Annotated in this window: 50 protein-coding genes and 1 pseudogene (1 of these 51 running past the window's edge); 18 read left to right on the forward strand and 33 right to left on the reverse strand. The window is 71.3% G+C overall.

Annotation, left to right across the window (positions count from 1 at the left end; genetic code table 11):
* Both ACZ67T_RS27280 and ACZ67T_RS27285 read left to right on the forward strand, forming a co-directional pair.
* Window positions 1-763 (forward strand): annotated as a pseudogene (locus tag ACZ67T_RS27280) (RNA-guided endonuclease InsQ/TnpB family protein); the annotation flags it as partial.
* A 244-nt stretch (window positions 764-1,007) separates the two neighbouring features.
* On the forward strand, window positions 1,008-1,223 hold the full coding sequence (locus tag ACZ67T_RS27285) for a dodecin (RefSeq protein ID WP_227298938.1): 216 nt from the start codon (window positions 1,008-1,010) through the stop codon (window positions 1,221-1,223).
* 54 nt (window positions 1,224-1,277) lie between these two features.
* On the opposite strand, the gene ACZ67T_RS27290 is transcribed toward ACZ67T_RS27285, so the two are convergent.
* Complete coding sequence (locus ACZ67T_RS27290) at window positions 1,278-1,775, reverse strand: phosphatase domain-containing protein (RefSeq protein WP_469987852.1); 498 nt, start codon at window positions 1,773-1,775, stop codon at window positions 1,278-1,280.
* A gap of 50 nt (window positions 1,776-1,825) precedes the next feature.
* Here ACZ67T_RS27290 and ACZ67T_RS27295 point away from each other — a divergent pair, with 50 nt between their 5' ends.
* Together ACZ67T_RS27295 and ACZ67T_RS27300 are read left to right on the forward strand one after the other, a co-directional pair.
* Window positions 1,826-2,833, forward strand: a complete 1,008-nt coding sequence (locus ACZ67T_RS27295) for an MsnO8 family LLM class oxidoreductase (RefSeq protein ID WP_469987616.1) — start codon at window positions 1,826-1,828, stop codon at window positions 2,831-2,833.
* A gap of 61 nt (window positions 2,834-2,894) precedes the next feature.
* The gene (locus ACZ67T_RS27300) at window positions 2,895-5,264 is read left to right on the forward strand and encodes an ATP-binding cassette domain-containing protein (protein WP_469987617.1); all 2,370 of its coding nucleotides are present in this window, start codon (window positions 2,895-2,897) and stop codon (window positions 5,262-5,264) included.
* A 68-nt stretch (window positions 5,265-5,332) separates the two neighbouring features.
* Here ACZ67T_RS27300 and ACZ67T_RS27305 read toward each other — a convergent pair whose 3' ends face one another.
* The 5 genes from ACZ67T_RS27305 to ACZ67T_RS27325 form a co-directional block, all read right to left on the reverse strand.
* Window positions 5,333-6,184: a lysophospholipid acyltransferase family protein gene (locus tag ACZ67T_RS27305; RefSeq protein ID WP_469987618.1), complete on the reverse strand. Its 852-nt coding sequence runs from the start codon at window positions 6,182-6,184 to the stop codon at window positions 5,333-5,335.
* The gene (locus tag ACZ67T_RS27310; RefSeq protein WP_469987619.1) at window positions 6,184-6,954 is read right to left on the reverse strand and encodes a GNAT family N-acetyltransferase; all 771 of its coding nucleotides are present in this window, start codon (window positions 6,952-6,954) and stop codon (window positions 6,184-6,186) included. The genes ACZ67T_RS27305 and ACZ67T_RS27310 overlap by 1 nt, the downstream gene beginning before the upstream one ends.
* Before the next feature lie 230 nt (window positions 6,955-7,184).
* Window positions 7,185-7,934: a succinate dehydrogenase/fumarate reductase iron-sulfur subunit gene (locus ACZ67T_RS27315; RefSeq protein WP_469987620.1), complete on the reverse strand. Its 750-nt coding sequence runs from the start codon at window positions 7,932-7,934 to the stop codon at window positions 7,185-7,187.
* Entirely contained in the window at window positions 7,931-9,880 is a 1,950-nt protein-coding gene (locus tag ACZ67T_RS27320; protein ID WP_469987621.1) for a fumarate reductase/succinate dehydrogenase flavoprotein subunit, read from the reverse strand. The genes ACZ67T_RS27315 and ACZ67T_RS27320 overlap by 4 nt, the downstream gene beginning before the upstream one ends.
* A gap of 3 nt (window positions 9,881-9,883) precedes the next feature.
* Window positions 9,884-10,555: a succinate dehydrogenase gene (locus ACZ67T_RS27325; protein WP_469987853.1), complete on the reverse strand. Its 672-nt coding sequence runs from the start codon at window positions 10,553-10,555 to the stop codon at window positions 9,884-9,886.
* 131 nt (window positions 10,556-10,686) lie between these two features.
* Here ACZ67T_RS27325 and ACZ67T_RS27330 point away from each other — a divergent pair, with 131 nt between their 5' ends.
* Window positions 10,687-11,568 (forward strand): LysR family transcriptional regulator, encoded by an 882-nt coding sequence (locus ACZ67T_RS27330; RefSeq protein ID WP_469987622.1) that lies wholly within the window; start codon window positions 10,687-10,689, stop codon window positions 11,566-11,568.
* Between the two features lie 511 nt (window positions 11,569-12,079).
* On the opposite strand, the gene ACZ67T_RS27335 is transcribed toward ACZ67T_RS27330, so the two are convergent.
* The 3 genes from ACZ67T_RS27335 to ACZ67T_RS27345 all read right to left on the reverse strand — a co-directional run bounded on the left by ACZ67T_RS27335 (window position 12,080) and on the right by ACZ67T_RS27345 (window position 16,242).
* On the reverse strand, window positions 12,080-14,224 hold the full coding sequence (locus tag ACZ67T_RS27335) for a putative bifunctional diguanylate cyclase/phosphodiesterase (RefSeq protein ID WP_469987623.1): 2,145 nt from the start codon (window positions 14,222-14,224) through the stop codon (window positions 12,080-12,082).
* Window positions 14,221-15,033: an SAM-dependent methyltransferase gene (locus tag ACZ67T_RS27340; protein WP_469987624.1), complete on the reverse strand. Its 813-nt coding sequence runs from the start codon at window positions 15,031-15,033 to the stop codon at window positions 14,221-14,223. The genes ACZ67T_RS27335 and ACZ67T_RS27340 overlap by 4 nt, the downstream gene beginning before the upstream one ends.
* Window positions 15,034-15,288: 255 nt before the next feature.
* The gene (locus tag ACZ67T_RS27345) at window positions 15,289-16,242 is read right to left on the reverse strand and encodes an SCO0930 family lipoprotein (RefSeq protein WP_469987625.1); all 954 of its coding nucleotides are present in this window, start codon (window positions 16,240-16,242) and stop codon (window positions 15,289-15,291) included.
* A 262-nt stretch (window positions 16,243-16,504) separates the two neighbouring features.
* Between ACZ67T_RS27345 and ACZ67T_RS27350 the strand changes: the two genes are divergently transcribed.
* The 6 genes from ACZ67T_RS27350 to ACZ67T_RS27375 all read left to right on the forward strand — a co-directional run bounded on the left by ACZ67T_RS27350 (window position 16,505) and on the right by ACZ67T_RS27375 (window position 21,330).
* Window positions 16,505-17,011 (forward strand): hypothetical protein, encoded by a 507-nt coding sequence (locus tag ACZ67T_RS27350; RefSeq protein ID WP_469987626.1) that lies wholly within the window; start codon window positions 16,505-16,507, stop codon window positions 17,009-17,011.
* A gap of 16 nt (window positions 17,012-17,027) precedes the next feature.
* Window positions 17,028-17,792 carry a bestrophin-like domain gene (locus tag ACZ67T_RS27355; RefSeq protein ID WP_469987627.1) on the forward strand — a complete coding sequence of 255 codons (765 nt, stop codon included), beginning with the start codon at window positions 17,028-17,030 and terminating at the stop codon, window positions 17,790-17,792.
* 77 nt (window positions 17,793-17,869) lie between these two features.
* Window positions 17,870-18,124: a hypothetical protein gene (locus ACZ67T_RS27360; RefSeq protein WP_469987628.1), complete on the forward strand. Its 255-nt coding sequence runs from the start codon at window positions 17,870-17,872 to the stop codon at window positions 18,122-18,124.
* A 294-nt stretch (window positions 18,125-18,418) separates the two neighbouring features.
* The gene (locus ACZ67T_RS27365; protein WP_469987629.1) at window positions 18,419-19,069 is read left to right on the forward strand and encodes a class F sortase; all 651 of its coding nucleotides are present in this window, start codon (window positions 18,419-18,421) and stop codon (window positions 19,067-19,069) included.
* Window positions 19,070-19,298: 229 nt separating this feature from the next.
* A complete protein-coding gene (locus tag ACZ67T_RS27370; protein ID WP_469987630.1) occupies window positions 19,299-19,760 on the forward strand; it encodes a universal stress protein in 462 nt (153 codons plus the stop codon).
* A 130-nt stretch (window positions 19,761-19,890) separates the two neighbouring features.
* Window positions 19,891-21,330 carry an amino acid permease gene (locus ACZ67T_RS27375; protein ID WP_469987631.1) on the forward strand — a complete coding sequence of 480 codons (1,440 nt, stop codon included), beginning with the start codon at window positions 19,891-19,893 and terminating at the stop codon, window positions 21,328-21,330.
* Window positions 21,331-21,333: 3 nt separating this feature from the next.
* Here ACZ67T_RS27375 and ACZ67T_RS27380 read toward each other — a convergent pair whose 3' ends face one another.
* The gene (locus ACZ67T_RS27380; protein WP_469987632.1) at window positions 21,334-22,608 is read right to left on the reverse strand and encodes a CapA family protein; all 1,275 of its coding nucleotides are present in this window, start codon (window positions 22,606-22,608) and stop codon (window positions 21,334-21,336) included.
* A gap of 226 nt (window positions 22,609-22,834) precedes the next feature.
* On the opposite strand from ACZ67T_RS27380, the gene ACZ67T_RS27385 reads away from it, so the two are divergent.
* Both ACZ67T_RS27385 and ACZ67T_RS27390 read left to right on the forward strand, forming a co-directional pair.
* Window positions 22,835-23,389: a sigma-70 family RNA polymerase sigma factor gene (locus ACZ67T_RS27385; protein ID WP_469987633.1), complete on the forward strand. Its 555-nt coding sequence runs from the start codon at window positions 22,835-22,837 to the stop codon at window positions 23,387-23,389.
* A 145-nt stretch (window positions 23,390-23,534) separates the two neighbouring features.
* Entirely contained in the window at window positions 23,535-24,053 is a 519-nt protein-coding gene (locus ACZ67T_RS27390; protein WP_469987634.1) for a hypothetical protein, read from the forward strand.
* A gap of 36 nt (window positions 24,054-24,089) precedes the next feature.
* On the opposite strand, the gene ACZ67T_RS27395 is transcribed toward ACZ67T_RS27390, so the two are convergent.
* The 4 genes from ACZ67T_RS27395 to ACZ67T_RS27410 form a co-directional block, all read right to left on the reverse strand.
* Window positions 24,090-25,289, reverse strand: coding sequence for a sensor histidine kinase (locus ACZ67T_RS27395; RefSeq protein WP_469987635.1), 1,200 nt, complete (start codon window positions 25,287-25,289; stop codon window positions 24,090-24,092).
* Window positions 25,286-26,821 carry a sodium/solute symporter gene (locus ACZ67T_RS27400; RefSeq protein ID WP_469987636.1) on the reverse strand — a complete coding sequence of 512 codons (1,536 nt, stop codon included), beginning with the start codon at window positions 26,819-26,821 and terminating at the stop codon, window positions 25,286-25,288. The genes ACZ67T_RS27395 and ACZ67T_RS27400 overlap by 4 nt, the downstream gene beginning before the upstream one ends.
* Window positions 26,818-27,165: a DUF485 domain-containing protein gene (locus tag ACZ67T_RS27405; protein ID WP_469987854.1), complete on the reverse strand. Its 348-nt coding sequence runs from the start codon at window positions 27,163-27,165 to the stop codon at window positions 26,818-26,820. Before ACZ67T_RS27405 ends, ACZ67T_RS27400 begins: the two co-directional genes overlap by 4 nt.
* Before the next feature lie 114 nt (window positions 27,166-27,279).
* Entirely contained in the window at window positions 27,280-28,029 is a 750-nt protein-coding gene (locus ACZ67T_RS27410) for a LytR/AlgR family response regulator transcription factor (RefSeq protein WP_469987637.1), read from the reverse strand.
* 139 nt (window positions 28,030-28,168) lie between these two features.
* On the opposite strand from ACZ67T_RS27410, the gene ACZ67T_RS27415 reads away from it, so the two are divergent.
* Window positions 28,169-28,819 (forward strand): zf-HC2 domain-containing protein, encoded by a 651-nt coding sequence (locus ACZ67T_RS27415; protein ID WP_469987638.1) that lies wholly within the window; start codon window positions 28,169-28,171, stop codon window positions 28,817-28,819.
* A gap of 48 nt (window positions 28,820-28,867) precedes the next feature.
* On the opposite strand, the gene ACZ67T_RS27420 is transcribed toward ACZ67T_RS27415, so the two are convergent.
* The 3 genes from ACZ67T_RS27420 to ACZ67T_RS27430 form a co-directional block, all read right to left on the reverse strand.
* On the reverse strand, window positions 28,868-29,728 hold the full coding sequence (locus ACZ67T_RS27420) for an Fpg/Nei family DNA glycosylase (protein WP_469987639.1): 861 nt from the start codon (window positions 29,726-29,728) through the stop codon (window positions 28,868-28,870).
* A 57-nt stretch (window positions 29,729-29,785) separates the two neighbouring features.
* On the reverse strand, window positions 29,786-31,864 hold the full coding sequence (locus tag ACZ67T_RS27425) for a SpoIIE family protein phosphatase (RefSeq protein WP_469987640.1): 2,079 nt from the start codon (window positions 31,862-31,864) through the stop codon (window positions 29,786-29,788).
* 97 nt (window positions 31,865-31,961) lie between these two features.
* Window positions 31,962-33,098 carry a DUF6777 domain-containing protein gene (locus tag ACZ67T_RS27430; protein WP_469987641.1) on the reverse strand — a complete coding sequence of 379 codons (1,137 nt, stop codon included), beginning with the start codon at window positions 33,096-33,098 and terminating at the stop codon, window positions 31,962-31,964.
* A 119-nt stretch (window positions 33,099-33,217) separates the two neighbouring features.
* Between ACZ67T_RS27430 and ACZ67T_RS27435 the strand changes: the two genes are divergently transcribed.
* Window positions 33,218-34,648 (forward strand): lipase maturation factor family protein, encoded by a 1,431-nt coding sequence (locus ACZ67T_RS27435; protein ID WP_469987642.1) that lies wholly within the window; start codon window positions 33,218-33,220, stop codon window positions 34,646-34,648.
* A 13-nt stretch (window positions 34,649-34,661) separates the two neighbouring features.
* Here ACZ67T_RS27435 and ACZ67T_RS27440 read toward each other — a convergent pair whose 3' ends face one another.
* From ACZ67T_RS27440 to ACZ67T_RS27475, 8 genes are read right to left on the reverse strand one after another with little or no spacing between them, the layout of a single operon-like run.
* On the reverse strand, window positions 34,662-35,507 hold the full coding sequence (locus ACZ67T_RS27440; protein ID WP_469987643.1) for an amidohydrolase family protein: 846 nt from the start codon (window positions 35,505-35,507) through the stop codon (window positions 34,662-34,664).
* Window positions 35,507-35,818, reverse strand: coding sequence for an L-rhamnose mutarotase (locus ACZ67T_RS27445; protein ID WP_469987644.1), 312 nt, complete (start codon window positions 35,816-35,818; stop codon window positions 35,507-35,509). The genes ACZ67T_RS27440 and ACZ67T_RS27445 overlap by 1 nt, the downstream gene beginning before the upstream one ends.
* Window positions 35,815-36,822 carry an aldo/keto reductase gene (locus ACZ67T_RS27450; RefSeq protein ID WP_469987645.1) on the reverse strand — a complete coding sequence of 336 codons (1,008 nt, stop codon included), beginning with the start codon at window positions 36,820-36,822 and terminating at the stop codon, window positions 35,815-35,817. Before ACZ67T_RS27450 ends, ACZ67T_RS27445 begins: the two co-directional genes overlap by 4 nt.
* A gap of 5 nt (window positions 36,823-36,827) precedes the next feature.
* A complete protein-coding gene (locus ACZ67T_RS27455; RefSeq protein WP_469987855.1) occupies window positions 36,828-37,583 on the reverse strand; it encodes an SDR family NAD(P)-dependent oxidoreductase in 756 nt (251 codons plus the stop codon).
* 14 nt (window positions 37,584-37,597) lie between these two features.
* A complete protein-coding gene (locus tag ACZ67T_RS27460; protein ID WP_469987646.1) occupies window positions 37,598-38,953 on the reverse strand; it encodes an L-fuconate dehydratase in 1,356 nt (451 codons plus the stop codon).
* A gap of 40 nt (window positions 38,954-38,993) precedes the next feature.
* Window positions 38,994-40,028 (reverse strand): ABC transporter permease, encoded by a 1,035-nt coding sequence (locus tag ACZ67T_RS27465; RefSeq protein WP_469987647.1) that lies wholly within the window; start codon window positions 40,026-40,028, stop codon window positions 38,994-38,996.
* On the reverse strand, window positions 40,021-41,550 hold the full coding sequence (locus ACZ67T_RS27470; protein ID WP_469987648.1) for a sugar ABC transporter ATP-binding protein: 1,530 nt from the start codon (window positions 41,548-41,550) through the stop codon (window positions 40,021-40,023). The genes ACZ67T_RS27465 and ACZ67T_RS27470 overlap by 8 nt, the downstream gene beginning before the upstream one ends.
* Window positions 41,547-42,623 (reverse strand): sugar ABC transporter substrate-binding protein, encoded by a 1,077-nt coding sequence (locus ACZ67T_RS27475; protein ID WP_469987649.1) that lies wholly within the window; start codon window positions 42,621-42,623, stop codon window positions 41,547-41,549. The genes ACZ67T_RS27470 and ACZ67T_RS27475 overlap by 4 nt, the downstream gene beginning before the upstream one ends.
* A 179-nt stretch (window positions 42,624-42,802) precedes the next feature.
* Between ACZ67T_RS27475 and ACZ67T_RS27480 the strand changes: the two genes are divergently transcribed.
* Window positions 42,803-43,513: a FadR/GntR family transcriptional regulator gene (locus tag ACZ67T_RS27480; protein WP_469987650.1), complete on the forward strand. Its 711-nt coding sequence runs from the start codon at window positions 42,803-42,805 to the stop codon at window positions 43,511-43,513.
* Between the two features lie 22 nt (window positions 43,514-43,535).
* On the opposite strand, the gene ACZ67T_RS27485 is transcribed toward ACZ67T_RS27480, so the two are convergent.
* Entirely contained in the window at window positions 43,536-44,228 is a 693-nt protein-coding gene (locus ACZ67T_RS27485; protein WP_469987651.1) for a TetR/AcrR family transcriptional regulator, read from the reverse strand.
* 119 nt (window positions 44,229-44,347) lie between these two features.
* Between ACZ67T_RS27485 and ACZ67T_RS27490 the strand changes: the two genes are divergently transcribed.
* Window positions 44,348-45,826, forward strand: a complete 1,479-nt coding sequence (locus ACZ67T_RS27490; protein ID WP_469987652.1) for an APC family permease — start codon at window positions 44,348-44,350, stop codon at window positions 45,824-45,826.
* 45 nt (window positions 45,827-45,871) lie between these two features.
* Window positions 45,872-47,524: an amidohydrolase gene (locus tag ACZ67T_RS27495; protein WP_469987653.1), complete on the forward strand. Its 1,653-nt coding sequence runs from the start codon at window positions 45,872-45,874 to the stop codon at window positions 47,522-47,524.
* 7 nt (window positions 47,525-47,531) lie between these two features.
* Here ACZ67T_RS27495 and ACZ67T_RS27500 read toward each other — a convergent pair whose 3' ends face one another.
* From ACZ67T_RS27500 to ACZ67T_RS27530, 7 genes are all read right to left on the reverse strand, one after another.
* A complete protein-coding gene (locus tag ACZ67T_RS27500) occupies window positions 47,532-48,485 on the reverse strand; it encodes a formylglycine-generating enzyme family protein (protein WP_469987654.1) in 954 nt (317 codons plus the stop codon).
* Window positions 48,486-48,582: 97 nt separating this feature from the next.
* Window positions 48,583-50,148: an alpha-L-fucosidase gene (locus tag ACZ67T_RS27505; RefSeq protein WP_469987655.1), complete on the reverse strand. Its 1,566-nt coding sequence runs from the start codon at window positions 50,146-50,148 to the stop codon at window positions 48,583-48,585.
* Window positions 50,149-50,181: 33 nt separating this feature from the next.
* The gene (locus tag ACZ67T_RS27510) at window positions 50,182-52,068 is read right to left on the reverse strand and encodes a family 20 glycosylhydrolase (protein WP_469987656.1); all 1,887 of its coding nucleotides are present in this window, start codon (window positions 52,066-52,068) and stop codon (window positions 50,182-50,184) included.
* Window positions 52,069-52,250: 182 nt separating this feature from the next.
* On the reverse strand, window positions 52,251-54,614 hold the full coding sequence (locus ACZ67T_RS27515) for an alpha-L-fucosidase (protein WP_469987657.1): 2,364 nt from the start codon (window positions 54,612-54,614) through the stop codon (window positions 52,251-52,253).
* Window positions 54,615-54,861: 247 nt separating this feature from the next.
* Window positions 54,862-55,341, reverse strand: a complete 480-nt coding sequence (locus ACZ67T_RS27520; protein ID WP_469987658.1) for a GNAT family N-acetyltransferase — start codon at window positions 55,339-55,341, stop codon at window positions 54,862-54,864.
* 53 nt (window positions 55,342-55,394) lie between these two features.
* Complete coding sequence (locus ACZ67T_RS27525) at window positions 55,395-55,568, reverse strand: hypothetical protein (RefSeq protein ID WP_100592955.1); 174 nt, start codon at window positions 55,566-55,568, stop codon at window positions 55,395-55,397.
* Between the two features lie 320 nt (window positions 55,569-55,888).
* Window positions 55,889-55,946, reverse strand: partial view of a DUF4142 domain-containing protein gene (locus tag ACZ67T_RS27530; RefSeq protein WP_469987659.1) — the 3' portion only. 719 nt of this gene lie beyond the right edge of the window; 58 of the gene's 777 nt are visible here — the last part of the coding sequence; its start codon lies beyond the right edge, outside the window; it ends in the stop codon at window positions 55,889-55,891.

Raw genomic sequence — 55,946 nt, forward strand, 5'->3', positions numbered from 1 at the left:
CGTGCCCTTCCCGAGCCACCCTCCAGCGTCCGCGTCTACCGAGACAGCACCGGAGCTTGGTACGCGTCTTTCGTCGTGGCGAGCATGACCGAGACGCTGCCGGGAACCGGCCGGGTGATCGGGATCGACTGGGGTGTGAAGGAGATCGCGACCACCACCAGCGACGACCACGACCTTCCTCACCCGCAGCACGGGAAGAGTGCCGCCCAGCGCTTGGCGCACTATCAGCGGATGATGTCCCGGCGTAAGCCGAAGCGTGGACACGCCGGATCGAAGGGCTACCGCGAGGCGAAGCGGCAGACGGCGAAGCTGCACAAGAAGGTGGCCCGGCAGCGTCAGGACACCGCCCGCAAGTGGGCCAAGAAGGTCGTCCGTGACCATGACGCCCTGGCCGTGGAGGACTTCCGGCCGAAGTTCCTCGCGAAGTCCACCATGGCGAAGAAGGCCGCTGACGCGGCGATCGGCGCGACCAGGACAGCCCTGGTCGAGATGGGCCGTAAGCACGGCCGGTCGGTGCACCTGGTGCACCCGGCGCACACCACGATGGACTGCGCAGACTGCGGAGCGAGAACCAAGCACGCGCTGCCTCTCTCAGAACGAACGTATACGTGCACCACGTGCGGGGTGTCCCGGCCTCGGGACAAAAACTCAGCCCGTGTGATGCTCGTCCGGGCTGGTCTCTGTCCCGGCTAGTGCTGATCGCGTAAGACCTGTATCCCCGCCGGGGATCAGGCCACGTGAGCTAGGAATCCCCCTGATCTAGCTGGGGGAGGTTTCAAGTGGGTCACTTTCTGCCCCACCCCACACAACATTCCGGACAGGGAGGGGCGGCCCGACGTGGGGGTGAGCGTGACGCTCGCACGGGTGTGGCTGGATTTTGGTATGGACCAATCGAACGGTCAAGGGGGTGACGGCAGGTAAGTCGAACATCTGCCCTCTCGCTCGCGGTCCGCGGTGACCTGAGGCACCGTGGAGAGACGTCCATCGCACGGGCCGAGGAGGCCTTCATGTCCGATCACACGTACCGGGTCACAGAGATCGTCGGCACGTCCCAGGAGGGAGTCGACCAGGCCATTCGCAACGGCATCGCCCGCGCCTCGCAGACCCTGCGCGGCCTGGACTGGTTCGAGGTGTGCCAGGTACGCGGCCACATCGAGAACGGGCAGATCGAGCACTACCAGGTGGGCCTGAAGGTCGGCTTCCGGCTGGAGGACGAGGCCTGAGCGTGCGCGCCGGGGCCGCTCAGGTCCGGCTCCGAACCCGGTCGCCCGGTCCGCTCAGGTCCGCCCCTCGCGCCCCTGGGCGTCCTTCAGCGCCTCGGAACCACGAGCCCAGCGGGCGCGTACGACCGTGAAGCCCGCCCGTTCGGCCTCGTCGCACACGAGCTCGTCGTCATCGACGAGCATGCGCACCTCGCGGCCGCGGGAGAGCGTGCGCAGCGTCTCCAGTTTGGTGCGGCGCGCGGGCCTGCGGTCGTCGTTGCGGCGCATCCAGAGGCGCCCCTTCGGCAGGCCCTGTCCGGCGAGCCAGGTCACGGTGTCGGCACGGCACCGCTCCGGCCTGCCCGTGAGGTAGACGACCTCGCACGCGAGGGCGCTCTCCAGCACCAGCTCGACGCCTCGCGCGAGCGGCGGATCATCGGGCGCCGCTCCGAAGAAGGCCGACCAGTCACGCGGGGTGCGCTCCAGGAAGCGCTGCCGGTGGGCCGTGTCGGCGAGGGTGTTGTCGAGGTCGAACACCGCCAGGGGTCGAGCGAGAGGTCTGCTGTTGTCGATCACACGCCAAGCGTAGGGAATCCTGACGCGGCACGGACGTTGAACGGTGTGTGAGCTCAGTGATCGCATCGACCCGGTTCTCCGTCCTCGACCGTTCGCGCACCCGTGAGGGGCACGACGGGCCCTCGGCACTGCGCGACACCGTGCGCTTCGCGCGCGAGCTGGACGCGGTCGGCTATCACCGTGTCTGGGTGTCGGAGCACCACGGGGTGCCGGGCGTCGCGGGGTCCGCGCCGACCGTGCTCGCCGCGGCGGTCGCGGCCGCCACCCGCACGATCCGGGTCGGCACCGGCGGCGTGATGCTGCCCAACCATCAACCCCTGGTGGTGGCCGAGCAGTTCGGTGTCCTGGAGTCGCTGTTCCCCGGGCGGATCGACATGGGCCTCGGCCGTTCGGTGGGCTTCACGGGCGGGGTACGCAAGGCGCTCGGGCGGGACAAGGACGATGCCGACGACTTCGCGGCGCAGCTCGCCGGACTGCTCGACTTCTTCCGGGGAACCTCGGCGACCGGGGTGCGCGCACGCCCCTCGGACGGGCTGACCGTCCCGCCGTTCGTGCTCGCCATGGGCGAGGGTGCGACGATCGCCGCCGAGGCCGGACTCCCCATGGTGATCGGCGACCTCAGGAAGCGCGAGAAGATGCTGCGCGGCATCGACCACTACCGTGCCACGTTCCGGCCGTCCGCGTGGGCGAGCGAGCCCTACGTCGTCGTCTCGGGGACGATCGCGGTCGCCGGGAGTCCGGAGGCGGCCCGCCGCCTGCTGATCCCGGAGGCCTGGTCGATGGCGTACTCCCGCACCCACGGCACGTTCCCGCCGCTGCCGCCCGCCGAGCGCGTGGAGGCACTGACGATGACGGCGAAGGAGCGGGACTTCTACGAGTCCGGGCTGCGCGGCCACATCGCGGGCACGGAGGAGCAGGTCGCGGACGAGCTGGAGACCCTGATCAAGGAGAGCGGCGCGCAGGAGGTCCTCGTCACGACCAGTTCGTACGACCGCGAGGGCCTCCTGGAGTCCTACCGCGGGCTCGCCCGGGTCGCGGGGCTGCGCCGGGCCTAGAATCGTGGGGTTTGCCCCCCTCGCGTGACAGCGCACCCAGCCGCCCTATGGAGCCCGCCCCATGCCCGAGCCCGACCACGATCCGTTCGTCCGTGTGCGCGGTGCCCGTGAGCACAATCTGCGGGGCGTCGACGTGGACATCCCGCGCGACGTGCTCGCCGTCTTCACGGGGGTCTCCGGCTCCGGGAAGTCCTCGCTCGCCTTCGGCACCATCTACGCCGAGGCGCAGCGCCGCTACTTCGAGTCCGTGGCCCCGTACGCGCGCCGGCTCATCCACCAGGTCGGTGCGCCCAAGGTCGGCGAGATCACCGGGCTTCCGCCGGCCGTCTCGCTCCAGCAGCGCCGCTCCTCCCCCACCTCGCGGTCCTCGGTCGGCACGGTGACGACGCTCTCGAACTCGCTGCGCATGCTGTTCTCGCGCGCGGGCGACTACCCGCCCGGCGCGGAGCGGCTCGACTCCGACGCCTTCTCGCCGAACACGGCGGCAGGGGCGTGCCCCGGTTGTCACGGGCTCGGCGTGGTGCACCGCACGACGGAGGCGCTCCTCGTACCCGACCCGTCGCTGTCCCTGCGCGAGGGCGCGATCGCCGCGTGGCCGGGTGCCTGGCAGGGCAAGAACCTGCGCGATGTCCTGGACGCTCTCGGGTACGACGTCGACCGGCCGTGGCGTGAACTGCCTCAGGGCGAACGCGACTGGATCCTGTTCACGGACGACCAGCCCGTCGTCACCGTGCACCCCGTGCGGGACGCGGGCCGGATCCAACGCCCGTACCAGGGCACGTACATGAGCGCGAACCGCTACGTGCTCAAGACGTTCGCGGACTCCAAGAGCCAGACGCTGCGGACGAAGGCCGAGCGGTTCCTCGACAGCGCGCCGTGTCCGGTGTGCGGCGGGGCGCGGCTGCGGGCCGAGTCGCTCGCGGTGACGTTCGGCGGAAGGACGATCGCGGATCTCGCGCGTCTGCCGCTCGCGGACCTGGCGGAGGTCCTCGACGCCCCCGGCGACGCCTCGGAGACGGCGCGGGTCCTCACCGGCGACCTGCTGGCCCGGATCGCCACCGTCGCCGAGCTCGGCCTGGGCTATCTCAGTCTGGACCGCGCCACGCCCACGCTGTCCGCCGGTGAGCTCCAACGCCTGCGCCTGGCAACGCAGTTGCGCTCCGGGCTCTTCGGCGTGGTGTACGTGCTCGACGAGCCGTCGGCGGGCCTGCACCCGGCCGACACGGAGTCGCTCCTCACCGTCCTCGACCGGCTCAAGGCGGCCGGCAACTCGGTGTTCGTCGTCGAGCACCACATGGATGTCGTCCGCAGGGCCGACTGGCTCGTCGACGTCGGCCCGCTCGCGGGCGAGCACGGCGGCCGCGTCCTGCACAGCGGTTCCGTCGCGGACCTCGCGTCCGTCGCGGAGTCGGCGACGGCCCGCTTCCTCTTCGGCCGCGAGCGCGTGCCCCTGCGCACGGTGCGGGAGCCGCGCGGCCGGCTGAAGGTCGGCCCGGTGACCCGGCACAATCTGCGCGATGTGTCGGTGGACGTACCGCTGTCCACGTTCACGGCCGTCACCGGCGTCTCCGGGTCCGGGAAGTCCACGCTCATCGGCTCGATCACCGAGGAACTGGAGGGCGTGGGCCGCCTCGTGGTCGTCGACCAGAGGCCGATCGGGCGCACCCCGCGCTCCAACCTGGCCACGTACACGGGCCTGTTCGACGTCGTACGGAAGGTGTTCGCGGCCACCGACGAGGCGAAGGCCCGCAAGTACGGCGTGGGGCGCTTCTCGTTCAACGTGGCCGGCGGCCGGTGCGAGACCTGCCAGGGCGAGGGCTTCGTCAGCGTCGAGCTCCTCTTCCTGCCGAGCACGTACGCGCCCTGCCCGGACTGCGGCGGCGCGCGCTACAACGCCGGGACGCTGGACGTCACCTACCGGGGGCGGACCATCGCCGAGGTCCTCGATCTGACGGTGGAGAGCGCGGCGGAGTTCTTCGCGGACACGCCGGCCGTGGCGCGCAGCCTCGGCACGCTGCTCGACGTGGGGCTCGGCTATCTGCGGCTTGGTCAGCCCGCCACCGAGCTGTCCGGCGGGGAGGCCCAACGCATCAAGCTGGCGAGCGAGTTGCAGCGCGGGCGGCGCGGTTCCACGTTGTATCTGCTCGACGAGCCGACGACCGGTCTGCATCCGGCCGATGTCGACGTTCTGATGCGGCAGTTGCACGGGCTCGTCGACGCCGGGCACACCGTGGTGGTCGTCGAACACGACATGACGGTGGTCGCGGGCGCGGACTGGGTGATCGACCTGGGGCCGGGCGGCGGCGACGCGGGCGGCCGGATCGTCGCCGCGGGGCCGCCGACGGAGGTGGCGCGGGCGAGCGGGAGCGCCACGGCTCCCTATCTCGCCCTTGCCCTTCCGCCGGGCGCCCTGCCGCACGCGCGGTCATGAACCCGCGGGCCGTACGTGGCTGGTCGCGCCCACGTGGCGGAGCCGCATATCCGCACAGCCCGGCACCCCTAAGCACCGGACTTCGTCAGCTCCCCTTCGGCGAGTCCTCGGGCCGCCGGCGCGGTGTGGGTCGTCCGGGGCCGGCCCGCCGTCCCCGACTCGGCGGCCCGGGCCAGTGAGCGGCGGTCGGGGTGAGAGCCCGGCGGGATCACGTCCCGTATCTCGACCTCGGCCACCAGCCCCCGTGTCGACGCCACCCGCCACAGCGAGGCGAGCAGCGTGTCGTCGCCGACGAACGCGGCTGCGGTGCCGGCCGCCCCGTCGGCGAGCCGGTACCGGACGCGGACCGGCTGGACCGGCACCCCCGCGTCCAGCGCGGCCTGGAAGACGGCGCGCCGGAAGTGCCCCTGCGCGCGGCCGCACCAGGTGCTGCCCTCGGGGAACGCGACGACCGCGGAGCCGGCCCGCAGCGCCCCGGCGATGCGGGCGACCGTGTCGGGCAGGGCACGCAGCCGGTCCCGCTCGATGAACAGGACGCCGCCGCGCGCGACCAGTGGCCCGGCCAGGGGCCACCGCCCGATCTCCGCCTTGGCGAGCATCCGGGCCGGGCGCACGGCGCCGAGCAGCGGGATGTCCAGCCAGGAGATGTGGTTGGCGACCAGGAGCAGACCGCCGGTGGGTGCGGCGGCGGTGCCGGTGACGCGGACCTGGACGCCGATGGCCCGCGCGATCGCCCGGCACCACCGCGCGACCAGCGCGGCGGGGATCCGCCCGCCGAACGGTGACAGCGCGATCCCGGCCAGGACCAGGACCACGACCGCCGTCATCCGCAGCACGGCCCGGGGTACGGCCTTTGCGGACCCCGCCGGCTCCACGCATGCCTTCGGGGTGCAGGGCGCGCTGGGCAGCCAGACGCTCATCAGGCCGGGGCGAGAGAGAGGAAGTGCCGCAGATAGCGCGGGTTGACCCGGCGCATCGACAGCAGCACGTACAGGTCGGCGACCCCGAAGTCCGGGTCGTGGGCCGGCTCCGCGCACACCCAGGCGCCGAGGCGGAGGTAGCCGCGCAGCAGCGGCGGAAGCTCGGTGCGGGCGGGGAACTCCACACGGTCCGCGTTCCAGGGCAGCAACGGTCGTACGCGGTACTCCTCGGGCGCCAGGTACTTGGTGCGCACGCGGTCCCAGGTGCCCGCCGCGAGGACGCCGCCGTCGGCCAGCGGGATGGAGCAGCACCCGGCCAGCCATTCGTGGCCGCGGTCGACCATGTAGCGGGCTATCCCGGCCCAGATGAGCCCGATGACGGCGCCGTCCCGGTGGTCGGGGTGCACGCAGGAGCGGCCGACCTCGACGAGGCCTGGCCGGATCTCGTCGAGGGCGGTGAGGTCGAACTCGCCCTCCGAGTACAGTCGTCCGGCGACGGAGGCCCGCTCCGGCGGCAGCAGCCGGTAGGTGCCGACGACCTGCCCGGTCACCGTGTCGCGGACGAGCAGGTGGTCGCAGTACGCGTCGAAGGCGTCGACGTCGAGGCCCGGCTGCGAGGTGGTCAGCAGGGCGCCCATCTCACCCGCGAAGACGTCGTGCCGCAGCCGCTGCGCGGCACGGACGTCGTCCTCGTCGCGGGCCAGGGTGACGGTGTAGCGGGTGGGTGCCTCGGGCTGTGGGGGACGGTCGAGCGTGGTGACGCCGGTCATGGCTCTCTCCTGGTCACGTGCCGGTTCGGCGGAGCGATGGGCGGGCCGGACTGTCGTACGGCCTGCCGCTCCTGTTCTTCCGATACCGGTTGTCGTGTACGTGACCTGTGCCAGGAGCGGGGATGTGGGGATGTTGAATGCCAGGAGCGCCGGCGAAAGCGAGACGGGGCCGGGGATGAGCACCACTCCCGGCCCCGCCCGTCCGCACGTTGACGGCGAACGACGTAGGGCTAACGCCTGCCCGCCTTGCGGGTCGCGCGCAGCCATTCTCTGTTCATCCCGGTGATGGAGACCAGCGGGATGCCCTTCGGGCAGGCGGTGGCGCACTCTCCGGTGAGGGTGCAGCCGCCGAAGCCCTCGGCGTCCATCTGCCCGACCATGTCGAGGACGCGGGTCTCGCGCTCGGGCGCGCCCTGCGGCAGGACGTTCAGGTGGTTGACCTTCGCCGAGGTGAACAGCATCGCCGAGCCGTTCGGGCAGGCCGCCACGCACGCGCCGCAGCCGATGCACTCGGCGTGCTCGAACGCGAAGTCCGCGTCGGGCTTGGGCACGGGTGTGGCGTGCGCCTCGGGCGCGGCCCCGGTCGGCGCGCTGATGTAGCCACCGGCCTGGATGATCCGGTCGAACGCGGTGCGGTCGACGACGAGGTCCTTCACCACGGGGAAGGCGGAGGCGCGCCACGGCTCGACGTCGATCGTGTCGCCGTCCTCGAAGGACCGCATGTGGAGCTGGCAGGCCGTGGTCCGCTCGGGGCCGTGCGCGTCGCCGTTGATGACGAGCGAGCAGGCTCCGCAGATGCCCTCACGGCAGTCGTGGTCGAACGCGACGGGGTCGTCGCCCTTGAGGATGAGCTCCTCGTTGAGCGTGTCGAGCATCTCCAGGAACGACATGTCGCGCGAGATTCCGTCCACGTCGTACGTGGACATGGCGCCTTCGGCGTCGGCGTTCTTCTGGCGCCAGACGCGCAGGGTGAGCTTCATGCGTAGCTCCGCTGAGTGGGGTGGACGTACTCGAAGACGAGGTCTTCCTTGTGCAGGACGGGGGCGTCGCCGGTGGCGGTGAACTCCCAGGCGGCCGCGTAGGAGAACTCCTCGTCGCGGCGGGCGGCCTCGCCGTCCGGGGTCTGTGACTCCTCGCGGAAGTGGCCGCCGCAGGACTCGGCGCGGTGCAGGGCGTCGAGACACATGAGCTCGGCGAGCTCCAGGTAGTCGACGATGCGGTTGGCCTTCTCCAGCGACTGGTTGAACTCCTCGCCGGTGCCCGGCACCTTGATGCGGCGCCAGAACTCCTCGCGGATCTGCGGGATCCGGTCGAGGGCCTTGCGCAGGCCTTCCTCCGTACGGGCCATGCCGCAGAACTCCCACATGAGTTCGCCGAGTTCGCGGTGGAAGGAGTCGGGGGTGCGGTCGCCGTCGACGGCGAGGAGGAGGTTGATCCGGTCCTCGGTCTCGGCCAGCACCTCCTGGACGACGGGGTGTTCGGCGCTCACCTCATCGTGGTGCGGGTTGCGCGCGAGATAGTCGTTGATGGTCGACGGAAGCACGAAGTAGCCGTCGGCCAGACCCTGCATGAGCGCGCTCGCGCCCAGGCGGTTGGCTCCGTGGTCGGAGAAGTTGGCCTCGCCGACCGCGAACAGGCCCGGGATCGTGGTCTGGAGGTCGTAGTCGACCCACAGCCCGCCCATCGTGTAGTGCACCGCGGGGTAGATGCGCATGGGCACCTCGTACGGGTTCTCCGCGGTGATCCGCGCGTACATGTCGAAGAGGTTGCCGTACTTCTCCTCGACGGCCTTCTTGCCCATGCGGCTGATCGCGTCGGCAAAGTCGAGGTACACGCCCTGGCCGCCGGGGCCCACTCCCCTGCCCTCGTCGCACACGTTCTTCGCGGCGCGCGAGGCGATGTCGCGGGGCACGAGGTTGCCGAACGCCGGGTAGATGCGCTCCAGGTAGTAGTCGCGCTCGTCGTCGGGAATCTCGTTCGCCGGGCGCGTGTCGCCCTTCGCCTTCGGTACCCAGATGCGTCCGTCGTTGCGCAGCGACTCGCTCATCAGCGTCAGCTTCGACTGGTGGTCGCCCGTGCGCGGGATGCACGTGGGGTGGATCTGGGTGAAGCACGGGTTGGCGAAGTAGGCGCCGCGCCGGTGCGCCCGCCACACGGCGGTCGCGTTGGAGTTCATGGCGTTCGTCGACAGGTAGAAGACGTTGCCGTACCCGCCGGAGGCGAGGACCACGGCGTCGGCGAAGTACGTGTCGATCTTCCCGGTGATCAGGTCACGGGCGACGATGCCGCGCGCCTTGCCGTCGACGACGATCACGTCGAGCATCTCGGTGCGCGCGTGCATCTCGATGTTCCCGGCGGCGATCTGCCGGGACAGCGCCTGGTACGCGCCGAGAAGGAGCTGCTGGCCCGTCTGGCCGCGGGCGTAGAACGTACGGGAGACCTGGACACCGCCGAACGAGCGGGTGTCGAGCAGGCCGCCGTACTCGCGGGCGAACGGGACGCCCTGCGCGACGCACTGGTCGATGATCTCGACGGAGATCTGCGCGAGGCGGTGGACGTTCGACTCGCGGGCGCGGAAGTCGCCGCCCTTGACCGTGTCGTAGAACAGGCGGTGCACGGAGTCGCCGTCGTTGCGGTAGTTCTTCGCGGCGTTGATGCCGCCCTGCGCGGCGATCGAGTGGGCGCGGCGCGGGGAGTCCTGGTAGCAGAACTGGACGACGTGGTAGCCCTGTTCGGCGAGCGTCGCGCCCGCGGAGCCGCCGGCCAGGCCGGTGCCGACCACGATCACGGTGTGCTTGCGGCGGTTGGCCGGGTTGACGAGCTTCGCCTCGAAGCGGCGGGTGTCCCAGCGCTCGTTGACGGGGCCCTCGGGGGCCTTGGTGTCGACGACCGGCTCTCCGGTCGCGTACTCCGCGTAGGAATTCATGGGTCAGCTCACCACTCCGGTCATGACGCCCACAGGTACGGCGATGAAGCCGGCCGTGAGCAGCAGCGCGAGAACATTGGCGACGGTCTTCAGGACGCGGTCGCGGGTCGCGCTGCCCACGCCGAGGGTCTGCGCCGCGCTCCAGAAGCCGTGCTGGACGTGCAGGCCGAGTGCGAGCATCGCGGCGATGTAGACGACGTTGCCGTACCAGGTGGAGAACGTGTCGATCACGTTCTGGTACGGGTGGCCCGGCTGGAAGCCGCCCGGGTGCGCGGTGCCGGTCGTCAGGTCGAGGATGTGCCACACGATGAACAGCGCGAGGATGACGCCGCCCCAGCGCATGGTGCGCGTGGCGTAGCTCGAACGTGCCTTCTTGTGCACGTACTTGGCCGGGCGCGCCTTGATGTCGCGGCGGCTCAGCTGGTACGCGGACGTGGCGTGCGCGACGACGGCGACCACGAGCACGACGCGGACGAGCCACAGCGTCCACTCGTAGTGCATGAACGGCTCACCGACCGTGCGCAGCCAGTGGGCGTAGTGGTTGAACTCGCCCGACCCGAAGAAGATCTTCAGGTTGCCGATCATGTGGACGACCAAGTAGAGCAGCATGATCAGGCCGCTCACGGCCATCACTGTCTTCTTGCCGACGGACGAGTCCCAGAGCGTACGCGTCATGGACGGCCGTCGGTCCGTCCGTGTTGCCAGAGCCATGTCACGCACGCTAGAGCCGGAGGCCCCGATCGGTCCAAGACATGGTCCGGCTCATTTCAATAGGCTCAGGCTATCGAGCGATTACGGTGGGGGTCATGCAGTTCCAGCAGCTCCAGTACTTTGTCGCGGTGGCCGAGACCCGGCACTTCACCCGGGCCGCCGAGGTGGTCCATGTCGCCCAGCCGTCCCTGTCCCAGCAGATCCGCTCCCTGGAGCGGGAACTGGGCGCGGATCTCTTCCTGCGCGCCCGCGGGAACATCACCCTCACCGACGCGGGCGAGGCGCTCCTGCCGCTGGCCCGCCGCATCCTCGCCGACGCGGACACCGCGCGGCACGAGGTGCAGGAGCTGGCGCAGCTCAAGAGCGGCCGGGTGCGGCTCGGCGCCACACCCTCGCTGTGTACGGGCCTGCTGCCCGATGTGCTGCGCGGCTTCCACGACCGGTATCCCGGGATCCGCTTGTTGATCGAGGAGGGCGGCTCCCACGACCTCGTACGCGAACTCGCGCGCGGCGCGCTGGACCTGGCTCTCGTGGTGCTGCCGCTGCCCGCGCCGGCACCGGCGCTGACGACCGTGGAGCTGCTGCGGGAGGATCTGGTGGTCGTGTCGTCGCCGGATGCGCCGCGGCCCGGGCGGGGGCGGTCCGTGCGCATCGCCGATCTTGAGGGTGAGCGGCTTGTGATGTTCCGGCACGGCTATGACCTGCGGGAACTGACCGTCACCGCGTGCCGGGCGGAGGGGTTCGAGCCGGATTTCGCGGTGGAGGGCGGTGAGATGGACGCGGTGCTGGGGTTTGTGCGGGCGGGGCTCGGGGTGGCCGTCGTGCCGCATATGGTCGCGACCCGGGCGGGGGCCGATCTGCGGGTGACTCCGCTTGCCCGTCCCGGGTTGCACCGGACGATCGCGCTGGCGCACCGCAGCGATGTGGCTCCGCCCCGGGCCGCGCGGGAGCTTCAGCGGATGTTGCTGGAAGGGTGACGTGTTGTGGGGCGGGGGAATTTGTGCGGGTGGTCTTTGGATGTTTTGCGCAGTTCCCCGCGCCCCTGATTGGAGGGCCTCGGCGGCATGGTCAGGTGCCGGTGCGTCGTGGGGATTGCGCAGTTCCCCACACCCCTGAACGGGGGCCTCAGCGGCATGGTCGAGTGCCGGTGGGGTGTGGGGCCGGGCCAGGCAGAACAGCCGGCCGCCGGGTGCGCGCGGGACCGCGGGGCTCCCTCCGTGTGGACGGGCGTCGTCCCCAGGTGGCGCGCCAGGCCGGCTGTCCGAGCGAGGTCGTCCACCGCGAAGTCCACGTGTGCGCCGCGGGGGCCGTCGACCGTCTGCGCCTTCGGGCACGGATCGGCGGAGGCGTCCAGCAGCGTCGCGAACTCGTCGCGGTCGCCGCGGGGCGCCGACAGCCGCGTCTCCGTGACCCGTGTTCAGAAGTCGCAGGCCGCCCCGTGGTGCGCCTGAGGCCGGTCGATGAAGGCGTACACCCAGCGGATGGGCCTCACCCCGTCGCGTCGCACAGGGCGAGCTCGTGCAGGCGGTCCGGCGGGCCCGGGCGGGCGTAGTACCAGCCCTGCGCGGTGTCGCAGCCCAGCTCGCGCAGCTGCTCGGCCTGTGCGCCCGTCTCCACGCCCTCCACGGTGACCGAGAGGTCGAGGCTGTGCGCGAGCGCGACGATACCCTCGACGATCTTCAGGTCGACGGGGTCGGCGGGGTACCGCTGCATGCCCTGTGTGAAGGAGCGGTCCAGCTTGAGGATGCTCACCGGGAGCCGGCGCAGGTTCGCGAGGTTCGAGTAGCCCGTACCGAAGTCGTCCAGCGCGATGTCCACGCCCATCTCGGCGAGCCGTCGCAGGGGCTTGAGGAGATCGTCGTCCGCGCCGATCAGGGCCGACTCGGTGACCTCCATGCACAGGGCGCCGGGTTCGAGTCCGAAGCGCTCCAGGATGTCGACGGTGTCGGAGACCAAGCCCGGGTGGGTCAGCTGCATCGGGGACAGGTTCACGTTGATGCGCAGGGGCCCCGCGTCCTCGTAACGCTCCTGCCATACCCGTGCCTGGCGCACCGACTCCTCCAGGACCCAGCGCCCGAGCGGCACGATGAGGCCGGTGTCCTCGGCGAGCGGGATGAACTGGTCGGGCCCGAGCACACCGTGCTGCGGATGCAGCCACCGCACCAGCGCCTCGGCGCCCCGCACACTGCCGTCGCCGAGGTGCACGAGCGGCTGGTACTCGATGAAGAACTCGCCGCGCTCCAGGGCCGCGGGCAGCGCGGTCGTGAGGCCGTGGCGGGTGATGGCGCGCGCGTCGGCCTCGGGGTCGGCGAGCTCGTAGCGGTTGCCGCCCGCCGACTTGGCCCGGTACATGGTGATGTCGGCGCTGCGCAGCACCTCCGCCGGGCTGCGCTCTCCCGCCGCGGGGCCCTCCACGATGCCGATGGAGCCGCGCACGGTCAGCTCGCGGCCGTCGATGCGGATGGGGGCGGCCAGCGCGTGCATGATGCGCCCGGCGAGGTCGTCGACCTCGGCGGCCGTGTCACGGCCGGTGGTCAGTGCGACGAACTCGTCGCCGCCGAGCCTCGCCACCATCTCGCCGGGCGCGGTGGCGCAGCCCTGGAGCCGGTCGGCGACCTCGACGAGGAGCCGGTCTCCCGCCGCGTGGCCGAGGCTGTCGTTGATGGTCTTGAAGCCGTCGAGGTCGAGGTAGCACAGGCCGAAGCGCATGCCGTCGCCGGCCGCGAGCGCCTTCTCCAGGCGCTCGAAGAACAGGGTCCGGTTGGGGAGCCCGGTGAGCGCGTCGTGGGTGGCCTCGTAGCGCAGCCGCAGGTTCAGGAGGCGGCGCTCGGTGGTGTCCTCCACCAGCGCCAGCTGGTACTGCGGTACTCCGTCGGCGTCCCGCAGCAGGGAGACGGTCAGGTTCGTCCACAGGGCGGTGCCGTCCGGACGGTAGAACGCCTTCTCGACGCGGTAGTGCTCGCGCTCGCCGCGCACGAGCTCCTCGTACAGGCGCCACACGTGCGGGGCGTCGTCGGGGTGGGTCCACTCGACGACGTTGCGGCCGCGCACCAGGTTCTCGGCTCCGCCGAACATGCGCACCAGCGCGTCGTTGGCCTCCAGGACGGTGCCCTCCAGGTCGGCTATGCCGATGCCGATGGCCGCGCCGTGGAACACCGCGCGGAACCGGGCCTCGCTCGCGTGCAGCGCCTCGGCGACCGCGCTGCGCGCGCTCAGGGCGGCCCGTGAGATGGCCTCCTGCTCGGCGAGAGTCCGCTCACGCAGGGCCTGGGCGAAGCCGGCCGCGACGGAGTGCTGGAGCCGGGCGCAGCGCGCCCGCAGCTCTTCCTCGCGCCGGTCCTCGTCGGTCCGGCAGTACAGGACGAGATAGGCGTCCACGACGTCGAGGGTGCGGGTGAGCGCCTCGGGGTCGGTGCAGTGCACGCCGATCAGTGCCGCGCCGACGGCCTGGGCCGCGGGCGCGTCCAGGGTCCGTTCACCGAGCGCGTCCCGCAACCGCCGTGCGAGCGGAATGAGTTCCTTCTCGAACTCGGCCCGGGTCAGGGAGGTCGCCGTCACCGGGAAGATCGCCCGGCTCCAGATGGTGGCGAATCTGCGCAGTCTGTCCTCGGGCCCGTCCGGTTCGCCGCTCACGCCTTGCGCCCCACGCCGGCGCAGCCCGAGAAGGCGTATGGGTCCTCGTCCGCGGGCGCGTTCTCCGGGCGCCATTCGGGCATCTGCACGAGTCCGGGTTCCACCATCTCGTATCCCTCGAAGAATCGCGCGATCTCCTCGCGCGAGCGCATGATCAGCGGGTTGCGGATGTTCTTGTACACGTCGACCGTGCCGGCGGCGCGCGCGGCGGGTACCGGGATGCCCTCGTACGCGGCGTGCGTGACGATCAGGAGGCTGCCCGGCGCGAGGGCGTCGCGCAGCTCGGCGACGGCGCTCTGCGGGTCGTCGGCGTCGTCGACGAAGTGCAGGACGGCGACGAGGAGCAAGGCGACCGGCCTGTCGAGGTCGAGGAGTTCACCGACCTCGGGGGCCGCCAGGATCTCCCGGGGCTTGCGCAGGTCGGCGGTCACGACGGCCGCGCGGTCGTTGCCGTCGAGGACGGCCCGGCTGTGCGCGACGGCGACCGGGTCGTGGTCGACGTACACGACGCGCGCTTCGGAGTCGGCCGCCTGGGCCACCTCGTGAACATTGCCGAAGGTGGGGATTCCGGATCCGATGTCCAAGAACTGGGTGACGCCTTGCTGGACCGCGTAACGCACTGCCCGGCGCATGAAGGCACGATTCGCCTGCATGATCTTCGGGAGCCCCGGCATGAACTCCATCGCCTTGCGGGCCGCCTCCCGGTCCACCTCGAAGTTGTGCGAACCGCCCAGGTAGTAGTCGTAGATCCGGGACACGCTGGGCACCGAGATGTCGATGCCCTGAGGGGCCCAGGCGGGACGCTCCATCAATGTCTCCAAGGCGTAGGCGAGCCGGTGTTCGAGCTGAGGCTACTGATCGCCCGCCAAGGGAGCGAGTCAAAACGGAAATTGACCGTCCGTTCTCGGTCACTGCCTCCGGCAAGTGCCGAATGGCAATGATCCGAAATCACCCCGAAACCCTCTCTGTTGCAACGGAAAAGAACCGGCCTGTTCCCTCCGCATGATCACGGGGGGAACAGACCGGCGATTCGCCAAATCCGCAGCAGACTCTACGCGGTGCCCCTACTTCGGCGCTCCCACGGGCTTTCCGTCGGGCGCAGCGGCGTACCAAGTGCCCTTCACTCCCTGCCCATTGGTGTCACCGGGCTTCTTGTCACCGGAGAAGGTGTAGATCGGCCAGCAGTTGATCGTCTGCTGCTTGCCGCCGTCGGGGCGGTCGTACGTCATGAAGCCCTTCTTGAGGATGCCCTTGGTGTCGTTCTTCGCGACGGGCGCCACGGCCGGCCAGTTCTCCGCGCAGGCGTCGACACAGTTCGACTTGATGGGCCAGGCCGAGTCCTTGAGGAACCGGTAGACGGTCATTCCGTTCTTGTCGACGACGATCTCGCCGAGCTTCGGGTCCTTGCGTGTGGACAGACCGGCGAGGTCGGCGGGCTGCGCGGCGGCAGGGCTCGCCTTCTTGCCGTCGGGCCCGGCGGCGTACCAGACGCCTCCGACGCCCTGCCCCTTCGCGTCGCCCGGCTTGGTGTCCATCGCGTACCGGTACATGGGCCAGCCGTCGATCGTCAGCTGCTTGGTGCCGTCGGCCGCGGTGACCTCGCCGAGCAGCGACGGGTCGACGCCGGGCGCCGCCTCGGCACCGTCCGCGGGCACGACGGGCCACGCCTTGAGGCAGGCCTCGTCACAGTTCGACTTGGGCGGCTGTGCGGTGTCCTTGTCGAAGCGGTACATCGTGAAGCCCGCACTGTCCGTGAGGACCTGGCCGAGCTTCTTGCTGTCCCAGGTGGCGAGCTGTCCGGCCGGCTTCGCCTTGGCCGCTCCCGCGTCCTTCGCGTCTCCGTAGCCGTCGCCGCTGCCGTACGCGTCCCCGTTGCCGTAACCGCCCTGCGCCGGGGCGGCGTTGCCCACGGACTGGCCGTTGGGCGACTGGTCGCCCTGGTCCTGACCGCACGCCGTCGTCAGCGCCAGCAGGGCCGCAGCTGTCGCTACGAGTGAGGCGCTCCGCCAGGTGTTCATTGCCAACTCCCGCTGGTTGCTTGGGTGTTGTGCGATCCCGGAAGGGGCCGCACATGGCCCTAGGTACGCGCGGCGACGGCGGATGTGTTCAACGGGGCCGGAAATTTCTTTGGCGTGAGGGGGCGCGGGACGCATCCGGGGCGGGCCGCGCGTGCGCTCCGGTGGCCGCGGGCAAACCTGGCGCCCCCCCATCTCCCCACCTTCGGACCAATCCGCGGCGGCCGGCGCGTGGCGGCGCCTCCCGCCGCCCATGATCTCCGTCGTGTACGGATCCAGAGGGGCCAGGTCGACCCTGGTCACACGGGTGGTGGCGGTGCTCGCGCTGGCCTGGCTGCTGGGCTCGCCCGCGGCCGGCGCCACGGCGGCCGCACTGACCCCGACCGACAACTGCGCGTACGCCTCGATCGGCAAGGGCGGCGACGCGATCGCCCGCGCCGGTGACGGCGTCGTCTGCCGGGCGGGCCCCGTCAAGCCGCCGCCGCGGAAGCCCGCGCCGCCCCCGGCCCCGAAACCACCACCTCCACCGCCGCCGCCTCCCCCACCGCCACCTCCGCCACCTCCGCCACCGCCCCCGCCCGTGAAGGCACCGCCGCCGCCCGCCCCGAAGCCGACGGTGCGCCCCAAGCCCTCGCCGACGCCGGTGAGTTACCCCGCATACCGCCCCGCGCCCCGCAAGGCACCACCGAGCGGCGGGCCTTCCCTGGTCTCGCTCACCCTGCTCATCACCGCGCCTGCGGTGCTCGCCGTAGCCGCGCTGCGCCCGCGCTGACCGCCCGGAGGTCCCGATGTCGGAATGGCTTGTTCTCACCCTCGCGATGGTGGCCGCGTGCGCGGTCGTGCTCGTCGTGACCGTTCTTCAGCAGCGCAGGATCGGCGACGACGACGACCCGAGCGAGACCCCTGACGTCATCGAGTACATGACGATGATGATCGGCGTGGTGTACGCGATCGTCCTGGGTCTCGCCATCGCGGGTGTCTGGGAGGGCCGCAGCGCCGCCCAGGACCATGTACGCAACGAGGCCCAGGCGCTGCACGAGATCCATGAGCGCGTCCGCGTCTATCCGACGGAGGTCAGGATCCGTATCCGCTCGGATGTCGACACCTATGTCAGCCATGTCGTCACCACCGAGTGGCGCACGATGAAGAACAAGGGCCGTCTCACCGCCGAGGGCACCCGGCTCCTCGACAAGGTGCGCCACGACGTCACCGACTACCAGCCGAAGACGGACTTCGAGGCGCAGGCCTATCAGCCGCTGCTCGACCAGATCACCGCCGCGGACGACGCCCGCAACGCGCGCGCGGACTCCACCGGCGCCACGATGCCGGGCGTGGTCTGGTTCGGCCTCATCGCGGGAGGCCTCGTCACGATCGGGATGGTCTTCGCACTCCAGATCCGCAGAACGGCACGCGAGCTGGTCCTCGCCGGGCTCTTCTCGGCACTGATCGCGTTCCTGCTCTTCCTGGTCTGGGACCTCGACGCGCCGTACAGCCGAGGGGTCGCGGCCACCGTGGAACCCTTCCTCATGCTGTTCCCGCACGCCGGGGGGTGAGACCGACGGGCCGCGCTCGTCTCCGGGTCGGCGCGGCCCGCCCTGCGCTATGAGCCCCGGCGACGCACTCTGGTGCCATGACTGCCTGGCACGCCCCCATCGTCGTACACCCTCCCGCACCCGAGGGCGGGCGGCATGTCACCGTGCGGGGGCGGGCCGTCGGGCTCGCGCACAGCGATCACGACCTCATCCGGCTGCTGCGTGCGGCCGGGCTCGGGGAGTCCGACATGACGCTCGACGACCCCCATCTGGTCGAGTGGCGCGGCGCGGGCGCGCACGTATGGCACTCGACGGGCCCCGACGCGCCGTCACCGCACCACCCTGTCGACTGACCGGCGGACAGGTCGCCCGTTCGCCCTGCACGGAGCCCGGCCACGGGTGGGCGACGGTGCCGCCGCCCCCTGGCGAGCACTGCCGTCGACGGTCACGGCGATCCGGCCGCCCGACGCGATGACGCCGGGCACGGCGACGCTGTCGCCCGCCGGCGATGCCGACTCGTACGGCGCAACGCACCCCTGGCCGCCACCCATTCGCCCCTGGGCTGTCGCCCGCCGCGTGCGCCGCGCTTAGTTTTCCAGTAAGCGCAAGTGACGCGGTCTCGCCGCTGAGTCGAGAGGGGTGAACGAATGTCTTCGTCCCAGCCGGCCGACGAGGGTCAGCAGAAGAAGCGCGCGCCGTGGGGCGTGATGGCGCTGGTTCTGCTCACCGGAATCGCGCTGATCCGCAATGGATCGGGGGAATTCGACATCGGTCCCCCGCAGCCCGCGTCGGCGGCGGCAGCGGATCCCCGCTACCCGTCCGGTGTGGCGCCGAAGCCGCTGCCGTTCTCCGTGGCGGACCGGGTGCAGATCCCGGCCATCCAGGTGAACGCCCCGGTCGTGCCCGTAGGGGTCGCCCCCGACGGCGGGGTGGACGCCCCGCCGCCGGAGGACCCGAACCTCGCGGGCTGGTTCACCGGTGGCGTGACTCCGGGCGAGAAGGGCACCGCTGTCATCGTCGGCCATGTCGACAACCAGCAGGGGCCGGCGGTCTTCTACGGACTCGGCTCGCTCAAAAAGGGGAACCACGTCCAGGTCAAGCGCAAGGACCGCAAGACCGCCGATTTCGAGATCTACGGCATCGAGGTCTTCAGGAAGGCGAATTTCCCCGGGAAGCGCGTCTACGGCAGCACGGGAGTGCCCGAACTGAGGGTGATCACGTGCGGCGGCGGTTTCTCCAAGCAGAACGGCTACGACGGGAATGTCGTCGTCTTCGCCCGCATGGTCGAGGTGCGCTGACCGGGCGGGCGGTAACCGGCTCGGACTCTCCGGGGGCGGGGGGCTCGAGGCCGGGCTCGGCGCCGATCCGGAACGCGTTGCGGTTCCGCGCGCCGTACGGCGCGCGGAACCGGGTGGACGACTCGCCGATCGCGCCGTCGACGACCGCGCAGGTTCGCTCGATCCCGGAGTGCGGGAAGTGCCGCCCCCAGCACCTGTGGGACCTGGGGTTTCCGCTAGCCTCACCGCTGTGAACGCAGAGCAGCCACACCAGTTCGAACGCGGTACGGACGGCCCCAAGGTGATCGTGGTCGGGGTGGACGGCTCAGACTCGTCGCTGCGCGCCGCGTCCTACGCCGGAGGCCTCGCGCGGCGCCAGCGGGCCCTCCTCGCCGTCGTCTACGTCCAGCCCGTCATGGCCGCCGGCGCCGCGCTCGGCGTCCCCGTGGCCGACACCACGGACGAGATCGCCGAGGGTCTGATCACCGAGATCCGGGACGCGGCGGAGCGGGTGAAGGGCATATACGAGGTGCGCTGGGAGTTCCACACCTTCCGCGGCGACCCGTACAACGGTCTGGTCACCGCCGCCGACGAACTGAAGGCGGACGCCGTGGTCGTCGGCGCTTCCGAACAGGCGGGACACCGCATCGTCGGATCGGTGGCGATCCGGCTGGTGAAGGCAGGACGCTGGCCCGTCACCGTGGTCCCGTAACCACCGGAACCCGGCACCGACCCCATACGAACCCGCACACCCCATCGAGCGTGCCGTCTTTCGCAGCCGCCGCGGCTGGGCCATCATGATCGCCCGTCAGCCGACTGTCGTCCGCGAAGAGGTGGAGCCCATGGCCGGTCTCAGAGGACTTCGGATGGGGCAGGGCGTGCTGCGCCGCAAGCCCATCGAACAGATCGCCGAGACCGAGGGGGGCGGCGCGCAGCAACTCACCCGCACCCTCGGCCTGTGGCAGCTCACCGCGATCGGCGTCGGCGGCATCATCGGGGCCGGCATCTTCACCCTCGCGGGCACGGTCGCCAACGGTACGGCGGGGCCCGCGGTCCTGGTCTCGTTCCTCATCGCGGGCGTCGCGAGCGCGTGCGCGGCGCTGTCGTACGCGGAGTTCGCCGGCCTCATCCCGAAGGCCGGATCCGCCTACACGTACGGGTACGCGGTCCTCGGCGAGCTGGTCGGCTGGTTCATCGGCTGGGACCTGCTCCTGGAGTACACGGCGATCGTCGCGGTCGTCGCCATCGGCATCTCGGGCTACTTCAGCTTCCTGCTCGGCGAGTTGGGGCTCGACCTGCCGCACTGGATGCTGGGCGCGCCGGGCACCGGCGACGGTCACAAGGTCGACCTGTTCGCCGCGCTGCTGTGCCTGCTCATCGCGTATCTGCTGACGCTCGGCATCAAGAACGCGGCCCGCTTCGAGACCGTCGTGGTGGTCCTGAAGGTCCTCGTGGTGCTGCTCGTGATCGCCGTGGGCTTCTTCCACATCGACACGGGCAACTACACGCCGTTCTTCCCGTTCGGCATCAGCGGCGCGTTCACGGGCGCGGCCACCGTCTTCTTCGCGGTGTTCGGGTACGACGCCATGTCGACGGCGGCCGAGGAGTCCAAGGACGCGCAGCGCCACATGCCGAAGGCGATCCTCTACTCGCTCGCGATCTCGATGGTCCTCTACGTGCTGGCCTGCCTGGTCCTGACCGGGATGCAGAACTACAAGGACATCGACCCGGAGAGCGGCTTCTCGACGGCGTTCAAGTCGGTGGGCCTGAGCGGTCTCGCGGATGTCATCGCGGTGGGCGCGATCATCGGCATCCTCACGGTGATGTTCACCTTCATGCTGGGCGTCACGCGTGTGTGGTTCTCGATGAGCCGGGACGGGCTGCTGCCCAAGTGGTTCGCGAAGACCCACCCGACCCGGCACGTGCCGACGCGCGTGACGTGGATCGTCGGGTGCGCGTCGGCCGTCATCGCCGGGTTCCTGCCGATCGGGGAGGCGGCCGAGCTGACCAACATCGGCATCCTGCTGGCGTTCGTCGTGGTGTGCATCGCGGTGATCGTGCTGCGCTACAAGCAGCCCGACCTGCCCCGCACGTTCCGCACGCCCGGTATGCCGGTGGTGCCCGCGCTCGGCGTCGTCTTCTCGATCTGGCTGATCACGTTCCTGCAGTGGCAGACGTGGGTGCGGTTCGCGGTGTGGTTCGCCATCGGGCTCGTCATCTACTTCGGCTACTCGTACAAGAGGTCGGAGCTGGCGAAGACGGACCCGTCGGCGAAGTCCTGACCGCTAGCGGCCCATGGTCAGGCCGTCCTCGTCCGCGCCGCGGCTGAGGACGGCCTGGCTGATCCGGTCGCGGACGTCGTTCAGGCCGAGACCGTCGTGGATGGCCTGGTTGACGTTGATGACGCGGCCCGAGCCCACGTTGAACCACTGGGGGAGGAACTCGGCCTTGCTCACCTCCCAGCGCTCGCCGGCCCGCTCCGGCGGCGCGAAGGTGAAGCGGCCGATGGTGCCCTCGTTGCCACGCGGGTCCTGGGCGCCGTCGTCGTTGTACATCTCGCCGGCGATCTGGTCGCCCAGGCCGTAGACCACCCAGGTGCCGTTGACCTTCTCGTACGCCTGCGGGACGTGCGTGTGCGTGCCGAGGATCAGGTCGATGTCGGGGCGGCCGTCCGTTTCGGACGCGGTGAGCTCGTCGCCGAGTCGCAGCTGGCTCTCGTCCGGCGCGTCCTGCCACTCGGTGCCCCAGTCGAGTGAGAGGACCACCACGTCCGCGCCCGCTTTCCGGGCCGCCCGCGCGTCGTCGACGATCCGCTGACGGTCGATCACATTCACGGCCCACGGACGCCCCTCGGGCATCGCGGCGCCGTTCGCGTCGTTCGTGTAAGCGAGGTGGGCGACCTTGGCGTCACCGGCGCGCAGCCACGTGGGGCTGCCGGCCTCGGCGGCGGTCCGGGCCGAGCCCGTGTGGCGGATGCCTGCGCGGTCCATGGCCTCGAGGGTGCGGTCGATGCCGGCGGCGCCGTCGTCGAGGGCGTGGTCCGAGGCCGTGGAGCAGGCGTCGTAGCCCGTGTCGCGCAGTCCTTTGGCGACCTCGGGCGGGGACTTGAATTTCGGGTCGCCGGTGTAGTGGCCCGCGGTGCCGTAGACCGTCTCCATGTGACAGATCGCCAGGTCCGCCTCGGAGACGGCCGGCTGCACGCCGGACAGCATCGGCGCGAAGTCGTACCCGTCGCCGCCCGCGTCCACTTTCGCCTTCTTGATGATCGAGGCGTGCGGCAGTACGTCACCGGAGGCGACGAGCGTGAAGCCGCGGTGCCCGGTGGCGCCGCCGGCGGCCGACGGCGCCGGGGTCGGGGTGGGCGTCACCCTGCCGTGGCGCGCCGGGGTGTCGCTGCGCTGGGGCTCCGGCCGATGTGCGCGGTCCGCGGGCGCGGAGCAGCCCGCGCCCGCCGCGATCAGTGCGGCCGCGAGGACCGCCGCGCCCTGACGTGCGCGACGTGCGTGTGGCGTGTGCCTGGTGCGTCCCTTGCGTCTTGTGGCCCGTGTGCGATGCGTCATCGACCAAGCTCCATGATTCGGTGGATAAGGTGATTTTCGACATAGGCATAGACGTACGGGCACCGGGCCGAGTCAAGGCTCCATACCGCCGCAGTCCCCGGAACGGCGTCATGTTCCGGCGCAGTCGGCCCCGTTCGCCGCACCGCTCGCCGACGGCATCGACCGCCCGTCGCAGACCGCTGCCCGTGCTCTGGGCGTGAGCGGCGCGCTGCGCTGCCATACGGCCATGACGACCGCCACGAAGACCGAAGGACCCGACCACACGGCAGCACATGAGCTGGCCGAGCTCCAGCGGGAGCACGGCAAGCCGCTTCTCTCCTTCCTCCTGCGGCTGTGCGACGGCGACCGGCAGCGGGCGGAAGACCTGGTCCAGGAGACGTTCGTCCGCGCCTGGCAGCATCCGGAGGCGCTGCGCGCCGACTACGAGTCCGTGCGGCCCTGGCTGTTCACCGTCGGCCGCAGGCTCGCCATAGACGCCCGGCGCGCGCGGCTCGCCCGCCCCCCGGAGATCGGCGGCACGGTCCTGGAGAGCGCGCGCGTCTGCGCCGACCACGCGGAGCGCTCGGCGGCCGCGCTCGATGTGCGGGAGGCCGTGGCGACGCTCAGCCCGGAGCACCGGGCGGTACTCCTCCAGGTGTACTTCCGTGGCGCCTCCGTGGCCGAGGCCGCCGCGGCGCTCGGCATCCCGCCCGGTACCGTGAAGTCCCGCGCGTACTACGCGCTGCGCGCACTGCGCAGGGTGCTCCCGGGCTATGAGGCGAACACGGCCCGGCCGCTTTGAAACCGGACGGCAGGTCAAGCCTCCGTAAAGCGCCTTGCCCGGTGCCCCGGTCCTCGATTGAGTAATCGGCTGTCCTCCCCCGCCCGGTCGGGCGCGAGGGCCCGGGGGCCGGCACAGCGCACGGACCGGAGGAAGGCAGGAAGGGATGTTGCACGGGAGCAAGGAAGGCACATCGGGCGCCGGCGGCGGCGAACTGACGGTGCCGATGGCGTGGTTGTACGCCGAATACATCGCCGATGAGCTGCTGCGCACCGGTGATCTGATGCCGCCCACGTCCTTCGAGTTCCGGGCCGGGCGCGACGCACTCGCACTGACGATCTTCCTGTCCGACACGGACGGCGAGCTGTCCGGCATCCGGGTCGTGTCCCAGCTGGAGACCTGGCTGTCGCTCACGGCGTACGACCAGCCGTGGCAGTACTGGGTACGGGAGCACATGGGGCGCCTTGCCGCGCAGGCGCTCGATGAGAACAGACCTTCGCCGGACCTCGAACTGGCCGAGGCGGCCTGGCGATGGCTGGAGGAGACGGAGCTGCTCGCTCCGGACCTGGACTCCGTGCCGGGCCGCGGGTCGCTGCCCGACGAGGAGGACGACGGGGCGAAGGTCTGGACACCGGCGTGGCAACTGGGGCTGCCGCTGGGCCATCTGGCGATCCATCTGTTCTGAGGCCCTTCGGCCCCTTAGCGAGCCCCTGCTGTCCGCCTATTCGACCTCTACGCCCGAAGAGTGCACGCCCGCGCGGTACTTGGGTATCCGCACGGTGATCTTCATGCCCGCGCCGGTGCCGGTCTCGATGACGAGGCCGTAGTCGTCGCCGAACACCTGTCTGAGCCGCTCGTCGACGTTCGACAGGCCGATCCCGGTCGAGGTGCCGCCCTCGCCGCACAGGATGGCGCGCAGCTCGCCCGGGTCCATGCCGACCCCGTCGTCCTCGATGACGACCTCCGCCTCCGCGCCGGCGTCCCGGGCGCCGATCGTGATACGGCTGCCGGTGACGGCGCCCTCCAGGCCGTGCTTCACGGCGTTCTCGACGAGGGGCTGAAGGCACAGGAAGGGCAGCGCCACCGGCAGCACCTCGGGCGCGATCTGGAGCGTGACCGAGAGCCGGTCGCCGAACCGGGCCCGGACCAGGGCCAGATACTGGTCGATGGAGTGCAGTTCCTCGGCGAGCGTGGTGAAGTCGCCGTGGCGGCGGAACGAGTAGCGGGTGAAGTCGGCGAATTCCAGAAGGAGTTCGCGGGCACGCTCGGGGTCCGTGCGCACGAACGAGGCGATGGCGGCCAGTGAGTTGAAGATGAAGTGCGGTGAGATCTGCGCGCGCAGCGCCTTGATCTCGGCCTCGATGAGGCGGGTGCGGGAGCGGTCGAGCTCGGCCAGCTCCAGCTGTACGGAGATCCAGCGGGCCACCTCGTCGGCAGCGCGGGCGAGGACGGCCGACTCGCGGGGAGCGTAGGCGACGAGGGCGCCGAGCACGCGCCCGTCGGTGACGATCGGTGCGGCCACGGCCCAGCGCAGCGGGCAGTCGACGGCGCCGCATCCGCAGCCGAACGCGGCGCTGCGCCCGGTGTCGAGCAGCCCTTCGAGATGCCCCATGACCTGTTTGCCGTGCTGGTCCCCCGCGCCGTCCCAGGCGAGGACGGCGGTGCGGTTGGTGAGGCAGAGCGCGTCGGTGCCGAGCAGCCTGCGCAGCCTGCGGGCGGACCTGCGAGCCGACTCCTCGGTGAGCCCGGCCCGCAGCGGCGGCGCGGCGAGCGAGGCGGTGTGCAGCGTGTCGAAGGTGGCCCGCTCCACGGGCGTACCGACGTCGCTGCGGCCCCCTGGGTGCGCCGTGCGCCGGCCGAGGACGAAGCCGCCCGCGAGGAGGAGCGGGCACAGGGCGAGGAGTACGGCGGTGGCGGTCACGGGCGGGCTCCCTGCTCGCCCGCGGAGATCGCCCCGTCCGTGCTGAGCGACTCGGGCAGGTGCAGCCGCGTCATCGTGGCGCTGGTGTGCGGCGGTACCGAGTCCTGGGTGGCCAGCGATACGAGGATCATGGCCAGGAAGCCGACCGGGACCGACCACACGGCGGGCCAGGCGAGCAGCGTGTGCAGCCAGCCGCCGTGTGCGACGCCGGCGACGGTCAGGGTGACCGCGACGAGCGCGGAGCCGCCTCCGAGGAGCAGCCCCGCCCGCGCGCCGGGCGGGGTGAGCCGCCGCCACCAGATGCCGAGGACGAGCAGGGGGCAGAACGAGGACGCGGACACCGCGAACGCCATCCCGACGGCGTCCGCCACCGGCACCCCGCTGACCAGGAGCGCCCCGCCCAGCGGCACGGTCATCGCGAGGAGTGTCGCCAGGCGGAAGTGCCGTACGCCGCGGGCCGGCAGGACGTCCTGGCTGAGCACGCCGGCCACGGCCATCGTCAGGCCCGAGGCGGTCGACAGGAACGCGGCGAAGGCGCCGCCGGCCACGAGCGCCCCGAGCAGGTCGCCGCCGAGCCCGCCTATGGCCCGCCCCGGCAGGAGCAGGACGGCCGCGTCGGCGTCCTGGGTGGCGCTCAGTTCGGGCGCGTAGAGACGGCCGAGCCAGCCGTAGACCGGCGGCAGGAGGTAGAAGAGACCGATGAGGGCGAGCACGGCGACCGTGGTGCGGCGGGCCGCGCGGCCGTTCGGGCTGGTGTAGAAGCGGACCACGACGTGCGGCAGGCCCATCGTGCCGAGGAACGTGGCGACGATGAGGCCGTACGTCGCGTACAGCGGGTGGTCCGCGCGGCTGGTGGCGAGTGGCTGCCCGGAGCCCGCGCCGGACCAGGGCACGCCGTCGGCGGAGGGCGGGGTGCCGCCGTCGCCGTGCCAGGCGAGGACCAGGAAGAACGCGGGCACGAGCAGCGCGGTCAGCTTCAGCCAGTACTGGAAGGCCTGCACGAAGGTGATGGAGCGCATGCCGCCCGCGGCGACCGCGAGGACGACGACGGCGGCGACGAGCGCCCCGCCGAACCAGCGCGGCGCGCCCGTGAGGATCTGCAACGTGAGCCCGGCGCCCTGGAGTTGGGGCACGAGGTAGAGCCAGCCCGCGCCGACCACGAGCATGCTGACGACCCTGCGGACGCTGCGGGACTCCAGGCGGCCCTCGGCGAAGTCGGGCAGCGTGTACGCGCCGGAGCGGCGCAGCGGGGCCGCGACGAACACGAGCAGGACGAGGTATCCGGCGGTGTAGCCGACCGGGTACCAGAGCATGTCGGGGCCGTGCACGAGGAGCAGTCCGGCGACGCCGAGGAAGGAGGCGGCGGAGAGGTACTCCCCGCTGATCGCAGCGGCGTTGAGGCCGGGGCCCACCGTGCGCGAGGCGACGTAGAAGTCGGAGGTGGTGCGGGAGATACGCAGGCCGAAGCCGCCGATGAGGACCGTGGCCAGGACGACCACGGCCACGGCGGGTATCGCGTACGCCTCGTTCACTGCGCGCCGTGACGTTCGCGGACGGCTCTGCCGTGCACGAGGCGGGCGAAGTCGCGTTCGTTGCGCTCGGCCCGGCGCACGTACCACCAGGCGATGAGGACGAGGACCGGGTAGCAGCCGAAGCCGAGGACGATCCAGACGACGGTGGTGTTGTGAAGGGCGTCGAAGAAGAGCGGCAGGGTCGCGACGGGCAGTGCGAGGACCGCGAACGCGGTCAGTCCGGTGCGGAGTTGACTGCGCATCAGGGAGCGGACATACGCCGCGCCCAGCGTCGTCTGTTCGTCGATCTCCCACTGGGTGGGGTGGCCGGGCAGCCGGCGGGCCGCGCGCGGCTCGCCGGTCACGACCTCGCGGCGGGGTGCGGGCTCAGCGCTGGCGGACACGGCCGGAGTGTAGGCGTGGGTGCGGGCCGAGCGGAAGAGGCCGACGGGTATCGGCCCAGGTCACGCGGTTTCCGGTCAGCCGCCCGCGCGCCGCATCAGGAGTTCGCGGACGCGGCTCGCGTGGCGACGGCTGACGGCGAGTTCGGCGTCGCCTATCCGCACGCTCATGCCGCCGCCGTCGAGACGGAGTTCGTCGATGCGGTGCAGGGCGACGAGATGGCTGCGGTGGATCCGGACGAACCCGTGCGGCTGCCAGCGCTCCTCGAGGGTGGTCAGCGGTATGCGCACGAGATGGCTGGCGTCGGCGGTGTGCAGGCGCGCGTAGTCGCCCTGGGCCTCGGCGTACGTGATGTCGGAGACGGCCACGAGGCGGGTGACGCCGCCGAGTTCGACGGGGATCCGGTCGGCGGAGAGATCCACCGCGGGCCGGGCGACGGCGGCCTGCTCGGCGACGCGCCGCACGGCCTCCGCGAGGCGTTCCCTGCGGACGGGCTTGAGGACGTAGTCGACGGCCTTCAGGTCGAAGGCCTGCACGGCGAAGTCCTCGTGGGCAGTGACGAAGACGATCATCGGGGGCTTGGCGAACCCGGCGAGGAGCCGGGCCACGTCGAGGCCCGTGAGCCCGGCCATCTGGATGTCGAGGAAGAGCACGTCGATGGCGCCGGCGTCGTCGCCTCCCGCGTCCAGTGCGCGGCCGATGCGGCGCAGCGCCTCGTTCGCGTCGGTGGCGCCCTCGGCGGCGCGCACCCGCGGGTCGGCCCGCAACAGGTAGAGCAGCTCGGCGAGTGCGGGTTCCTCGTCGTCGACGGCCAGTACGCGCAGCATGCGGCTGGAGTGTAGGTGGTTGCCCCGTGGTGGCCAATCCTGGTGGGACTTGAGTGATTCGGCGGCCGGTTGCGTACGGAAGGGCGAGCGGCACACACCGTCCGGTCAGAGGTCAGACACGTACGACGCGAGGAACGGCATGAGGTCCCTGGATCGGCATCGCGACGCCGGCGCCTACGCGCTGGGCGTTCTCGACGAGGCGGACCGGTTCCGCTTCGAGGACCATCTCGGGCAGTGCCCCGGGTGTGTGGCGCGGCTCGGGGAGTTCGCGTCCACGACAGCGGCCCTGGCCCTGTACGCCCGGGCCACGCCGTCGGCCGTGCAGACGGTCGCCGAAGCGGGTCCTGTGCTCCTGGACGGGTTGCTCGCGCGGATGGAGCGGGTGCGCCGGGCGGGCCGGAGGCGGTGGCTGTGCGCGACGGCGGCGGCGGTCGTGCTCGCCGTGGCGGGGCCGGGTGTCGTGGTTCTGGGCGGATCCGGCGACGGCGCCGTGCGCCTGGACGCGCGGGACGCGGGGACCGGGGTGTCCGCCTCGGTGACGGCGTCCGGCCACGAGTGGGGCACCGGGCTGGGACTCGAGGTCCGCGACGCGCGCGGCCCACGGGTGTGCGAGCTGGTGGTCGTCGGCAAGGACGGTTCGCGGCAGACGGTGACGAGCTGGGCCGTGCGGGCCCATGACGCCGGGGCGACCACGACGCAGAGCGCGGTGGCGCTCCAGCCTCGGGAGATCGCCCGCTTCGAGGTGCGGACCACGGACGGGGCACGCCTGGTGACCATCCCGATGCGGTGAACCTCCGTTCCAGGCAGGCGACTTCGGGCGGCGCACGCCGGTACGCCGTCACTTCAGGAGCTTGGACATCCTGCGGTCCGCGAGCGGCTTGCCGCCCGTCTGGCAGGTCGGGCAGTACTGGAGCGACGAGTCGTGGAAGGACACCTCACGGATGGTGTCGCCGCACACGGGGCACTTCTCCCCCGCCCTGCCGTGCACCCGCAGCCCGCTCTTCTTCTCGGCCTTCAGCCGCCCGGCCGCGACGCCGCGCGAGCGCTCGACGGCCTCGGTCAACGTGTCGCGCAGGGCCTCGTAGAGGACGGACACGTCGTCGGCGGTCAGGCTCGACGCGAGCTTGAACGGGGACATCTTCGCGGCGTGCAGGATCTCGTCGCTGTACGCGTTCCCGATGCCCGCGACGAGGCTCTGGTCGCGCAGCGCCCCCTTGACCTGCCGCCGTTCGCCGTCCAGGAGCGCGGCGAAGCGTGCCTCGTCGAAGCCGTCGGCGAGGGGATCGGGGCCGAGTCTCGCGATGCCGGGGACATCGGCCGGGTCGTGGACGACGTACACGGCGAGGCGCTTCTGGGTGCCCGCCTCAGTGAGGTCGAAGCCCTCGCCGTCCTCCAGGGCGACGCGCAGGGCGAGCGGTCCCTTGCCGGGGCGGGGCGGGCCGTCGGGGAGCCGGTCCTTCCAGTGGAGCCAGCCGGCGCGGGCGAGGTGGGTGACGAGGTGAAGTCCGTCCGCGTCGAGGTCGAGGAACTTGCCGTGCCGCGTCACGCCCGTGACCGTGCGGCCCTCCAGGGCGGCGGGCGGCGGGTCGTACGTCTTGAGGACGCTCACGGCGACGGGCAGGACGCGGACGATCTCGTGCCCCACCAGATGCTCGGTGAGGAAGTCCGTCAGCGCTTCGACCTCGGGAAGTTCCGGCATGGGTCCAGAGTGCCACCGGGCACTGACACCGCCATGTGAGCCGTGGCCACGGCCGGGTCAGTCGCGGGCCGGCACCACGAACTCGCACCACACGCACTTGCCGCTCCCCCGCGCCTCCACGCCCCACACGTCCGCGAGCCGGTCCACGAGGAGCAGGCCGCGCCCCGAGACGCCGTCCTCGCCCGCCTCGCGCCGGCGCGGCAGCGCGCTGGAGGTGTCCTCGACCTCCACGCGCAGCCTGCGGTCGGACGCGGTGATCACGCGGAGGGTGACGACCGCGGGGCCGTCGGTGTGCATCAGCGCGTTGGTGATCATCTCGTCGGCGACGAGCTCGATCTCGTCCGCGCGCCCGCCCGAGCCCCAGGCCCGGACGGCGGCCCTGATCATGTGCCGGGCCTCCCTCAGGGCCTCGGGGTCGTTCGGCGCGACATGCTGCTGGAGCCGGCCGCCCGACTGGGGGGCGCCGATGCCGCGGCGGCGCAGCAGGAGCAGGGCGACATCGTCGTCACCGCCGCGTTCGTCGACGCTCTCGCACAACAGGTCGCCGAGGTCGCCGAGGTCGTGGGGGCCGGTGCCGACAAGGGCCGTGAGGGCCTGGAGTCCGTCATCGAGGTCGGTGCCGGGCTGCTCGACGAGGCCGTCGGTGCACAGGATCAGGGTCTGGCCCGGGTCGAGTTCGACGGTCCCGACCGGGTACTCGAGCCGGCCGAACTCGGCGGAGAGACCCAGCGGCAGGCCGCCGTCGACAGGCACTCTGCGGCAGGTCCCGTCGGTGAGGCGCAGCAGCGGGTCCAGATGCCCGGCGCGCACGAGCTGGACGACGCCGGTCGACAGGTCGGCCTCCGCGTACAGGCAGGTGGCGAACCGCTCGGTGTCGAGTTCGTGGAGGAAGACGGAGGCGCGGGCCATGACGGTGGCGGGCGTGTGCCCCTCGGCGGCGTACGCGCGCAGCACGATGCGCAGCTGTCCCATGACGGCGGCGGCGTGGGTGTCGTGTCCCTGGACGTCGCCGATGACGGCGCCGACGCGTCCGCCGGGCAGCGGGATCACGTCGTACCAGTCGCCTCCGATGTCGCGGCCGAGGGAGGCCGAGCGGTAACGGACGGCGATGTCGGCGCCGGACACGGCGGGGATGGTGCGGGGCAGCATGGCCTGCTGGAGGCCCTGGGCGAGGTCCTTCTCCTGCTCGTAGAACATCGCGCGCTGGAGGCTCTGGGCGATGCTGCTGCCGAGGGCGACGAGGACGTTGCGCTCCTCCTCGGTGAAGCCGCGTTTGTCGTTGTAGAGCAGGCCGAGCGCGCCGATGGGGCGGGCCTGGGCGATGAGCGGCAGGTAGGCGGCGGCCGTGATCTCCAGCTGGGTGATGTGCGGCCACAGCAGCGGGTAGGACCGGGCGAAGTCGTCGGGTGAGTCGATGAAGCGGGGCGCGAGGGTGCGCACGACGTCGCCCATGGGGTAGGGCTCGTCGATCCGCGTGACCTTGGTGCCGGGCACGAAGCTGCCCTCGGGGCCCTCGGCGACGAGGTGGATGCGGCCGGCCCGCACGAGGCCCATGACGAGGCTGGTCGCGCCGAGGTGCTGGAGGCCGTGACTGTCCTTGAGCACGTCGATGACGTCCTGGACGGTGCGGGCGTGGGCGAGTGCGGCGGTGGTGCCCTGGACGACGCTGGTCTGGCGGCGGCGCAGGGCGTCCTGTTCACGCCGGGCCGTGCTGTCGCTGAGCTCCTGGGTGGCGTCGCGGACGAGGCCGACGATGCGGCGCGGGCGGCCGCTGTCGTCCCGTCTGACGTAGCCCTGGGTGTGGGTCCAGCGCATCCTGCCGTCGCGGCATTTGACGCGGAAGTAGGCGCCGTAGTTCTCGCTGCCGTTCTTGAGGGCCGTGGAGACGATGCCGTCGAGCCGGGTGGACTCGGTCGGGGGGACGCGGATACCGAGGGTCTCGGGGCGTCCGTCGTACTCGTCGGGGCGCAGATCGTAGATCTCGTGGGCCTTGGCGTCCATGTGCATCAGGCCGGTGCCGAGGTCCCAGTCGAAGCTGCCGATGCCGAGGTGGTCCCCGAACTCGGCGAGGAAGCAGCAGTCCGCACCGTCTGCCGCCCTGCCGCAGTGGGTGCAGTCGTTCGTACCGGCTTCCATGGGGCCACGCTAGGCGCACGGCGAATCACTCGCATGCGGGGCACGGTGTGCTCCGCATGGCCCTGTGCGCGCCGCGGGGCGCACAGGGCAGGTTGCGTCAGCTGTAGAGGATACTCTCGACGGACGGCTCGCCGGGGATGAGGCCGTTGCCGTCGGGGCTGTCGGGGACGGTGTCCGGGCCGAGGTCGCTGGAGCCGTCGCCGGGGGACGATTCCGGCGGGGTGTCCGTGTCGCCCGGCGCGCTGGTCGGCGGGCCGGCGGGCTTCGAGGCCGGTGCCGACTCGTCCGAGGAGGACGGAGCCGACTCCTCCGAGGAGGGCGGCTGCGACGACGACGGGCTGGTGCTGCCGGAGGACTCCGACGGGCTGCTGCTGGAGCTGCTGCTCGAGCTCGGTGACGTGGACGACGGCGGGGGCGACTCGGAGCTGTCGGAGGGGCTGGGCTTCGGCATCGGGGGTGGCGGCACGCGCTTGTCGTGCTGTCCGTCGTCACCGACCTTCCGCTCGATCCACGTGTTGTCGGTGATGTTCACGATGACGATGTTCGTGATGACCTTCGGTGCCGGGGTGACGACCACGACCTTGGTGGGCTGGTAGCCGGACCACTCCTGTCCCTGGGTGTCCGGCGTCCCCTTGAACGCCACGGGCGGCGCCAGCGGGTTGCCGCACGCGCACCGCACGCGCGGCAACCCGCGTTCGTCCACGAGTACGGCGGTGCCTGCCTGCAGCACGGACTGGTAGCTCGTCGCCTCACCGGAGCGGTAGCCGTGGTTGGTGACGCGGGTGTCGGCGCGCAGTACGACGGGGGTGAGGCCGCGCAGGAAGCCGGGGACGGAGTTCGCGGAGATGCCCGCGGCCTCGGCGAAGGCGCGTTCCTTGGTCGGGTCCGAGGTGAGGAAGGCGACCTGCTTCTCGACGTCGCAGCTTCCGACGGACTGCGTGCCGCCGTAGAGGCCGGGGGTCGCGCCGTCGACGGGACGCATGCCCTGCGTGCTCGCGGTCGCGGTGCCGCTCGGTGACGGCGGCTGCGGCGTTCGGGTGACGGGGGCGGGGGTCTCGGTGCTGGTGGCGGTGGAGTCGGTGAACGGGTCGGGGCCCACCTCCGCCACGGGCTGGAGGAACAGCTCCCCCTTGGCGGCCGAAGCGCCGTTGCCGCTGTCCCCGGAACATCCGGCGACCAGGAGTGCGGCGGTGATCGCAACGGCAGTGACAAGGGTCCTGGTGGGTGAGCGCACCGTGTTCTCCCGCCTACATATGGGCACTTTGCCCCATTGTTTGCGGTGGGATCGGGCATCCCGCAAGCGCAGTGCGATCCCGCACGCGCATTGCCCTCACTCTCCGTCACACTGGAGAGGTGGAGTGGTTCAGCTCGCCCGGGTACTGGCTCGGCCGCCTGATCTTCCAGCGCGGTCTGGCGGCGCTGTATCTCGTCGCCTTCGTGGGGGCGGCGCTGCAGTTCCGGGCGCTGATCGGCGAGCGCGGGATGCTGCCGGTCCCGCGCTACCTGGAGCGGGTGCCGTGGCGGCAGGCGCCGACGCTGTTCAGGGCGTACTACTCGGACCGGTTCTTCGCGGGCGTCGCCTGGGGCGGGGCCGCGGTGTCGGCGGCGCTCGCCGCGGGACTGGCCGACCTGGTGCCGCTGTGGGGATCGATGGCGCTGTGGGTCCTGCCGTGGGTGCTCTATCTGTCGATCGTGAACGTCGGGCAGACCTGGTACGCGTTCGGCTGGGAGTCACTCCTGCTGGAGGTCGGCTTCCTCGCCGTCTTCCTCGGCAACGAACGGGTGGCGCCGCCCCTGCTCGTACTGCTGCTCCTGCGGTGGGTGCTCTTCCGCGTCGAGTTCGGCGCGGGGCTGATCAAGCTGCGCGGGGACGAGTGCTGGCGGAAGCTGACGTGCCTCTACTACCACCATGAGACACAGCCGATGCCGGGCCCGCTGAGCTGGTTCTTCCACCGGCTCCCGCGCCCTTTGCACCGTGTCGAGGCCGGCGCCAACCACGTGACCCAGCTCGTCGTTCCGGTCCTCCTGTTCACCCCGCAGCCGATCGCGACGGCCGCGGCCTGCCTGATGATCCTCACCCAGCTGTGGCTGGTCCTGTCGGGCAACTTCTCCTGGCTGAACTGGCTGACGATCCTGCTCGCCGTGACGGCGGTGGACTTCTCCCTCCTGCGCGAGCCGCCGCACCCGGCCGCCGCCCCGCTCTGGTACGAGTGCGTGGTCATCGCCCTCACCGCGCTCGTCGTCGCGCTGAGCTACCACCCGGCGCGCAACCTGCTGTCCCGGCGCCAGTCCATGAACCGCTCCTACGACTCCCTGCACCTCGTCAACGCGTACGGTGCCTTCGGCAGCGTCGGGCGTATCCGGCACGAGATCGTCATCGAGGGCACGGCCGACCAGGTGCCGCGCGAGGGATCCCCTTGGCTGGTCTACGAGTTCAGGGGCAAGCCGGGCGATCCTGGACGCTGGCCACGCCAGTTCGCGCCCTACCATCTGCGGCTCGACTGGTTGATGTGGTTCGCGGCGCTCTCTCCCCTGTACGCGGAGTCCTGGTTCGGAGGTCTGATGGAGCGGCTCCTGACCGGTGACCGCGACACACTGCGGCTGCTGCGCCACTCCCCGTTCCCCGCCGACGACCCGCCCGCGTACGTCCGGGCCCGCCTCTACCGCTACCGCTTCACCACGTGGCGCGAGCTGCGGGCCACGGGCGCCTGCTGGGAGCGGACGTACGTACGCGAGTTCCTGCGTCCGACGCGACTCGCCGTCCCCCGGAGCCGGAGCCGGTAGCAACCTCCCGGAGTCAGAGCCCGTAGACGCGGGTCGCCGTGCCGGCGAAGACCGCGTCGCGCTCAGCAGCGGTCAGCGATCCGGTCAACTCCTCTGCTGCTTGAATGACTTGCTCGTATGTCGCCGCGAGGGTGCACACCGGCCAGTCCGAGCCGAACATCAGGCGGTCGGGCCCGAACGCCTCCAGGACCGTGTCGGCGTACGGCCGCAGCGCCGCCGGCGTCCACGCCGCCCAGTCGGCCTCGGTGACCAGGCCGGAGAGTTTGCAGACCGTGTTGGGGAGGGCCGCGAGCGCGCGCACGTCGTCGGCCCAGGGCTCGGTGACGCCCGACGCGACGGGCGGCTTGCCGCAGTGGTCGAGTACGAAGGTGAGGCCGGGCAGACCGGCGGCGGCCGCGGCGCAGGCCGGGAGCTGGTGGGGCAGGACCACGAGGTCGTAGACCAGACCGGCCTCGGCGACGGCCGCGAGGCCGCGGCGCACGTCGGGCCGCAGCAGCCACCCCGGGTCGGACTCCCCCTGGACCTGGTGACGGATGCCCTTCAGGTGACGCCCGCCGGGGAGTTCGGCGAGGCGGGCCAGGGTGTCGGCGATGTCGGGGCGTGTGAGGTCGGCCCAGCCGACCACTGCGGCCACGAGTTCGCTGTCGTGGGCCAGGGCGAGGAACTCCGGGGTCTCCTCCTCGACGGTGACGGTCTGTACGAGGACGGTCGCCGTGACCGCGGACTTGCGCGCGAGGGGTGCCAGGTCGTGGAGCGTGAAGTTTCGCCGGATCGGGGCGAGTTGCCTGCCGGTGATCCAGTCCTGGTCGCGCACGGAGAGGTCCCAGACGTGGTGGTGCGCGTCGACGACGGCGGGCATCACAGCTCCCACACGACGGGCAGGCCCGCGTCCGCGCCGTCGGCCGAGTAGTCGTGGACGACGTCGAGGAGCTCGGCCATACGGGCCTGCCAGGCGATGTTCACCGGGAGCTTGTCCAGCTCGGCGAGCATGCGGGCGTAGTCCTCGCACTCCAGGACGTGGAACAGGTCGGTCCCGCTGCGCCAGATGGTCCACGACGTGGCACCGGCCGCGCGGATGGCCGTCCGGAGTTCGGCCGGGACCTCGCGGTGCGCGGCCTCGTACGCGTCGACGCGGTCGGCGCGGACCTTGGTGTGCAGGGCGATTCTCACGTGTGCTCCTCTCCGGGAACGGGGGCCGGGACGGGGACTTCGCCGGCAAGGAGCCCCGCGGCGCGGGCTTCCTCCCAGAACGCGGCCGGCACGGCGACGCCGAACTGCTGTGTGGTGTCGCGGACTTCGCGCGGCGAGCGCGTACCGACTAGGACGCTCGCCACCGCCGGATGGCCGAACGGAAAGGCGAGTGCGGCCGCCCGGAGGGTGATGCCGTGCCGCTGCGCCAGGTCCTTCAACCGGTAGGCGCGGTCGAGGACTTCGCGGGGCGCGGCCGCGTAGTCGTACGTCGCGCCGGGCCGCGGGTCGGCGAGGAGGCCGGAGTTGAACACTCCGCCGACGACGACCGACGTGCCGCGCGCCTGCGCCTCGGGCAGCAGCTCCGCCAGCGCCCCCTGGTCGAGGAGGGTGTAGCGGCCCGCGCACAGCACGGCGTCCACATCGGTGTCACGGACGAACCGGGTGAGCATGGCGGCCTGATTCATGCCGGCGCCGATCGCCCCGACGAGACCCTCGGCACGCAGGCGCTCAAGGGCCGGGTAGCCCTCACGGAACGCCTGCTCACCGTGGTCGTCCGGGTCGTGCAGATAGACGACATCGACGCGGTCGAGGCCGAGCCGCGTCAGGCTGTCCTCCAGGGAGCGGCGCACCCCGTCCGCGCTGAAGTCCCAGACCCGGCGGTGCGTGGCGGGCACGGCGAACCCGTTCCCCAGGTCGTCGCCCCCGCTCTCCGCGGCCGGTACGAGGAGCCGCCCCGCCTTGGTGGAGACGGTGTACGCGGACCGGTCCCGGGCCGCGAGCGCCTCGCCGAGGCGCCGCTCGGACAGGCCGATGCCGTAGTGCGGGGCCGTGTCGAAGTAGCGGATGCCCGCGCCCCAGGCCGCGTCGACCGCGGCCCTGGCCTCCTCGTCGGTGACGGGCGTGTACAGGTTGCCGATGCCGGCGGCGCCGAAGGACAGCTCGGTGACGTCGACGCCGCTCCGGCCCAGGGTGCGGGTGCGCATGGCGGTCACTGGCCCGCGGGGCGCAGGCGCAGGCCCTGCATGCCGCCGTCGACGGCCAGGGCGGTGCCGGTCGTGGCGCCGGACAGCGGGCTCGCCAAGTACGCGACGGCGCCAGCTACTTCGGCCGCGGAGACGAGACGCCCCGTGGGCTGGCGGGAGGCGAGGGCCGCGCGTTCGGCGGCCGGGTCGGGGGCGGCGGACAGCAGCCGGCCGACCCATGGGGTGTCCACGGTCCCCGGGTTGACGCAGTTGACGCGAACTCCTTCGCGGACGTGGTCCGCGGCCATGGCGAGCGTCAGGGAGTACACGGCGCCCTTCGACGCCGAGTACAGGGCGCGCTGCGGGAGGCCGGCCGTCGCGGCGATGGAGCAGGTGTTGACGATCGCCGCGTGCGACGACTCCCGAAGGTGGGGCAGGGCGGCGCGGGTCGTGCGGACGATGCCGAGGACGTTGACGTCGAGGACGCGGTGCCACTGGTCGTCGTCGTTGTCCTCGACGGTGCCCTGGGCGCCGATGCCCGCGTTGTTGACGAGGACGTCGAGGCCGCCGAGGTCCGCCACGGCGGCGGCGACGGAGGCGCGGACGGAGGCGTCGTCGCTGACGTCGGCGGTGTAGCCGCGCAGTGGCTTGTCGACGCCGCCCGGGTCGAGGTCGAGCACGGCGACACTCGCGCCGCGGGCGGCGAGGAGTTCGGCGGTGGCCCGGCCGATCCCGGACGCTCCGCCGGTGACGAGGGCCTTGAGCCCCGCGAAGTCCTGCACGTCGCTGGCGTCGGTCATGCCGCTGCACCCTTCTGGTCGGTGACGCCCTGCCGGGCGAGGTCGGCGGCCCAGAACGCGCCGTCGGGGTAGGTGTACTCCGCGATGGACTCGGGCCGCATCGCGGCGGAGAATCCGGGCGCCGTAGGCGCCGTGTAGTGGCCGTCGCGCATCACGACGGGGTCGATGAAGTGTCCGTGCAGATGGTCGACGTACTCGATGACGCGGTCCTGCGTGGTGCCGGCGAGGGCGACGTAGTCGAACATCGAGAGGTGCTGGACGAGTTCGCACAGGCCGACGCCGCCCGCGTGCGGGCACACGGGGACGCCGAACTTGGCGGCGAGCAGCAGGATGGCGAGGTTCTCGTTGACGCCGCCGACGCGCGCCGCGTCGATCTGGAGGATGTCGATGGCGCCGGCCTGGAGGAGCTGCTTGAAGATGATGCGGTTCTGGACGTGCTCGCCGGTGGCGACCTTCACGGGCGCCACGGCCCTGCGGATCGCCGCGTGGCCGAGGACGTCGTCGGGGCTGGTCGGCTCCTCCACCCAGTACGGGTCGAACTCGGCGAGCGCCCTGGTCCACTCGATGGCCTCGCCGACGTTCCACCGCTGGTTGGCGTCGATCGCCATCCGGATGTCCGGGCCGATCACCGCGCGGGCGGTGCGGCAGCGCCGGATGTCGTCGGCGAGGTCGGCGCCGACCTTCAGCTTGATCTGCCGGAAGCCGTCGGTGACGGCCTGCCGGGCGAGCCGGCCGAGCTTCTCGTCGGAGTAGCCGAGCCAGCCGGGTGAGGTGGTGTAGCCGGGGAAGCCGCGCTCGCGCAGGGCGCTCTCGCGTTCCGCCGCGCCCTCGCGGCCCGATCTGAGGAGCGCGAGGGCCTCGTCGGGGGTGAGGGCGTCGGCGATGTAGCGGAAGTCGATCTGCGAGACGAGCCACTCGGGCGTCGCGTCGGCCAGGAACTGCCACAGCGGCTTGCGGGCGCGCTTGGCCGCCAGGTCCCACACGGCGTTGACGACGGCGCCGATCGCCATGTGCATCACGCCCTTCTCGGGGCCCAGCCAGCGGAGCTGGCTGTCACCGATCAGGTCGCGGTTCAACGTCCCCGGGTCGGCGCACAGTTCGTCGACCCCCCGGCCGACGACATGGTGCCGCAGGGCGTCGATCGCGGCGACCTGGACATCGTTGCCACGGCCGATGGTGAACGTGAATCCGTGCCCCTCGGCTCCGTCGGCGGCGTCGGTGCGGAGCACGACGTAGGCGGCGGAGTAGTCGGGGTCCGGGTTCATGGCGTCGGATCCGTCCAGCTCCCGCGAGGTGGGGAACCGGATGTCATAGGTGTCGACCGCGGTGATTCGGGCGGCAGTTGGAGACACGGGTGGCCTTTCTTGCTGAAACGTCTCGCTGAGGCGGGGGTCAGTCCTGGGCGCGGCCGGTCGTCACACGGGCGATCATCAGGGCGAGGAGGATGATCCCGCCGTAGATGGCCTGGATCCAGAACGAGGGAACCTGGGCGAGGGTCAGCAGGTTCTGGACGACGCCGAGCAGCAGGACGCCGGTGAGGGCGCCGAACATGGTGCCCTTGCCGCCGTCCAGGCTGATACCGCCGATGACCGCCGCCGCGAACACGGTGAAGATCATGTTGTTGCCCTGGTTGGCGCTGATCGCGCCGACGTAGCCGGTCTGCATGATCCCGCCGACCGCGGCGAGGACTCCCGCGATGACGAACACGCCGAGCATCACGCGCTCGACGCAGATGCCCGCGGCGCGTGCGGCGTCGGCGTTGCCGCCGATCGCGTACAGGGCGCGTCCGATCCGGTGGTACTTCAGGACGAGGCCCACCACGCCGAAGGCGACGGCGGCCAGCCACACGGACATCGGGATGCGCAGGAACGTCGTGGTCGCGAGGGAGAAGAACGCGTCGGGCATCCCGAACAGCGTCTTGCCCTTGGTCGCGCCGACGAGCAGTCCGCGCAGGACGATCAGCATCGCCAGGGTCACGATGAAGGCGTTGAGCTTGAACTTCACGACGAGGATGCCGTTGAAGGCCCCGATCACCGCGCCCACGACGAGGATCGCGAGCAGCGCGAGCACGGTCGGGAACTCGGTGCCGAATCCGGACTGGGAGGCGGGCAGGACGAGCAGGGCGCCGACGGCGGGCGCGATGCCGACCACCGACTCCAGGGACAGGTCGAACTTGCCCGTGATGAGGACGAGCGACTCGGCGAGGACGACCATCGCGAGGGCTGCGGACGCGCCGAGGATGGAGATCAGGTTGCGCTCGGTGAGGAACGAGTCGTTGACGACCGCCCCGAGCACCATCAGCAGCAACAGGGCCGGCACGAGGGCGAGTTCGCGCGCCCGGCGCAACAGGACGTTCTTCGCGGAGCCCTTGCCGGGCAGCCGTACGGGGGTGGCTGTTGAGGCCGACGGGGCCTTGATGTCAGCCATGGTCCACTCCTTCGATGGAGGCGATCAGCTCGTGGTCGTTCCAGCCGGCCGCGTGCTCGGCGACGACCTTCCCGTGGAAAAGGACGAGGACCCGGTCACAGCGGCGCAGGTCGTCGAGCTCGTCGGAGACGACGAGGACCGCGGTGCCGTCCTCGCGGGCGCTGTCCATGCGGGACAGCAGGGACTCCTTGGACTTCACGTCGACGCCCGCGGTGGGGTTGATGAGGACGAGAAGCCGGGGGTCGGAGGCGAGGGCCCGGGCCATGACGACCTTCTGGGCGTTGCCCCCGGAGAGGTCGGACACGGGCTGGTCGGGCCCCTCGGCGTGGATGTCGAGGCGGTCGATCAGGTCGGCGGCGAAGCGGCGCTTGCGGTCGGTGCCGACGAACCCGTAGCGGCCCAGACGTCCGAGGACACTCATGGTGGCGTTGTCGCCGATGGTCATGCCGGTGACGAGGCCCTGGTCGTGCCGGTCGCGCGGCACGCAGCCGACGCCCGCGGCGAGCGAGGCTCCCACGTCGCCGAACGGCAGCTGCCTGCCGTCGAGCCGGGCCGTTCCGGCGGTCGGCCTGTGCAGCCCGGCGAGCGCCTCGGCGAGCTGGATCTTGCCGCTGCCGCTGGATCCGGCGAGTCCGACGACCTCGCCGCTGCGGATGGTCAGGTCGACGTCGTCGTACGCCTCCGAGGTGAGGCCGCGCGCGTCGAGGAGGACGGTGGCGTCGGGCTCGTGCTCCACGGCGGCGCGGGCGGCCGCGCGCTGCTCGGCGATGACCTCGCCGGCCATCGCCTCGACCAGTGCGGCGCGCGGCAGTTCCGCGACCGGCGCCGTGGTGATCCAGCGGGCGTCGCGCAGCACGGTGACCGTCTGGCAGACCTCGTACACCTCCTGGAGGTGGTGCGAGATGAACAGGAACGTGACGCCGGACTCCTGGAGGGCCCGCATGCGCGTGAAGAGGCGCTCGATCTCGCGGTTGTCGAGCTGTGCGGTGGGCTCGTCGAGGACGATGAAGCGGGCGCCTCCGCTCAACGCCCTTGCGATCTCGACCATTTGGCGGTCCTCGACCTTGAGGTCCGCGGTGCGGGCGTCGGGGTCGACGTGGATGTCCCAGGTGCCGAGGACCTGCGCGGCCTCCTCCTGGAGCTTGCGCCAGGAGAAGAAGCCGCGGCGGCTGCCGGGCTGCCGGTTGATGAAGAGGTTCTCGGCGACCGTCAGTTCGGGTACGACGGTCGGCTTCTGGTAGACGCAGGCGACCTTGGCGCGCCAGGCGTCGCGGTCGCTGAGCGGGGGCGCGGGCTCGCCGTCGAACAGGAGGGTGCCCGCGTCCGGTGCCTGGAGGCCGGTGAGGACCGTGACCAGGGTGGACTTGCCGGCGCCGTTGCGGCCCACGAGGGCGTGGGACTCGCCGGGCAGGACGGTCAGGCGACCGTCCTGCAGGGCGACCGTGGGACCGTACCGCTTGGCGATGCCCGACGCCTCGACCAGCGGCCTGACCGCCGGCGTGGTTGTCGTCGAGGTGCTCATTTGACCGTGTTTCCCCAGAGCTTCGGGTCGTCGACGTTGTCCTTGGTGACGAGCGGCGCGGGCAGCTGGTCCTCGAGGATGCCGCTGGGCAGCTTGACGATCTCCGAGTCGTGGTCGGTGGGACCGGGCTTGAACGTCTTCCCCTGCATCGCCGCCTTGATGTAGTACATGCCGTACTTGGCGTAGGCGTCGGCGGGCTGGGAGACGGTCGCGTCGATCTGGCCCTTGCGGATCGCGTCGAACTCCTGCGGGATGCCGTCGTTCGAGACGATCGCGATGTGGCCCTTCTCGCCGGTCTTCTTCAGCATGCCCTTGGACTTGAGGGTCTGCAGGGTGGGCGCGAGGTAGACGCCGCCCGCCTGCATGTAGATGCCCTTGATGTCGGGGTTGGCGTTGAGGAGGGTGTCCAGCTTGGACGCGGCGGTGTCGGACTCCCACTTGGCGGGGATCTCCAGGACCTTGAGGTCCGGGTACTTCTTCTTGACGCAGTCGCGGAAGGCCTGCGAGCGCTCGCGGCCGTTCACGGAGGCGAGGTCACCCATGATCTGGACGACCTTGCCGGTCTTGACCTGCTGGCCGAGGTACTCGCAGGCCTTCTCGCCGTACGCGACGTTGTTGGCGCGTACGACCATGGCGACCTTGCCCTTCTCGGGCGCGACGTCCACGGCGACGACGGGGACGCCCTTGCGCTCGGCCTGGTCGAGGCCGGCGGAGATCGCGGCGCTGTCGAGGGGCGCGACGACGAGGCCCTTGACGCCCTGGTTGAGCTGGTTGTTGATGTCCGTGATCTGCTGCGAGGGGTCGCTGTTGGAGTTGACGGTCTTGAGCGCGTCCACGCTCTCGGACTTCGCCATCTTCGGCACGTAGTCGTTGTACGACTGCCAGAACGGCGAGGTGAGCAGGGGCAGGATGACCCCGACCTTGCCCTTTCCGTCGCCGCCGCCCTTGCCGCCGGAGGCGACGTCGTCCTTCGTGCTGCCGCACGCGGAGAGCACCAGGGCGGCGCAAGCGGCGACCGCCGCCGCGCCGACGATCCGCGACCTGTTCCGCTTGCGCACTGTTCTGCCGGCCATCTGACGGCTCCTCATCGAGCGAGATCGAGCGACTTCTGGTACCTGATGGCGGAAATATTTATCAGACCACTTGGCGGCCACAACACCCCTCGTCGCCAACTTTTCCGCGTTTCAAGCCGTAGTGGTCGGACCACATCTCTGGCTAGACTGCGGCGCACCCGGCAAATTGAGGAGCGTCCGTGGAACAGACCGCCCCGCAGAAGGGCACCGTGACGCAGCGGGCCATCGAGCAGATCAAGGCGATGATCGGCGAGGGACTGCTCGAGCCGGGCCAGCGGCTGCCGACGGAGCGCGATCTGGCCACCCAGCTCGGCATCTCGCGCAGCTCCATGCGTGAGGCCATCAGGGCGCTCACGGTCCTCGGCGTCCTGGAGGCGCGGCACGGATCCGGCATCTACGTCACGCAGTTGAACGCCGGGGATCTCCTGGAGACGTTCGGCGTCGTCGCCGATCTCTCGCGCGGGGCCCGTCTCGTGGAGCTGATGGAGGTGCGCCGGGTGCTCGAGTCGACGGCCACGGCGCTGGCCGCGGCACGTATCACTGCGGAGCAACTCGCCGAGGTGGAGCTGCACTTGGCGGCGATGGCGGCGACGGACGACCCCGAGGAGATCCTCTCCCACGACCTGGCGTTCCACCGGGCGATCGCCACGGCCGCGGGCAATGACACGATGGCCGCGATCCTGGACGGACTGTCCTCACGGACGTTCCGGGCGCGCGTCTGGCGCGGCTACCAGGAGGAAGGCGCGTTCGAGCGTACGGGCCGCGAGCACGCGCGGATCCACCGCGCGCTGGTCGACCGCGACCCGGAGGCGGCGCGCGCCGCGGCGGCGGCCCATGTGGGCGAGGTCGAGGCCTGGATGCGCAGCCAGCTCGACGCCGAACCGGCCTGACCACGCCCCGCGAGAGGGAGGGTCAGCGCGGCGCCCGTGCCGCGAGCGCCGAGAGCAGGAGTTCCAGCGCCGCCCCGAAGGAACTCTGCGCCATGAGGGGCAAGTGCTCGCGAACGGCGTCGAGTTGGGGGTACGTGTCCGCAGGGAGCGACTGGTACGTGTCCGTCCAGGCGCTGTGGTCCTGGGCGCGCCGCTCGGGCGGCAGCGCCAGATGGGAGGCGTCCAGGGCCGCGTGCCCGAGCGCCGTGTCCACGAACGCCGCGTAGTACCGCACGGCCGTGGCCGCGTCGAAGCCCGCGCTCCGCAGCAGCCCGATTCCCGTCTCCACCGCCTTGACCTCGTTGATCCGACGCGTCACCCGGTACGCGGCCATGGCGGCGATCCGCGGGTGCTCGCTGTAGGCGCGATGGATCCGCCGCCCCATGGTCCGCAGGTCCGCGACCCAGTCGTCGCCGCGTGTGAAGCCGGCCATGCTCTCGCCGATGATCCGGTCGGCGACGGCGAGGAGCAGGTCGTCCGTGTTGTGGAAGTAGCGGTAGACGGCGCTCGGGTCGCAGCCGAGCGCGGCGCCCAGCCTGCGCACGCTCAGCGCGTCCGGCCCGTGCTGGCCGACCAGGCGCAGGGCGCAGTCGACGATCAGGTCGCCGGAGAGCAGCACCCCCGACTTGGTCGGCTTGCGGCGCCGCCGCTCCACCGGAATCCGCCCCTCGGTCATCCCGAATCCCCTTCCGTCCGCGCCGCCCGTTCCCCTTATGTCAACACCATTGACGCAACATTGACAAGGCCTGTTTGATCGCACCCTCCCTCCCCTCCTCCGGTTTCAGGAGTGTCCGAATGAGCAGCGAACCCCCTGGCCTGCGCCGTTCCCTCGGTGTCGTCGACGGCGTCGCCATCGCCGCGTCCAGTACCGCGGCCACCACCAGCATCGGGATCGGCATGGGCGCGCTCGCCGCGACGGTGGGCCTCCAGGCCCCGGCGATCCTGCTCGTGGCGTTCCTGCCGATCCTCGGCATCGCCTCCGCGTACGCCCGCCTCAACCGCTCCGAGCCGAACATGGGCAGCGGCTATGTGTGGGTCGGCAAGTCGCTCGGCCCGTGGCCCGGCTTCATCACGGGCTGGGTCACCCTGATCGGCACGGTGATCTTCATGGCGTACACCAGCGCCGTGACAGGGTCGGTCTTCCTCCAGTTCGCGAACAAGGCCGGCTGGCACCACGCCCTCGGACTCACGCTGGACCCGAACTCGACGGCCCTGAGTACGGTGGTCGGCCTCCTGGTCCTGGCCGTCGTGACGTACACGGCGATCACCGGTGTCCGCAAGGCCACCCGGCTCCAGACCTGGCTGCTCGTCTTCGAGTACGCGGTCCTGCTGGCGTTCTGCGGCTGGGCCCTGATCTCGGGCAGCCACGCCTTCCAGTGGTCCTGGCTGAACCCCCTCGCCATCCACGACGGCACTGCCTTCGCCCAGGGCCTCGTCCTCGCGGTGTTCTTCTTCTGGGGCTGGGACGCGGCGTTCAGCGTCACGGAGGAGACGAAGAACGTGCGCGACGCCGGCCGGGGCGGCTTCATCGCCCTCTTCACGATGCTCGCGATGTTCCTCTACGGTGCCGTGGCCTTCCAGCGCGAGATGAGCCTGCCCGAACTGATCGCCCAGGGCCCGCAGGGCCTCACCTACCTGGGCGCGAAGCTCGCCGACGAGCCGTGGGCGACGCTGCCGCTGCTCGCGCTGATGTTCTCCGCGGTCGCCTCGCTCCAGTCGAGCGTCATCCCTACGGCCCGCGGCCTCCTCGCCATGGGCCGCGACCGCACGATGGGCCAGGTGTGGACCCGCGTCTCGCCCCGTTACGGGTCCCCGGCCCTGGGCACGGTCCTCATCATGTCGATCTCAGCCGGGGTCTCCGTGCTTGCGCTGGCCATCCCCAAGCTCAACGAGATGATCCTCGCCGCCGTCAACTCCATCGGCCTCGTCGTCGCCCTCTACTACGGCCTGACGGCGCTCGCCTGCGCGGTCCGCTTCCGCGCCGCCCTGCGCGGCCCGCTGTCCGGTGCGCTGCGCGCGGTCGTGGCTCCCGGCGTCAGCGCCCTCGCGCTCCTCGGGATCGGCGTCTACCTCGCGCGCTCCTACGTGACGATGAGCGACCGCTTCGAACTCAGCCCGGACAACGGGTGGTTCATGCTGTCGGTACCGGTCGCGATCGTCGCGTCCGGCCTGGTGATGGCCGCGTACGCCAAGTACGTGCGCCGCTCCCCGTACTTCGTCACGGGCGGCGGCACCGCGCCCGAGACGGCCCCCCTGACCCCCGAACATTCCTGACCGGCACCGACCGGCCCGTCCCCTCACCCCAAGGAGTCACGTCCCATGTCCGACACCGCCCCCGCCGATCTGGTCTTCACCGGCGGCCCGGTCCACACCCTCTCCCCCGCCCGGTCGCGCGCGACCTCGGTGGCCGTCCGCGGCGAGCGGATCGTCGCCGTGGGCCACGACGAGGTACGCGAACTCATCGGCCCGGCCACCGAAGTGGTGGACCTGAAGGGCAAGTTGCTCATCCCCGGGTTCCAGGACGCGCACGCGCATCCGGTCGGCGGCGGCATGGAGCTCGGCCAGTGCGACCTGAGCGGCGCGACGACCCTCGACGAGTACCGGCGCCGCATCGCCGCGTACGCACAGGCGCACCCCGACACCGAGTGGATCACCGGCGGCGGCTGGTCGATGGAGGCGTTCCCCGGCGGCCTGCCCACGGCCGCCGAGCTCGACGCCCTCGTGCCCGACCGCCCGGCCTACCTCGTCAACCGTGACCACCACGGCGCCTGGGTCAACTCCCGCGCCCTGCAGGCCGCCGGGATCGACGCCCGCACCCCCGACCCCGCCGACGGCCGCATCGAGCGCGACGCCGACGGGGCGCCGACGGGCATGCTCCAGGAGGGCGCGGCGAACCTGATCGGACGGCTGCTGCCGCCCGTCACCCTGGAGCAGAAGATCACGGGCCTGCTGCGGGCCCAGGCGCTGATGCACTCCCTCGGCGTCACCGCATGGCAGGACGCCCTCCTCGGCGAGCACGCCAACCTCACCGACCCCACGGACGCGTATCTCACGACCGCCGGGGACGGGCGCCTCACCGCACGGGTCATCGGCTCGCTGTGGTGGGACCGCGCGCGCGGCACCGAGCAGATCGACGAGCTCGTGGCGCGTCGCGCGGCCGGCACGCGCGGGCGGCTGCGCTGCACGACGGTGAAGATCATGCAGGACGGCGTGGCAGAGAACGGCACGGCGGCCCTCCTCGGCCCCTACCTGGATGGCTGCGGCTGCGCCTCCGACAACAGCGGCATCAGCTTCGTCCCGCCGCTCGACCTGCAGAAGTACGTGACCGAGCTGGACGCGCGCGGCTTCCAGGTGCACTTCCACGCCCTCGGCGACCGGGCCGTGCGCGAGGCACTCGACGCCGTCGAGGCGGCGCGCCGCGCCAACGGGCGCACCGACACGCGCCCGCACCTCGCCCATCTCCAGGTGGTCCACCCCGACGACATCGGCCGGTTCAGGGAACTGGGCGCGACGGCGAACATGCAGGCGCTGTGGGCGGCGCACGAGCCCCAGATGGACGACCTGACGATCCCGTTCCTCGGCCCCGAGCGCAGCGCCTGGCAGTACCCGTTCGGTGACCTTCACCGTGCGGGGGCGACGCTCGCGGCGGGCAGCGACTGGCCGGTGAGCAGCCCGGACCCGATCGAGGCCATCCATGTCGCGGTCAACCGCGTCCTGCCCGACGCGGCGCCCGGCACGCCGGTGTTCCTGCCGGAGCAGCGGATCGGCCTGGACGCGGCGCTCACGGCGTACACGGCGGGCAGCGCGTACGTGAACCACCTGGACGACGTGACCGGCTCGATCACGGCGGGGCGCCTCGCCGACCTGGTGGTGCTCGACCGGGACCCGTTCGCGGCGCCCACGGAGGAGATCGGCGCGACGCGCGTCGTGGAGACGTTCGTGGGCGGCGAGCGGGTGTACGCCGCCGAGTGATCGGTTCCTACAGGTCCGCCGCACACCGGAAACCGCAGTTCCCGCTGCTGGAGTCCGGTGTGTTGGCGGTGCGCGCGGCCACGCGATAGCGGTTGCAGTACGAGTCGTGGCACATGTAGGAGCCGCCTCGCATCACGCGGGTGTCGCCCTCGGCGGGGCCGCGCGGATCGGTGAGCGGGGCCGCCGGGTGGTCGGTGGTGAACCGGTCGGCGACCCACTCCCACACATTGCCGACGGTGTTGTGGAGGCCGTACGCGTTGGGCCGGTAGGCGTCGACGGGCGCCGTGCCGGTGTGCCCGTCCTCGCCCGTGTTCACGACGGGGAACTCGCCCTGCCAGATGTTGCAGCGCCAGTGGCCGCGCGGAGTCAGCTCGTCGCCCCACGGGTAGCGGGCCTGGTCGAGGCCGCCCCGGGCCGCGTACTCCCACTCGGCCTCGGTGGGCAGCCGCTTGCCGGCCCAGGCGGCGTAGGCACTCGCGTCGTCCCAGCTGACGTGGATCACGGGGTGCCGCGACCGGTCCCCGATCCCGGACCCGGGGCCCTCCGGGGCGCGCCAGGTCGCGCCCTCGACGCCCCGCCACCAGGGGGTGCCGGCGGGGGCGGGCGTCGCGCGGGCGAGGCGCGGGTCGAGGAAGCCGGCGAAGACGTAGGACCAGCCGAACCGCTCGGCGGCGGTCACGAAGCCGGTGTCCTTGACGAACGTCGCGAACTGGGCGTTCGTGACGGCGTGTTCGTCGATCCGGAAGGGGCCGACCGTGACCTCGCGGACCGGTCCCTCACCGTCGCCGGGGTTGGCCCGGTCGTCCTCGTTGCCCATGCGGAACGTGCCGCCGGGCAGGGTCACCATGCCCTTGCCGGAGGCGCGCCGGGCCGTCGGGGCGAGGCGCACGGGCTGCGGCTCGCCGCCGCCTTCGCGGCGCGCGGCACAGCAGGCCTTCGGGGTCACGTCTTCCGCAGTCATGGTTCCGCCTCGTACACGCACTGGACCGATCCGGCCGATCCTCGCACGCGTGGGGCGGCCCGCGTCCGGCGGGCCACCCCACACACCGTTTCCCGGCTCAGACCCGGGAGCGGTACAGCCCGAACCGGGCGATATGGGCTCCGGTACGCGCCTGCGTGACCCGCAGGCGCCACTCGCGGGCCGTCACCGGCGCCGGCAGGACCAGGACGCGGCTGGCGCCGATCGTGCCTGCCCGCGCCACCTCGGTCCAGGCGCCGCCGGACTTCGCCTCCACGACGAACTGCTCCACCTGCTGCCCGTGCCGGATGTCCTCGGCGAGCCGGATCCGGTCGACCTCCCTGGCCGTGCGCAGATCGACGGTACGGACGCCCTCGCCGTCGTCGCGCACGCGGGCGCCGTCCGCCAGGTCCTCGGGCAGCTCGCGGTCGATGCGCTCGCGGAACTCCTTGAGCCGTGCCACGTCCGCCGGGGGCAGCAGGCCGTCCGTGTCCGGCGGGATGTTGAGCAGCAGCACGGAGTTGCGGCCCACGGACCGGAACCAGATGTCGGCCAACTGGTCGACGCTCTTGGGCTGTTGGTCCGCGTGGTAGAACCAGCCGGGCCTGATGGACACGTCGCACTCGGCGGGCCACCACTGGAGGTACTGGGCCACGGAGCGCGACTGCGCGAGCGCGTCCCGGCTGCCCTGGTCCGGCGCGTCATACCGCAGGGCGTAGTCGACGCTCCCGTTGCCCGAGTCCTTGACCGGGACGACGCTCCACTCGTCCTCGCGCGCCAGCCCGCCCTCGTTGCCCACCCAGCGCACGTCGGGTCCGCGCACGGCCATGGTGGCGCCGGGGGCGAGCGCGCGGATCACCGCGTACCAGCTGTCCCAGTCGTACGTCTCGACCTTCTCCGGCGGGATGCGGCCCTGCGCGCCGTCGAACCACACCTCGTCGACGGGACCGTACTCGGTGAGCACCTCGTAGAGCTGGTTGAGCATGTGGGCGCCGTAGTCGGTCGCGTCGAGCGTGAACGTGCGCGGGCTGTCACCGGCCCGGTCGTCGCCGTCGACGAGTGTGGGGATGGTGCGGGCGGAGCGCTCGCTGCCGTTGGCGTAGACGCCGTCGAGGTACTGGTTCTCGTCCGCGGGCGAGATGTAGACGCCGACCTTGATCCCGTACTTGCGCATGGAGCCGGCGAAGGAGCGCAGCACGTCTCCGTTGCCGCCGCGCCAACTGCTCGACGCGACACTGTGCTTGGTGTAGCGGGACGGGTAGAGGACGAAGCCGTCGTGGTGCTTGACCGTGAGGATGGCGAGCTTGAAGCCGCCGTCGCGCAGCGCGCGTGCCCACTGGTCGGTGTCGAGCCCGGCCGGCTGGAAGACGTCGGGGTCCTCGTCGCCGGTGCCCCATTCGAGGCCGGTGAAGGTGTTCACGCCGAAGTGCAGGAAGGCGGTCTTCTCCAGGCTCTGCCAGGCGATCTGACGCTGCGTCGGCCGCACCAGTGACGCCTTGGCGACCAGTTCCGCCGGGGAGTCCGCGGCGCTGATGGGGATGCGGTAGTGGGGTTCTGCCGCCATGGTGCCGTTCGCCGCCGGGGCGGCCAGGGCGAGGGAGTTGCTCGACGCGGCCACGGCCGTGGTCGAGGCCGCGGCCAGGAAGAGTCGTCTGCTGACGGTCATCTGCGGGTGGGGTCCCTTCGGGTCAGCGCCGAGTCAGCGCTGGGTCAGCGTCCAGATGGTCGGGGTCTGCTGGTCGGGCGGGTTCTGCACGAGGCGTCCGTCGGATGTCGCGTTCAGGGTCATGCGTGTGAGGGCATTGGTGAGCACGTAGCCACGGCCGGAGCGGGTCGCCTGCCAGCGCTGGAGGGTGCTCTTCGCGTCGCAGGTCTCCTGCGTGACCGCCGAGCCGGGCTGCAGCGGCACGTTCAGGGTGAGCTTTCCGCTGCGGGTCTCCAGGCAGCTGCCGGTCTCGGTCGACCTGAGGGTCAGATAGCCGTCCGGGGTGCGGGTGACCTCGAAGCCGGCCGCCCGAGTGCGGTGGCGCGTGTCGGCGAGGGTGTACGTGCCGTCGGCGACGGGCTGTCGTGTCAGGTCCCGCTGTCCAGGTGCCCGGCCGACGTTCTCCGCCCGTGCGGTGAAGCCGTCGTACGTCGCGTCGGGGTGCGGGTCGCTCCACGTCGTCTGGGCGATATGGCTCAGGGGCAGCCGGGCCGCCTGCGCGACCTCGTTCTCCGTCTCGCCGCGCCCGTTGTCGGGCCACAGGCTGATCTTGGCGCCGGTGATGCCGTCGCGCGAGGCGAGCTTCTCGCCCTCGAAACTGCGCGGGTCCCACTGCTCGTCGTAGAGCTTGCGCGTATCGGTGTGGAAGCCGCCGCGCACGAGGTAGAGGGAGTAGGCGGCGTTCATCACGGGATAGCCCTGAGTGATCAACTCGCTGGGCTTCACCTTGACGCCGAGCCAGTGCTCGACGGTCGTACCGGCCGTCACCGGGACGGTGTTGGCGCCGGTCAGGCCGTCGTTCCAGATGCGCAGCCGCTTGCCCTTGCTCGCGGCGTACGCGTCGACGCGGTTGACGAAGTCGATGAACGCGTCCTGGGGCGTGGCGTTGTCGCCGTACTTCTTCTTCGCGTACGCGGCGATCTGCGGGTACTTGGCGAAGTCCGAGCCGAGCATGTACTCGTCGGCGCCCATGTGCCACCACTTGGCGGGGAACACCTCGCCGTACTCGTCGATGAGGCTCTTGTAGTAGTCGAAGGCCGCGGGTGCGGTGATGTCGAGGCGTGACGGCTGCGGCTTGCCGTCGGAGTCGGTGAGCTGGAGGTCGGGGCGGTTCTCGATCCAGGGGTCCATGTGGCCCGGGGAGTTGATCTCCGGAACGATGGTGACGTGGTACTTCTCGCCGAGTGCGACGAGGCGGCGGATCTCGCTCTTGGTGTAGTACCCCCAGGTGTTGGCCTCGGGGTGCCGGTCGCTCTTCACCTTCAGCTCGACGAGCAGCTGGTTGAGCTTGTGGTACGCCATGTCGCGCACCAGGTTCTCCATCCAGTCCGTGGAGATGTGCACGTAGCAGGCGCAGACACCGACGCCGCGTTCCTTGTACCGGGGCACGTCGACGGTGCGTCCGGCCGGTACCCGGTCGCCCTGGGCGAGCAGCTGGAGGAGGGTGCGGGTGCCGTAGAACGCTCCGGCCTCGGCCGCCCCGGTGATCTCGAGCCGCTGTGCGGCGCGGAGTTCGTAGCCCTCGGCGCCCAGGGATCCGCTCCGTGACGGCTCGACATCGACCACGATGTCGCCGGCTCGGGACGGACCGCCGGTGACCGGCACGGTGCCCTTGCCCGCGGCGTGCAGGTCATCGGCGAGGGTGGCCGCGACGCGGCGCGAGGCGGCGTCGTGCGCGACCAGGCGCGCTCCGGGGCCGTAAGAGTAAGTACCTTGCCCAGGAGTCCAATTGGTAAGACTCGGCAAGGTCTGGGGCACGGGGCTCTGGGGTGCCGCGCGCGCCAGGGGGGCCGGTGCCGCAAGCAGCAGGAACGCCGCTACGGTGCCGATCAGTCGGTGTCTGCGTCGCCGGGGCGCCATGGGGGAGCTCGGATCCGTCATGAGATCCGATGATTCAAGCCCTCCGGCGGGGGTGTCAATGGATCCTTCCAGCGACTGCTTGGACATCTCGCAAAACTCATCGGATGAATCGGGAGCCTGAGTGCTGCCTAGCGCACAGCGGGCGGCGGACCACCAGGCCCGCCGCCCGCCGCTGCTCGCTCACGGGGTCACCCCGGCACGTCTCAGCTCTTCCACTCCACCTTGAACACCCACACGTGCTCGCCCGCCGCGCGCGCCGCCGCCGGCACGTCCACGACGAACGACCCGCCCGTGGTACGCCAGTTGAGCGGCCGGTCGTGGCCGAGCATCGTGACCTTGTCGCCGGCCCTGACCGGCACCGCGGCCTCTACCGTGAGCGTCGCTCCCGGCTCGGCGAGCGAGTGGATGTAGAACGCCTTGTTCGGCCTGACCGTGAACCGCAGGTCCTCGCCGAGCTGCGCCATCCGCGACCAGTACGTGGTGTCGTAGATGGCCTCGCCGTTGGTCTTGAGCCAGTGGCCCGTCTCGCGCAGCCGGGTCTGCATGATCTCCGGGATGGTGCCGTCGGCGCGCGGCCCGATGTCGAGGAGGAAGTTGCCGTTCTTCGACACGATGTCGACGAGGCTGTGCACGACCTCCTCGGTGCTCATGTAGCGATCGTCGGGCGTCTCGGCGTTGTAGCCGTAGCTGAACGGGTCGAGTCCGCGGCTCGACTCCCACTTCGCGACGACGGTGTTGTCGTACGTCGTGTACTCGGGCGTCGTGAAGTCGTGGAAGCCGATCCCTGAGCGGTTGTTGACGGCGACCTCGTACGGCTTCGGGCGGTTCTTGCCGTGGTTGAAGAACTCGGCGAGAACGTTGTGCGAGTCATTGACGCCGCCGATGTCGCACCACAGGAGCTGCGGGTCGTAGTCATGGATCAGCTCCAGCATCTGCGGGGCCTGGAAGCCCTTCACATAGTCCTTGCCGGACGTGTAGCCGGTGTAGGGGACGGGCTCCAGGGTGTACGGGTTGCGCGGGGCGTGCCCCATCCACGGGTTGTCCGGGTTGAACCACTCGGGCATCGAGAAGTACAGGCCGCGGTGCAGCTCGGGCGTGTAGCGGCGGGACGCGTCGAAGAGCTCCTTGATGATGTCCCGCTCGGGACCCATCTTCACGGAGTTGCGGTCCGACAGCTTGGTGTCCCAGAGCGCGAAGCCCTCGTGGTGCTTTGAGGTGAGGACGTGGTACTGGGCGCCCGCGTCCCGGAACAGCTCGACCCACGCGCGCGGGTCCCACTTCTTCGCGGTGAACATCGGGATGAAGTCGTCGTACGCGAAGTCCTCGCCGTACGTGGCCTTGTGGTGGGCGTACGTCGGGTTGTTCGGGTCCTGCATCTGGTCCCAGTACCACTCGGCGTACTGCGTGCCGACCGGCGCCCACGCGGGCACCGAGTAGACGCCCCAGTGGATGAAGATGCCGAACTTCGCGGAGTGGAACCAGTACGGGGCCTGGTGACCGGAGAGCGACGCGTCGGTCGGCTCGTAGTCGGGGACGCCGAGCGTGAGCTTCCTGGAGCCGGCCGCGGCCTGGTGTCCGCGCCCGGTGACGACGACCTTGCCGTCCTGGACGGTGCCGGGCGCGGTGCCCGCGCGGTTGCGGATGCCGACGCGGACGCGGGTCTGCTCACCGGGGGCGAGGCGGGTGACGCGGGCGGGCTCGACGGTGCGCGCGCCGGGTACGTCGACGCTGACGGTGAGGGCGTCGGCGGTGACGATGCCGACGGTGCCCGCGTTCACGACGGTCGCCTCGACGCTCTGCGCGCCGGTGGACTCCAGGAGCGAGAACGTGGAGCGCGCGTCGCGCAGCGCCAGCGCCCGGCCCTGCGCGGCCGGCTGGAGCGAGAGCGCGAAGACGTGCAGGGCGGTCTTGTTCGCCTCGGCCGGGTTCAGTTTGGGCAGCGTGATGGCGACGGCCTCGCGCTGCGGGTCGAGGGGGACCTCACTGGTGCCGATGCCGACGCGGTTGCTGTCCTTGGTGCCGTCGGGCTTGTAACGGTAGGGGGCGGAGAGCTGCCCGCCGGAGGAGTACCAGTCCGCCCCGCCGAGCCCGGCGCTCGTGGTGGAGCCGTCGGCGTAGTGGACGGTCGCGCTGCCGGACGCGTTGCCGTAGCTGCCCGCGGTCAGGAACAGGGCGGACAGATAGCGGCCCTTGGGGAGGTCGAGGCGCTGGCCCATGGCCACGATGTTGTTCTTCGCGCCCGCCGCCGACGACGGGAAGACGTAGGCGATCCCGTCGAGTTCGACGGGTCCTGCGGGCAGCTCCTCGCCGGGGAAGGTGTAGCCGCTGCCGTCGAAGTCGCCTCCTCGGGCGTCCGCGCTGTCGACGCCGTCGTTGTCGAAGAGGGCGTCGAGCGGAACGGGCACCGGGTCGGGGACGGGGCCCCAGACGGCGTCCGCCGACGCGGTCCGGGCGGTGGCCGTCGCGTCGGACGCGGCGGCCGGTCCGGCGGCGGCGAGCGGTACCGCGGCCGCGGCTGCTACGGCCGCGGCCGTCCCGAGGACCTGGCGTCTTGGGTACGAACTCATACTCAGCACTCCCTGATGCGGCTCAAGGCTGGGCATTCATCGGAGGTCTGATGATGGTAGGGGTCCGTGGGCGCGTCAATGGGCCGCGCAGAGGCGGGAGTTGAGGGAGTGATCCGATGACCGCTCATCGACGCCGGGCCGTCGGCGGGCATCCGCAATGAATGTCCGAAAACGGCCGTCTGTCAGCGGGTGCGAAGAAGGCGCGAAAACGGTCTCCGGGGACCTGGCACCGTCGGGGGCCGGCGCGTCACAGCGCGCGGTACATGATGTGCAGCCCCACCCGGCCGTGCCGGGCGTGCTCGTACGCGTCCGGGACCGTGCCCAGGACCGTGAAACCGAGGGAGGTCCAGAGGCCGACGGCGGGGTTGGTCTCGACGACCGCGTTGAACACCATGGCGCGGTAACCGTCGGCCTTCGCGCGCTCCAGTACGTGCTCGGCGAGGGCGCGGCCGATGCTGCGGCCGCCCTGGGCGGGGTCGACCATGAAGCCCGCGTTCGCGATGCCGGCGGCGGGACCGCCGTAGTTCGGCGCGACGTAGGCAGAGCCGACGACGACGCCGTCCGCCTCGGCCACGTACACGCGCTTGCCCGGACCCATCCACAGGGTCCGGGCCTGCGCCTCGGGGGTGTCCGGGTCCCAGGCGTACGTCTCGCGGGATCCGACGATCTGCCGCCAGAACGGCCAGATCTGCGCCCAGTCCTTGTCCTCCGCATCCCTGATCAGCATGTACGTGAGTCTGGCACGCGGCCGGTCAGAGGCGGTTACGGGGCCGTGGCGGGTCAGTCCACGCTGGGCAGGATGTGGGGCTCCGCGAGGTCGTCCTCGTAGCCCGCGAGCCTGATCGGGGCCGAGCGGGCCCACACGTCGAGGCTGCCCAGCTTCTCGGGCCGCCGCCCAGCGCGCTCCGTGCGTTCTCGGGGGCGCTGCTCGCGATTCGTCTTCTCTGGTGTCACCGCGCACTCCTTGTGTGTCGGGTAACCCTGTCAGGCGCGCCTCGCCCGGCGTTCCCGTCGGGCTTCCGGCGCCCGGTCGGGCTGGTTTCGATACCGGTTCGGGCGCGGTGGCGCCGGTTTCCTGCTTGGGCGGCCCGGGATCGGGCCGTCCCGCGACGGACCACGGGTGCTGGTAGCACCACGTTGCGCTGTCCGTCGGCTACAGACAGAGTAACCATATGAGCAGGACCCCGCTCGATGGGGCCGAAACCAGGGAGACGGCTGGGGGTCGCCGGAGATTCATTCGGCCACCGGCGACATGACACCCGCCCGGGTGGCGACTACGTGGGGTCCGGCCGGTCCGTGTTGATCGATCGCCCCGGATCGCCGGTCGGCTCG

The organism is Streptomyces sp. NPDC107517 (assembly GCF_055582645.1).

What these genes read in the sequence shown, in the direction of transcription:
- ACZ67T_RS27285 (WP_227298938.1), top strand. Translation starts at nt 1,008, where the DNA reads ATGTCCGATCACACGTACCGGGTCACAGAGATCGTCGGCACGTCCCAG.
- ACZ67T_RS27300 (WP_469987617.1), top strand. Translation starts at nt 2,895, where the DNA reads ATGCCCGAGCCCGACCACGATCCGTTCGTCCGTGTGCGCGGTGCCCGT.
- ACZ67T_RS27305 (WP_469987618.1), bottom strand. Translation starts at nt 6,184, where the DNA reads ATGAGCGTCTGGCTGCCCAGCGCGCCCTGCACCCCGAAGGCATGCGTG.
- ACZ67T_RS27310 (WP_469987619.1), bottom strand. Translation starts at nt 6,954, where the DNA reads ATGACCGGCGTCACCACGCTCGACCGTCCCCCACAGCCCGAGGCACCC.
- ACZ67T_RS27315 (WP_469987620.1), bottom strand. Translation starts at nt 7,934, where the DNA reads ATGAAGCTCACCCTGCGCGTCTGGCGCCAGAAGAACGCCGACGCCGAA.
- ACZ67T_RS27320 (WP_469987621.1), bottom strand. Translation starts at nt 9,880, where the DNA reads ATGAATTCCTACGCGGAGTACGCGACCGGAGAGCCGGTCGTCGACACC.
- ACZ67T_RS27325 (WP_469987853.1), bottom strand. Translation starts at nt 10,555, where the DNA reads ATGACGCGTACGCTCTGGGACTCGTCCGTCGGCAAGAAGACAGTGATG.
- ACZ67T_RS27330 (WP_469987622.1), top strand. Translation starts at nt 10,687, where the DNA reads ATGCAGTTCCAGCAGCTCCAGTACTTTGTCGCGGTGGCCGAGACCCGG.
- ACZ67T_RS27340 (WP_469987624.1), bottom strand. Translation starts at nt 15,033, where the DNA reads ATGGAGCGTCCCGCCTGGGCCCCTCAGGGCATCGACATCTCGGTGCCC.
- ACZ67T_RS27345 (WP_469987625.1), bottom strand. Translation starts at nt 16,242, where the DNA reads ATGAACACCTGGCGGAGCGCCTCACTCGTAGCGACAGCTGCGGCCCTG.
- ACZ67T_RS27355 (WP_469987627.1), top strand. Translation starts at nt 17,028, where the DNA reads ATGTCGGAATGGCTTGTTCTCACCCTCGCGATGGTGGCCGCGTGCGCG.
- ACZ67T_RS27360 (WP_469987628.1), top strand. Translation starts at nt 17,870, where the DNA reads ATGACTGCCTGGCACGCCCCCATCGTCGTACACCCTCCCGCACCCGAG.
- ACZ67T_RS27365 (WP_469987629.1), top strand. Translation starts at nt 18,419, where the DNA reads ATGTCTTCGTCCCAGCCGGCCGACGAGGGTCAGCAGAAGAAGCGCGCG.
- ACZ67T_RS27375 (WP_469987631.1), top strand. Translation starts at nt 19,891, where the DNA reads ATGGCCGGTCTCAGAGGACTTCGGATGGGGCAGGGCGTGCTGCGCCGC.
- ACZ67T_RS27380 (WP_469987632.1), bottom strand. Translation starts at nt 22,608, where the DNA reads ATGACGCATCGCACACGGGCCACAAGACGCAAGGGACGCACCAGGCAC.
- ACZ67T_RS27385 (WP_469987633.1), top strand. Translation starts at nt 22,835, where the DNA reads ATGACGACCGCCACGAAGACCGAAGGACCCGACCACACGGCAGCACAT.
- ACZ67T_RS27390 (WP_469987634.1), top strand. Translation starts at nt 23,535, where the DNA reads ATGTTGCACGGGAGCAAGGAAGGCACATCGGGCGCCGGCGGCGGCGAA.
- ACZ67T_RS27410 (WP_469987637.1), bottom strand. Translation starts at nt 28,029, where the DNA reads ATGCTGCGCGTACTGGCCGTCGACGACGAGGAACCCGCACTCGCCGAG.
- ACZ67T_RS27415 (WP_469987638.1), top strand. Translation starts at nt 28,169, where the DNA reads ATGAGGTCCCTGGATCGGCATCGCGACGCCGGCGCCTACGCGCTGGGC.
- ACZ67T_RS27420 (WP_469987639.1), bottom strand. Translation starts at nt 29,728, where the DNA reads ATGCCGGAACTTCCCGAGGTCGAAGCGCTGACGGACTTCCTCACCGAG.
- ACZ67T_RS27425 (WP_469987640.1), bottom strand. Translation starts at nt 31,864, where the DNA reads ATGGAAGCCGGTACGAACGACTGCACCCACTGCGGCAGGGCGGCAGAC.
- ACZ67T_RS27440 (WP_469987643.1), bottom strand. Translation starts at nt 35,507, where the DNA reads ATGCCCGCCGTCGTCGACGCGCACCACCACGTCTGGGACCTCTCCGTG.
- ACZ67T_RS27450 (WP_469987645.1), bottom strand. Translation starts at nt 36,822, where the DNA reads ATGCGCACCCGCACCCTGGGCCGGAGCGGCGTCGACGTCACCGAGCTG.
- ACZ67T_RS27465 (WP_469987647.1), bottom strand. Translation starts at nt 40,028, where the DNA reads ATGGCTGACATCAAGGCCCCGTCGGCCTCAACAGCCACCCCCGTACGG.
- ACZ67T_RS27470 (WP_469987648.1), bottom strand. Translation starts at nt 41,550, where the DNA reads ATGAGCACCTCGACGACAACCACGCCGGCGGTCAGGCCGCTGGTCGAG.
- ACZ67T_RS27475 (WP_469987649.1), bottom strand. Translation starts at nt 42,623, where the DNA reads ATGGCCGGCAGAACAGTGCGCAAGCGGAACAGGTCGCGGATCGTCGGC.
- ACZ67T_RS27485 (WP_469987651.1), bottom strand. Translation starts at nt 44,228, where the DNA reads ATGACCGAGGGGCGGATTCCGGTGGAGCGGCGGCGCCGCAAGCCGACC.
- ACZ67T_RS27490 (WP_469987652.1), top strand. Translation starts at nt 44,348, where the DNA reads ATGAGCAGCGAACCCCCTGGCCTGCGCCGTTCCCTCGGTGTCGTCGAC.
- ACZ67T_RS27495 (WP_469987653.1), top strand. Translation starts at nt 45,872, where the DNA reads ATGTCCGACACCGCCCCCGCCGATCTGGTCTTCACCGGCGGCCCGGTC.
- ACZ67T_RS27500 (WP_469987654.1), bottom strand. Translation starts at nt 48,485, where the DNA reads ATGACTGCGGAAGACGTGACCCCGAAGGCCTGCTGTGCCGCGCGCCGC.
- ACZ67T_RS27505 (WP_469987655.1), bottom strand. Translation starts at nt 50,148, where the DNA reads ATGACCGTCAGCAGACGACTCTTCCTGGCCGCGGCCTCGACCACGGCC.
- ACZ67T_RS27510 (WP_469987656.1), bottom strand. Translation starts at nt 52,068, where the DNA reads ATGACGGATCCGAGCTCCCCCATGGCGCCCCGGCGACGCAGACACCGA.
- ACZ67T_RS27515 (WP_469987657.1), bottom strand. Translation starts at nt 54,614, where the DNA reads ATGAGTTCGTACCCAAGACGCCAGGTCCTCGGGACGGCCGCGGCCGTA.
- ACZ67T_RS27520 (WP_469987658.1), bottom strand. Translation starts at nt 55,341, where the DNA reads ATGCTGATCAGGGATGCGGAGGACAAGGACTGGGCGCAGATCTGGCCG.